The sequence below is a fragment of the Nitrospirota bacterium genome (genome assembly GCA_015233895.1).
In the GTDB taxonomy this organism is placed as follows: Bacteria; Nitrospirota; Thermodesulfovibrionia; order Thermodesulfovibrionales; family Magnetobacteriaceae; genus Magnetomonas.
The window spans coordinates 1-55,865 of the sequence record JADFXG010000018.1 but is presented as its reverse complement, the minus strand read 5'-3'; the positions used below and the strand labels follow the sequence as shown (position 1 = coordinate 55,865).

Here is a 55,865-nt window from a genome sequence, read left to right as displayed (position 1 = left end):
AGTTTAAAAAAAATTTAGAGAAAAAGTAGATACTATCTTACAGGACAGAGACCCTAAAGATAAGCGTCCAGTGATAGTGATGGCACAGGATGAGGACCTTTTTGGTCGTATAAATAATGCTCGTAGAGCATGGGCTCCACCTGCCTTACGACCAAAAGCACCGCGTCAATATGTTTTTGCTGCAATCTGTCCGGCATTAGGGAAAATGACAGCCCTTATCCTGCCATACGCTAATACAGAAACAAGGAATATCTTTCTTCGACAGGTTTCTATAGATTTTCAAATATATTTCATGATCATCGTTGTTGATCAGGCAGCATGGCATATGTCTAAAAATCTTGTTGTGCCTGAAAACATCCGACTTATACCTCAGCCCGCACATTCACCGGAGCTCAAACCCCACAGAACATCTCTGGGAAGAGGTCAGAGAAAAGTATCTTAATGGCTTCATATTATTTGCCACCCTCAATGTATTGCTAAGAATAAAAGACCAGTTTAGTAACAAAAATCCTCTGCGTTTATCCAGCAAGACTTCGTATAGTTTCAAGCAGGTTTGTCTGCTCAAATGTACCCTTGACTATATAGGCATCGGCCCCCACTGCTATCCCTCTTTGTCTATCCGCCTCTTTTTCCCTCGATGTTACTATTATTATGGGCGTGTTAGAGTAATTATTATCTTTTCTTAGGGTTTGAGTTAAGGCAAAACCGTCAAGCCGGGGCATTTCCACATCGGTTATTACAACGTCATATGTCTGTTTTCCGGTTTTTTCCAGTGCCTCTATGCCATCCTCTGCAATGTCTACTTCATATCCATAAGCCTCAAGAATACTCTTTTCCACTTCTCTTGTGTTTATGGAATCATCAACAACGAGTATTTTTATCGCATGATGCTCTGTTGCGGCAGGGATTGCTGCTCTGGCGTGTCCTGCCCCTTGCCGGGCTGCTTTTATAACCCCTGAGACATTCAGAAGGTTGATTATCTCGTTTTTACCTGATACTGTCACTCCAAAAACCAACGGCAGGTTTCTCATGTGTTTTGGTAAGGGCTTAATCACCATGTTCTCCTCATCCACTATAGAGTCAATGATTAACCCAAGTTTATCTTCTCCAATGGAAACAACAAGTATGAGGACTCCGGACTTCTTACCGTTTCCACCATCTGTTATACCTAACACTTTGTCAAGTGGCTCAACCGTTATCAATTCCTCCCTGAGTCTCAGCGCTCTGCTGGATACCACATCAATGAGCTCTGCCTCCGGCACTTGCACTATCTCAACCACAGCATTTTTGGGCAGCGCAAAAGCAAGACCTGCACTCTTAAACACAATCAAATCCATTATGGCAAGTGTCATGGGAACTCTGAGAGTAAACCTTGTTCCAAGACCTGGTTTACTCTCTATGGAAATAGTACCTTTTAGCTCATCCACGATATTTTTTTTAACCACGTCCATGCCAACTCCCCTGCCTGAAACATCGGTGATTATAGATGCGGTGCTTATGCCCGGATAGAAAATTAAATCATATGCCTCTGTATCAGTCATAGCATAAAGTGCGGCCTTATCAAAGAGACGGCGCTGGAGAGCTTTGCCTTTAAGTTTTTCAGCTGCAAGCCCCGCCCCATCATCAGCCACCTCTATGACAACATTCCCTGAGTCATAAAAAGCACGTAACGTTATTTCGCCAACCTCAGGTTTACCGGCAGCTTTACGCACAGAGCTCTCCTCTATGCCGTGATCCAGCGAGTTTCTTATCATGTGAATCAGAGGGTCGGATACCTTTTCGACCAGTTTTTTATCCAGCTCTGTCTCTCCCCCCTCAACTGTAAAACTTATATCCTTTCCGAGAGTTCCTGAGATATCCCTGACTGTCCTCCCTAATGAGTCAAACACGGTGGAAAGCGGTACCATGCGCATTGCAAGAGCAACCTCCTGAAGGGTTTCGTTGAGAAGCTCCTGCACGTTGCCATCCGTTGTCAGTTCTCCCGCTAATTGTTTAACTTTCAAGTTTATATTTAAAACATCGTTGCTTAAACCATCTAACTGTGGAAATTCAGCACTCAGGGCATCCAGCTTAAGAAAATGTGCTCTGCTTAAACGCATCACCTCCTTTACGCCGAGAAGTCGTTCTTTTAACCGCGTGTGGTGGGTTACAATTTCTCCCATTAGCTTTATAAGTGTGTCAAGTTTCGTGGCGTTTATGCGCAGTGTCTCTATGTTTTTAGTTTGATGAGTGGTTTTAGCCACCGTTTGCGTGATTTGCTCAAGGCCAGACGCTTTTTCCTCTGAAACCACTGACTCATCCGGTACATTTAAAAGCTCTTCAAGCAAAGTGCAGACTTCAGTTGCCGTGCCGCTTATATCCTCTCCGGCTCCGGCTCTTTCCACAAGCTCTGTAATTGTATCAATCCCCTTGTAAAGAGTAGATATTAGCTGCCGTGTCACTACTATTTGGTTAATTTTAAGGGCATCGAGTACATCCTCAATTTTGTGAGCCACCTCGCTTATAGATGCAAGTTTAAGCATACGGGCGGAGCCCTTTATTGTGTGGGCTGTGCGAAAGAGTGCATTTAGGTTTTCAATGTCTCCGGGGTCTTTTTCCAAAGTTGAAAATCCCTCAGTCATCTTTGCAATATGCTCTTTTGCCTCTTCAACAAACATGCTTACAAATTTAGCTCTGTCAAATGCCATACTTTATTCCAGCGTTTTGTTGATTTTGTCTAAATTATGCCGGCAAAGATGCAGGATGTCATTGGTGTTAAATGAAATAGCAAAAAACTCACCCGCAAGACACGAGTCTTTGGTGATTTTTTGTCCTTGTTGTAATTCACTTTGTATAATTCTTATAACTGCAAGATATTCTTTTTGGGCGAGCTGTAAGTCTACGGCACTATGATACGCTTTTGCAAGGAGATAGTGGGCAAGCCATGAGGATGGGTTAATGTATATAGCCTCTTTAAATCGGCGGATTGTTTCACTTTTATCCCCGGCATATTGTGCAATCAAGGCAAGAAACATGCTGCAATCAAAAGACCATCTGTCAGCGTCCAGAGTTTTCAGAAAGATGTTTTTTGCCTCATCAATCCTCTTAAGATTAAAAAGTGCTGCCCCTCTCAGTACATTAGCATGGATTGCACCTTTCCCATCCTCTGTTAACGGTTCAAGAACCTTTATAGCCGCCTCGAACTTTTTGTCCTTTAGAAGAACACGTGCCTCATCTAAAAGTGCCTCAGGTTGTGGCTCAACTGTTTTTTCGTTTTTAACTGCCCCTGAGTTTATCCTCTTAAAAGTGTCTCGTTTGGGTGGTTTGTGTTTTAGTGAAACACTGCTGCCTGAGGAAACAGCTTCCGGTAACTTTTTAAACACAAACACGCCATCCATTTCAATCAGGCTTAACGAGCCATGTTTATGGCCAAACGTTTCCACCGAGCTGACAAAAAGGTATCCCCCGTCATTAAGCAGCATGGCAAGATTATCAAAGACTCTCCTTTGAATCTCCTTATCAAAATATATTGAAACATTCCTGTAGAAAATCACATCCATAGCAGTAAAGTTATGGATTAACGTAGTGTCAAGCAGGTTAAAGGTTTCAAAATGTGCGTGTCTTGTTATTTGTGTATCTACTTTGAAATGGGTTTCATCCTCCTGGGTAAAGTATTTTTTTCTCAGCAATTCAGGGAAACTTCTAAATGATAAGCTTCCATATACTGCCCTATGGGCTTTGTCAATTACCGGGTTGTCAATGTCTGCGCCAACAAAATGAAAGAGGTCAAGGGCAGTTGTACCGAATGAATCAGAAACGGAAATTATTATAGAGTAGAGCTCTTCACCGGTAGCACAGCCGGCGCTGAAAAGCCTTATTTTTGCGCCTTTTGGTTTGCTTTCCATAAGCTCCGGTAAAATCTTTGATGTTAACACCCTGTAGTGAGCAGGCTCCCGCATAAAGTAGGTTTCATTTATTGTAATAAGGTTTATAAGCCTCTCAAATTGTGTCTGGCTTTGCGATATAAGAGTGTAGTATTCATCGTCTGAGGACAGTCCAAGAATTTTCACCTGAGAGCGGATTATTTCTTTAAACGAGGCAAGCCGTGAAGAGTCAAAACTCAGGCCGCAACGATTGCGTATAATTGCCTGAAAACTCTGCAGGCAATTATCCTCTTTTGCAGTCCAATCCGGTTGAATAAGAACATTTGAGAAGCATTCGTTTTTCATTTCGTTCTTACTCTTATTTTAACGGTTGCAGGCAAATGAAAGTCAAGTTAGTCTAAAGACTGCCTTTACGCTCTATATATGATAAGAACGCAACGCTTTTCTGTGCAAGGCCGGAGTTTGGTGCCCTTTGAATAACAGCATCAAAATTTGCTTTAGAACGTTTAAAATCACCTAATTCCAGATAACAGAGAGCTAAATTAAAATTCACATCCGATACACCTGGTATAAACTTCTCTGACTCTTCAAATGCCTTTATGGCTTTTTGGAAAAATGCTTTCCTTTTTACCGGATCATTGGTTATCTGAGAGCCTGCCTGCATGTACAGATACCCAAGTGTATGATAGGAGGCAACGTTGCGGATATTTTCCCTGAGGGAGTTATAAAGCAGCGCTTCGGCTCTTTCGTAGTTCTTTTTGTTTATTGCAACCAACGCCATGGAATTGAGTAACATGGATTTATTTTCGTGGGTTAGGTTTTTAAGGGCAAGCGCCTCAGAAAACTGTCTTTCTGCCGCATCATAATTTTCTGCCGATAACAGAGCCAGTCCGTAATTGGTTTTTGTTGCGGCAGAGTGCGGATTTTTTTTAGCAGCGTCCTGCCAAAGTGCAAAGTCTGAGCGCCAGTCATAAAGGCGGTTATATGTCAGGAGCGCATAGGTTATACACAGGGTAACGATAATGGCAATTCTTAGATGGTGGGTTAAGAGTGTGTCAGTGAGGTGTTGCTTTTCAGGTTTTAAAAGCATAACTATCAAAAAAGACAAACCCACAGAGGGAATATACATGTAACGCTCTCCGAGAGGCTCGGCTATCTGAGAAATAGTTATCATAAGTGAAGGCACCATAGAGACAATAATCCACAACAGCCAGAATCCACAAAAAAAGTTTCGCTTTAATATAAAAAATGCCAGCAAAACACACGGCAAAATAAATAAAATAAAATACCCCGGGCCGGAGGGCATCTCAGGGATAATGTTTAAGTTCCACGGACAAAGCAGTTTCTCGTAGTAGTAACTGGCAGCGTTTATCAGGTTTCCTATGGTAGCGAATGAAAATGCTTCTTTATTTAAAAAAGCACCTGAGTCACCGGGAGTTTTAAATAAATCAGACAACCATGCAAGTTTCCTTAAAAACACATAAACACCCAGCGATAATGTAACAGAGACAGAAATCAAGGTAATCTCTTTCCTGTTTGCCTTTACAATAGCGGCATACACTAAGGCTAATACTGCAAAAACAATGGCATTTTCTTTGGAAAGAAGAGAAAACAGAAAAAAAATTGCTATAAGAAACAGTCCCTCCCGTTTCTTCTCATGCAGGTAAAGTAAAAGAGCAATAAAAGCAAGCAAAAAGAAACACGTTGCAAGTAAATCTGTTCTGCCGGAAATCCAGGCAACAGACTCGGTATGAATCGGATGCAGTGAAAACAGGAGAGCACTGAAAAATGAAACCCCAGTGTTTTTATTCAAAAAAAATTTCCAGTTCTTTAGCATGATGACAGAGACAATATACATCAGTACGGAGTTTGCCGCATGAATAACGACGTTGCTGACATGGTAGCCAATGGCATTTACATACCATATGGCATAGTCAAGGCCAAGTGAGATTATTGTAAGAGGGCGGTAATAGAGGCCGTTTGAGATAAAAACATCATACGGGTGTTTTTTGTCAATGAGTGAGGCGCCCCTTATTATGTATTGATCGTCCCATATGAGGCCGCTTTTAAATGTTGGAGCATAAATAATAATGGAAATTATAAAAATAGCCGCAACATATACAGCGTGGCGTAAGTAGTCTGTTTTTTCAGTGTTTTCCATGTCTCAACACATATCAACAAAACGTAACGGGAAGGACATTTAGTCCTTCCCGTTACGTTTTATCTTTTAAACCTCTCCAATTGAGAAGTTAATGCTGCAAATTACCGGGTGGTTACCATCTGGCTGAATATTGGTGATGTATAGTTTGTAGTATAAGCCAAGATACTAACTGCACGGCTTGATGTAGGAGTTACAAACACCGTACCATCGGAGATAGCGCTGGAATCGGTTACAAACAATGAGTTACCAGTGTAAGGACTCTTATCCCCTTTAAATGAGTGGTGTGAAATAAAGTGGGTGAGTACAGTTGCCACACCGGCAGGGAATGCAGGGTATGTGCCTGCGCTGGCCTGATTGTAAACGGAATTACAAGTATGTCCTGTAGCTGCTGATGTTGTTGCTTCATAACAGCCCTGATTACCAGATGCGTCTGATACTATTATGTACGGATCGCCTGCAACGTATGCGTCAAGATATGCCTGTAAATCCGACACTGCTCCCTTTGCTCCTGACTCAACTGCTCTTACTTTCGCTTTTTCCCTCTGTCCAAGGAATGCCGGCACTGCAATAGCTGTCAAAATTCCTATGATTGCAATAACTATCAAAAGCTCAATCAACGTAAAACCTCTATCCCCCCTGTTTTTCATGTCCGAAATCACTCTAAACATCTTACCCCTCCATATTCCTTTTATCTGGCGGTTAAAAACCGCTTGACTGTTTACAGTATAGCAATTTACATGCCAGCTTCAGAGGCGCTTGTTTCATAGATAAAACTAATTATGGGGGATATTTACTAACAAATGTTGTCACCCTTTGACATAAAACGTCATGTATATTGCTCTCTGATTTAGACAAAGGAGCTCGTACTTGTAAAAAACATAATACTGAAAGTACAATAAAGCGTGCATAATGCGGAGTTTGTGTCCGTAGAGAAAGGCACTTGTGAAGGAGACAGGTAATGGTAAATAAAAAAGCCATAGTGACAATAACCATAGGGGAGGCATATCAAGAGCTGTGGAGGACTGTTTGTAAGCCCGGTTGGGACAGATATGCCCAAATGTATGGGTATGATATTATTTGCATAGACAATCCGGTTGATATTTCGGAGAGGGCAGCTAACCGCAGTCCGGCATGGCAGAAGTGTTTGGTGTTAAGCCAGGATTTTTCAGCTCAATACGACAGGATAGTGTGGGTTGATTGCGATATTTTAATAAATCATGGCAATGCTCCCTCAATTGTGGACAGTGTGCCGGAGGGCATGGTTGGCGCTATAGATGTTTGGTCGTCTCCAACACAGGGATGGTTCCCTGTTGCACTGCAAAGATATATTGATATAACACCTAAAGGTGACACCTTTAGCCAGGATGTTTCCATGTATTATAAAAAATACGGTTTGCCGGATACCTTTAATAAGGTTGTACAAACAGGTGTGCTTGTCCTTTCCCCTGAGCATAGGGATATACTTGAAAAGACCTACTATGAGTACGAGGAAAAGGGCGGCTCTGAGTGGAATTATGAGATGAGACCACTGTCGTATGAGTTACAAAAGGCATCAAAGGTACATTGGATAGATTTTAGATACAACATGAGCTGGCCTATTTATAAGTGTTTGTTTTATCCTTTTCTTATGTTAGAAAGTACACTTGAAGAGGAAAGAAAAAAAGCATTGTCAGCCGTATGCGTTAACACAGCATACCAAATTGGCTATTTTATGCACTTTCCCGGAGACAAATCGGATATGGTGCTGGTTAATCAGGAAAGTTTAACATGGACAGACTGCAAAATATAATTTCAGTGAGTCTTGACATTACGCAGCAGTTTTTTGTTTAATAAACAGACGGTCGGAGGTTGAAAGGCCGATATAACCAGATACGATGTTTAGGAGGATAATATGGCTGACATTAAAGCAGATCAGGTATTGGACACAAAGGGTTTAAACTGCCCGATGCCGGTGTTAAAGACTAAAAAGGCTTTGGATGGAATTGACTCCGGTAAAATACTTGAGGTGATATCAACAGATGCCGGTTCAAAGTCTGACATCCCTGCACTTTTAAGCAGATTGGGGCACGAGTTGCTGGAGACAAAAGAAAACGGTAACGTTATTTCCTTTTTTATTAAAAAGGCATAACACAGAGGGTTATAAACTTTTTCGTGAAGTCTGCCGATTAATACATTGTGCGGACAAAAGCTGATACTGTAAAAAATGGCCAGGGTGTCAGGTTAACCTGATATTGTGGCTATTTTTTTAGTTGTATTAAGGGTTTGGGGTTTTAGATGACAAAAAATGCCGGCATGGGCTGTCTTATCTTTGCCGTTATATTTTACATTATGTATCCATCCTGTCTTTTGGCAGATATATACATTTATGACAAAGGCAGTGGGGTGGTGTACTACTCTAACATAAAAAGAGCCGGGTACAAGACTCATATTGTGAAAGAGAAACTTTCTAAGAAGCGTGCTCGGCACAAGGTTGCCGTTGCCTCCTTACCTCAGGAATCAAAAAGCTCTCCAGTCTCTACAGTAGTAAATCCTGATTTGTCAGCATACAAAGACTACGAAGACATAGTCCACAAGAAATCTGCTGAGCACTCCCTTGACCCCATGTTGGTAAAGGCAGTGATTAAAACCGAATCTAACTGGAACAACCTTGCCGTATCGTCAAAAGGCGCAATGGGGCTTATGCAATTAATGCCGGATACCGCTAATTTCCTCTCTGTTGGAAACCCCTACGATCCTGTTGAAAACATAGATGGCGGTATAAGGTATCTGAAATACCTGCTTAACAGATTTAATGGAAATGTTGCATTAGCGCTTGCCGCCTATAATGCCGGACCCAATGCGGTATCTCGTTACGGAGATACCATTCCCCCATACGCAGAAACACAGGACTATGTGCAGAGAGTGCTAAATACGTATAACGGGGTAATGATATATTCACCGCACACAACAAAGTCCACAGACGCCACCGGAAAGACAGAGATAAGTTTTGCCTCATCGAGACGGATATTTCGGGTGGTGACCTCTGAAGGTACGACACTATACACAAACATTCGGCCCGGGACTTTGCAGTAATGGAGAGACTATTTTGAAAGACCGCCAGTTGACAGAGCAAATCATGGAGCTAAAGGACAAACGCAGAGCTCTTATAATCGCGCATAATTATCAACGGGATGAGATACAGGCAATAGCTGATCTTACGGGAGATTCCCTTGAACTTTCAAGAAAAGCAGCTGAAACTGATGCTGAGGTAATAGTGTTTTGCGGAGTGAATTTTATGGCTGAAAGCGCCTCTGTACTCTCTCCCGGTAAGACTGTGCTGATACCAGCTCTTGATGCAATGTGTCCGATGGCAGAGATGATAGCGGTTAGCTCCCCCAGGGGAATTTATAAGTCATTCCCGGGTTACTCTGAGCCTCCCGGGTATGTGTTTCCGTCAAACTTTTCACTAAGAGACATAAAGGCGAGGTATCCGGGTGTACCGGTAGTTGCCTATGTAAACACAACGGCAGATGTTAAGGCCGAATCTGATGTCTGCTGCACCTCGGCAAACGTGGTTCAGGTGATAGAGTCGCTGCCGGGTGAGCGAGTGATATGTATTCCGGATAAGAATCTTTCGATGTGGGCGCAAAAAAATACTAAAAAAGAGGTAATAGCCTGGGATGGCTACTGTCACGTCCATGACAGGGTGAGGACATCGGATGTTTTAGCGGCAAGGCAGTTGCACCCTGATGCTCTTGTTATGGCACATCCTGAGTGCAGGATAGAGGTTTTGGAAATATCCGACCATGTTACAAGTACCTCCGGGATGTTGAGATATGCCAACGCTTCAACGGCCACAGAATTCATAGTGGGCACAGAAATAGGGCTTCTTTACAGACTGAGAAAAGAAAATCCGGATAAGACTTTTTATCCGCTGCGTAAGGACATGGTCTGCCCGAATATGAAAAAAACCAATCTTACGCTTCTGTATGAGAGTCTCAGAGACATGAAAAACATTGTAAAAGTGCCGGAGGAGATAAGAGTTCCGGCTAAAAAAGCGCTTGACAGAATGCTTGCAATTAGCACAAATCCGCTTTCAAAGAAATAAGACAAGACGTATTAAGAAAAAATTTTTAACCACAGATGAACACAGATAAATTAAGTCTGTGGTTATCTGTGGTTTATTTAGTTGCTACTCCGTATCAGCCGGTGTGACAACAGCCATGACGACCAGTTTTTCACCTTTTGAGGCCTTAAAACCGTGTTGCACCTGAGGGTCACAAAGAATTGCGGTTTTAGCGTCCGCCTCTATCTCCTCATCTCCAACTGTAAAAACCCCTCTGCCCTCCACACAAAACATCATAAGCCTAAGCGGTGCCTTATGCGGAGTTATCTCCTGCCCCGGCTCTAAACACATCAGTGCCACTCTCATCTCCGGCTTATCTGAAAGCATCTGTTTTGAAAATTTCTCCGGATTAAACTTTATCAACTTTTTTAAATCCAATACTTCTACCATTTTAAACACCTCCTTATCTGTCCTTATACTAACAATGCGGTCAAGCTTCTGCATATGAGATAAATCATAATCGGAACATCAGGGGGCAGAGCTAACACATTTAGCCGCATCCTGAATCCACTTGATAATATCTTCTGATGCAACCCTCGGAGTGTTCATGTGGTCTGCGTTGACAACCAGGTATTTATTACAGGTGTTTGAGGGTACTTTGTTATAAGCATAAGATGGGCCCCTCTTATACATTTTGTCCTGAGTGCCGACAACCCACATAAACGCTGTCCCAGGTTTAATTGACGCGGCATTTGATGGCATAACAGCCGGACCATCGGGTAAAAACCAGCTTAGATAAATATCTGCTGTGGTGGTAATAGTTGATGTAAGCCCCTGATTGGAATCGGTAAATGTGTCTTTTGTTCCGCCATTGCCGCTTTCTGCCATTTGCCTTGCGCGCTTAAGGCTATCTCCAAGCTTTGACTGAAAATCTGGTTTTTCCGGTACATGGCCGGGAGCCATTGCAACGACACCATCTACGGATGCTTTGGCAGCGTACGCGATGGCAACGTTAGCTCCTAAACTATGTCCCGCAATAAATATCCTGGTAGCTCCCTTTTGCCTTAGCTGAGCTACATAGGAATCAACCTCTGTTAATGTGTCTTCATAGCTCTTACAATACTCCCTGTTTCCAGAGTACGGCATATTGGGAGCTATAACGATGAATCCGGCATATTTCATGTCACTCATAAGTTTGTTGAGAGAGTCCTCTGTGTGTGAACCCTTTCTCTTTCCAATTACTTCGACAGGGTCATCTGTGGGTGGTGAACCACCCTTTCCGTGCAATAGTAAAACGCCTGTAATCTGCGCAGACTCACCACAGGCATTACTAACTGCAACTGTTAAAATAAAGATTGAAAAAATTAAAGAAAGCGATAACATTCTTTTTACCAACATTGTTTTCTCCTTTTAATTTATCTGTTTAACAGTACATTTTATTTTGGATTTCCCTGTAGTGTAGCATAGTTAAGCGGTTTTCTGCACACTTTAAAGTGGCAATCTCAGTCTTTCAGATTAACAGAAAACCCTCAAATGGACTTAACTTTACATGCGTAAAAAAATATATTTATTAATAAAAAATTTTGATTGACTTTTTGCTAAGTAATACTTCATAATAAATATGAAGTTTCAGAAGTATTAGTAAGTTGCACAAGGCCACAAAGACTTTAGCTTTTTGGCTTTTTTATCAAGTTGTTTTTTCTGATACTTTAGTTTATGAATAAGGAGGTTTGATGGAAATGGCTAAAGGTAAAGTCAAGTGGTTTAATGTATCCAAAGGTTTTGGATTTATCACCAACGAAGATGGTAAAGATGTATTTGTACACCACTCTTCTATTAAGGGTAATGGTTTTAAATCTCTTGCCGAAGGTGAAGCTGTTAGTTTTGACATCGAGAAAGACCCGAAGGGCCTTAGGGCAATTAACGTAGTTAAACTCTAATCGAACAAAGCAGTAAATCGCAAAGACACTCTTGTAATACAAGGGTGTCTTTGTTTTATTTGTTATGTTTCTTACAACCACTGGCAGGTTTTATTGTATTTATAGAAGGAACATTGATTAAAAAACAATGCCAAAACACTACGGAAATGAGTCAGTATTATATTATAAGCAAAGTCAACACAATGAGCTAGTAGTAACTGTTGATGACGGTAAGTTAACCCTGTGGTCGCCGGAAAGAGTACGACAGAGTGTCTTTGATTTAAAAAATCCTGCCGTCCCAGGTCTTGAGTACGCTAAGTATATGCTCCTTGCACTTATCTTTATCCCAACACCTGCATCAGTTGTTTCAATAGGGCTTGGGGGAGGAACGATTCCAACAGCGTTATCAAAACTTGCTCTTCAGTGTCTCATACATGTGGTGGAAATAGACATGGACATTGTGTTTATTGCTAAAAATTATTTTGGTTTTAAAGAAACGCCGCTTATGAAACTCTCTGTTGATGACGGGTACTCTTTTATTGAATCCTGTTGTGATTCATTTGATATAGCCATGCTGGATGCGTATAAGGGGAGTTCACAACCAAAGAGTCTCTCTTCAAAGACGTTCTTTAAAAATCTTGCTAAAACTCTGAAACCTGAGGGCGTTTGTGTGGTTAATCTTATAACTACAGATACGGAAAATCTCAATAACGCCGTAAACAATATGAAAGCAGTGTTTAGAAACACATGGTATGTAGAGTGTAAAACATCAAGAAATGTGGTTTACTTTGCATCAAACCATAGTTATGACGAGTTCATATTAGCTGCTAATATAAAAAAGATAAAGGAGCTGATTCCTTCAGGAAACCCTGATTTGTTAATAAACGCTAAAAAACTGCACACCAGCGATGGACTAAGCATTGTAAAAAAGTTATATCAATTCGCTTTTAAAAAGGGAAATTAGCACAACCGGACTGCTGTTATGATAGTGTATTTAAATGGTGAGTTTTTGCCGATTGAGGAGGCTAAAATATCAGTCCTTGATCATGGCTTTCTCTATGGGGATGGATTTTTTGAGACCCTTCGCACATATGACGGCGTGATTTTTAAGGCTGAGGAGCATTTAAAGAGGTTTAGCCGGGCAGTTAACCTGTTGGGTATTAATTTAAGTATAACTACGGATGAGTTAAAATCTTTAATTTATAAAACAATAGAATTAAACGCCCTGTCTGATGCAACCGTGCGGGTGACAGTGTCAAGAGGAGCCGGACCCCTTGGGCTTGATCCGGGAATTTGTCCAAAACCAACTATCTTTATATACGCAAACACTTTTAAACCGTATCCACAGTCCTGCTACCAGCAAGGTATCAGGGTACTGACGGCTTCAGTGAGGAGAAGCCCTCTTGATTGCCCGCACTGGGGATGCCGGACGCAGATTAAATCAATTAATTTTCTGCCTAACATTCTTGCAAGGATTGAATCCGGACAAAGCGGCTCAGGGGAGGTTCTTTTGCTTGATGTATCAGGATACATGACCGAGTGCAGTGTGTCAAATATTTTTTTTGTAAACGCTGAAAAACTATATACTCCGTCACTTGAGTGCGGAATTCTTGATGGCATTACGCGCAAGGTTGTCATAGACATTGCAAAGGAACAGGGTATAACTGTGTATGAGGGAAAATACTTTCTAAACACCCTGTATCGTGCCGATGAGGTTTTCTTAACAAACACTATAATGGAGATAATGCCGGTGAGGGAGACTGATGGCAGAGTTTTTAACCATAAACGAAAAGTGACTGAGTTGTTAAGTTTGCTGTATAAAAAAACAACCAACTTAAATCACCATTTAACCGGGGAGAAAATAAAAGAGAGTTAGAGAAAAAGTTAAATATAAAGCAGCCTATATATCCGCATATCTTTTAGAATTGAATAATAGTTTTCCTCCCTTGAATCTCCTTGATTGACTGTATCAGTGATTTATTTTAAGCATGTTGGGTTTAGAGTTTAACTGGCAGACATCCCTCCATAGGCGTCTCTCCCATAAGACAGCGCAAAACGGCCATTTCCGCTTTTTCAGAGGTATCGTAAGCAGCAATGAGTACATCAGCCTCTTCAAAATGTTTCAGCACGTAGGGATTACCGAAAGATATTACAGTTGAGTGTCCGGCACGTTTTATTATGCGTTTTAGTGATCTGATTTCCATATCAGAGACACAGAAATTTTTACTGAAGGCTGAAACAGATGTGTATATGGCTGCAACAACCCGTTTGCCATCAATAAAGGGTTTATCCATGATATTATTTCCCCCAAACAGGGTGTACAAAAGTATCCTGGAAGAGAAGCCGCCTAAATAAATAAACTTAACATCACAGGTTTTTTCCATAAAAGAAGACGACAGGTCTCCTTTAACCAAAGTTATTGATTTTTCAAATAATCTGTGGGATAAATCATCATGGCTTTTATAATCAACAAAGGCTGTGCCAGCTGTTTTCAGCTTTTTTCTTAAATTAAGAACCCTCTTAAAGGATTCATACACACGTTCCACTTTAAGGGTACCTGTCTCTATGGAATCATTAAGTTCCGACACGGCGCGCACAACGCTGACAGGGTGAAGCAGAATATCAGCCCCTGCATTTATACATTTTGTGTGAACAGATTCGATTCCTTTAAGTGCATCCATATTAAGAGCATCAGTTAAAATCAGGCCGTCAAACGACAGGGTATTACGAAGCAGATTAGTTACGATTTCCTCTGATACTGTGGCAGGGAGCGAATCTATCAAAGGGAGGCTCAGGTGGCCAACCATAATGGAGTCAACTCCGGCATCTATGGCATCTTTAAAAGGAATCAGCTCAACCTCGTTAAGCTCATCAAGGGTTTTGTTAATCACAGGCAGTGTGAGGTGTGAATCACTTTGAGTTGAGCCGTGGCCTGGAAAATGTTTAGCAGAGGAGATAAGTCCGGTCTCTTTTATTGCCTCGATATACAGACGGCTGTACCATGCAGTTTTTTCCGGGTCATCTGAGAAAGCCCTGTTACATATTATTGGGTTTAGGGGGTTAGTGTTAACATCTACAACAGGAATAAGCGGCATGTTAATACCCACATCGGCAGCCTCAGAGCAAATAGACTTTAGAAGCAGCCTGATATCACGCGCATCATTGCTGTCTCTTTTGCAAAACGCCGCAGAAACAGCCATCTGACATGGAAAAACAGTCGTGCCCTGCACTTGCTGTCCGGTTCCCTTTTCTACGTCAGATGCAATCAGGAGCGGATAACAGGCATGGCTTTGAACTTCAGCAATGAAATCCTTTATATCTTTGCGCTTACCGCCAAAAAGCAAAAAACCGGCTATCCCTCTTTTAGTAAGGTCAATGTATTCCTGTCTCTTTTTAGCGGAGTTAAGAAACGTACCGTCAAGGCGGCATATTATCAGCCCATACAGTGCCCTTGTCAGTGAATCATCTGCAACCAAACTTTCGTTCATTAAAGAGAGTGTATCAAAAAAGACCTTCACGTTACAACATTTTTTCCCGGTCTGCGGGAAAATTTTTCCTTCAAACTGATGGTATTAATTGTGCATCAAAAGATAACAGTTGCTATAGCATTGAAAACAGATGGTTTTATATCTTTGGCATAGCTTTTGCATAACATAATACAGTTAAAAGATAAACAGTTTTGGCTTAATAGAAAACAGATTGCGATTTGCAGAAGAAAGATTTTTTACAAAGGAGGTACACAATGAATGCAAAAGAAACAGTAGTAGTAAAGGGCTCGGTTCCATTTGATATGCTTGATGAGGACGAACAGATCATGTCAGTGATAATGGCTCTGAGGCAGCACGGAAAGATTGATTTACCTATGAACGATAATTTTGAAAAGGCCGTCAGACAGGTAAGAGAAGAGGTAGCTACTGTCACAATGCCTTACTACACGAAATAAGACGTTGCTCTAAATACACATCCTCCTCCAACCCCCGGATGACTGCCAAAAAGTTACTAAACTTTTTGGCAGTCCCCCACCCTTCTATAGCAAATTGTGGGCACTAATACTGAGTTGCAATCTAAATTATAATATAAAGAGGAGATTACGACGTCGCTACGCTCCTCGTAATGACGGATAAGTAAATGCCGTTTTGGTACGCTGTGCGTAACGTCTACGCACAGACACATGCCGTCATTGCGAACCCCCACAGGGGGTGTAGCAATCTCCTCTTTTGAGCGCAAATTGGTATAAGTTTTGTGTTGCACTTTAAAAGCCCCTTAGTTTATAATAGTGGCGGAACTTGCGGGAGAATATTTTTTATGAAAACAGGCTTTATAGGCGGCGGTAATATGGCTGAGGCTCTGATTAAAGGGCTTACTGCAAACGGTTTTACCAATATTTTAGTCTCCGAGCCGGTTGAGATAAGATGTAACTTCCTTGAAGAACACTACCATGTAACTGCCATGTATGACAACTTAGCCGTACTAAAGTCCTCAGATACGGTTATTATAGCGATTAAACCTCAGAATATGCCGGCACTTAAAGAACAAGTGCAGGGACTGGATTTCGCCGGTAAAACAATCATATCAATAGTAGCCGGGATAAAACTTGCAGCACTTAAGTCCATGTTTCCGGAGGCCTACATTGTGCGGGTGATGCCCAACACACCGGCTTTGATGCTTGAGGCGATGTCTGTGCTTACAAGTGATACATCAGTGCCAAAGGAGATTCTGGCAAAGGCGGAGAACATTTTTTCTGCAATAGGTCAGGTTGTTGTTTTACCTGAAAGTATGATGGATGCTGTTACGGCAGTGTCAGGAAGCGGTCCGGCTTTTTTTGCCCTCTTTACAAAATGCGTTATTGAGGCTGGTGCTGCTCTTGGGCTGCCTGAAGATATTTCAAGCACGCTGGCTATACAGACTATGAAAGGCACTGCGAAACTTCTGAGTTCCGCGCAGAAACCTTCTGAATTAATAAAAATGGTGGCATCCCCGGGTGGAACAACTGAGGCCGGACTAAAAGTGTTTGAAGCGCTTGGACTTAAAAAAACAGTTTCAGAGGCGTTGCAAAGTGCCGCACTCAGAAGCGCCGAGCTGGGTAAGTAACAGAGATGTGTTTTATAGACGTACATCATAGAAAGCTGGAGGCTTAAGATATGTTTGTAGCCGGACATTTTTTTATATCTATCGCAACAGTAGCGGATATAGTGCTGAGCGCTTATACGTGGATTTTAATCATATCGGCCTTGATAAGTTGGGTAAATCCAGATCCTCATAACCCTGTGGTGAAGTTTTTGTATCTTGCCACAGAACCGGTTTTAAGACCTATACGACGGAGAATTGGCACCTTGGGCGGCATTGACATCTCACCAGTCATTGTTATTTTACTTATACGATTCGTACAGTCCTTTGTTATAGCCTCACTGAAGCAATTCGGCAGCAGGTTGCTGTACTAAATATCAGCCGGAACTTTTCGTTCCAGTCCTATGCTGTTGCAGCATTTGGGATATGGCGTCAATTTTGCTTTTTATTTCAGCATACCGCACCGGGTTTTCCTCTTCAACCAGAAAACTCAGGGCGCCTTCATAGGCTTGTTGAGCTTTGAGCAGATTCTCCTCCTTGTTGTCTATAAAAGAAAGATTAAAACACATATTCCCAAGGTTAAAAAGCATAGAAGCATATTTAACCGGATATTTTTCCACAAGAGGCATATTTAAAGCTCTCTCATAGCTGCGAATTGCCTTCATAATGTTTTGTTCTTTGTCCGTAAGTTCAGAAAGACCGCTATAAGCGTTTCCTAAAGCCAACTGCGTCTTAAAATACTCATCCGGTGTTTTCTCTGGGATGTAAACTTTTAAGGCTTCTTTGAAGGCAAAAATAGCAAGTTTGAGATTTATTTCTTTTTCTGTGCTGTCAGCATATAAAAAATAGGCATTTGCCACATTTATCTGAGCCATAGCATAGTCCATGGGAGATTTTTCAAAGGTATAAACCCTCAGGGTTTCCTTAAATGCAAGAATCGCCTTTTGTAAATTGCCGGTTTTGTCCTGAAGCTCTGCCAGGGCGCCGTAAGCGCTGCCTAAGTTATTTTGAAGCATACCGTATTCAGCTGGGAAATCGACGTATGTCCTCACCCTTATAGCCTCTTCATAAGCATTTATCGTTTTATTAAGAAATCCTGCCCTGTTACTAACCTCTGAAAGATCACAGTAAACGTTACCCAGATTAGCTTGAGTTTCAGCATAATCCTCCGGCTCAGTTACAAATGTGCGGACTTTTAACGCCTCTTCAAAACACTCCGCCGCTTTGCTTAAGTTTTCCTGTCTGTCTCTGTACCGCGACAGTTCCCACAAGGTGTGGCCAAGGCTGTTATGGGTTATTCCATACTCACGCGGGTGTTCGTGGCCAGTTCTGCCCTTAAGCGCCTCGGTAAAAGCGTTGACAGAGCGGCTTAAGTTTTCATCCCTGTCCTTAAACTCACTAAGCGCATGGTAGGCAAGAGCAAGGCTGTTTTGGATGCTGCCGTATTTTAATGCGTCATCGTTTAGATTGTACGCCGTTACTGCTGCTTCAAATGCAGATATAGCATCAAGTAAATCATTCTCAGACCCGGTCAGCTCAAAAAGCGCCCAACACGTGTTTCCAAGATTCATGTTCACCATGCCAAAGTCATAGGGCTTATCTCTGAACTGAAACACCGTAAGAGCATCGTTGTAGGAGGATTTTGCTTTTTTTAAATATTTTTCTTTTTCCTCGCCAAGAGCTAACTTGCGGTAACATATCCCTATGTTGTTTTTTATGTGGCCATAGACTGCCGGAGTTTCCTTTGGAGAGACATTCACCACTATGTCAACGTAGGCATTTAAGGCGCTCTCAACGCCTCCATCCTCAAGCAGTGTATCCGCAGCGGTTACTTTGGAGGTATATGCTGAAACTGTCCTCTTTTTTTTTAATGTCCTGAGCATGATTAAGACAAGGATAACAACTAACAACGCCCCGCCTATTATGCTTGCTCTAACAGGATCAAATAACATAATCCACTTCGGCATCTCTGCTTTCCAACAAAAAAATGTCCTCCTGACCTTTATTGTAATGTTGGATTAATTATACTATGAATGGTAAAAAAAATACCTGCTAACTACGGTTTTTTTCTTCAATGATACTCTCAATTGCCTCCGCAGCCGCCTCTCTGACATCCTGTTCACTATCATTGGCAAGTTTCCTCAGATGCTCTATATGGGCAGCTCCGCCTATAATTCCAAGACAATATGCAACGTCCCCCCTGACAAAGTAATTTTCGTCCTCTAAGAGCGGAAGCAGCATATCTGCCATCTTCTCTAACCCAGGCAGCTTTGCCTCACTAAGCTCCTCAATAAGTGCTATCGCCCCGATACGCACGCGAATTCTTTCGTCTTTGAGAAGCTTTACGATAAGACTGTGCGTACCACTGTCAGCCTTAAACATTGACACGATATTGTCCAGAAAACCCTTTTCCATATAGTCTGACACCATATCCTCAAAGGGTTGTTTATCATCAGTGTTGCCGTTCATAATTATCCTATGTGAGTTACAGTATTAAAGAGGAGATTACCACGTCGCTGACGCTCCTCGTAATGACGGAGGAGGGAATGCCATATCGGCACGTTATCAGGTACAACATGAACAGACCCCTGAATCATTGACAACCCACACAGCCTCTCGCCGTCATGAGCAACAACTACTAGCCCCCAGCCGTCATGAGCAACAACTACTAGCCCCCAGCCGTCATTGCGAGCGCAGCGTCGCAATCTCATCCTTTTATTGTGTCCTGGATTCGTTGGATGCTATCTTTTCTTTTAGCGTTTTAACAAGCCCCTCGTATGATCCGGAGCCCAGTATTCTTGTAAACTGAGTTCTATAGTTATTTACAAGGCTTATACCCTCAATAACAACATCATAGACTTTCCATTCGTTGTTTATCTTCATAAGCTTATAGTCCATAGGGATTTTTTGTGCTTTTCTCATTATAACGGTTTTTACCGTTGAGTAATCGCCGTCGATGCTCTGTTCAACAAACAGCACCTCCTCTCCGCTATAGGATTCTATCTTTGTGATATAAACGTTTTCAAGGAGGTTTTCAAAAAGAGAGGTAAATTCCTTTTTCTCAGCATCCGTCCGCTTCTGCCAGTAAACGGCAAGCGAACGTTTTGACATCTCTTCAAAATCAAAACGGCTCTCTATAATGCTGCGGATGTGTTTACGCCTCTCCTGCGTTTTTTCCGTACTTTTTAAGGCTTTGTCCTTTAAAACCGTATAAATTTTGTCTATAACGACTTTTAACAATTCATCAGGGCTCTCGGCAACAGCCGCAGATTCCAAAAGAAAAACAACCACTATCAGTGCAAAAACAACTTTTATATATTTCACGTTCTAAGTACCTCGTATTAAATTTTTACTTAACATCGCCAAAGGCGTATTTTGAAATTAATTCCTCAATGTCAACAGCCGATTCTGTTTCACGTATTTTACCGCCATCTGCCAGTATTGTTTTAGCGCCGCCAGGAGATATCTGGATGTATTTTTCGCCAAGCAGGCCTTTTGTCTTTACAGAAGCGATAGAGTCCTCTGAAATCTTAACTGTTTTGTGGATAACCATCACAACCTTTGCCTGATAGGTTTTATCATCGAGGGTTATATCACTTACTTTTCCAACTTCAACTCCGGCTATTTCCACACTTGTTCCCTTCTTAAGTCCTCCGGTTTTGGCAAAAGACGCTGTGACAACGTAGCCCTTTTCTGCTAAAAAATGAACGTCCCCTAACTTTATGGATAGATACGCCATAGATAGAATCCCTAAAAACAGAAACAACCCAACTGCAGCCTCAATATCAAATCTCTTCACTGTTAACCCTCCTTATCCAATTCTCTCTTTACGCCGCCTTCTGCACCCACTCTGCCGTTCCATGGCGTATCCCAACTGTATTTCCCACAATCACGGATATGTACAAAACTTTTCACCTCAGGAATTTGGCTTCTTACGATTTCATCCGGTGTGCCGCAAAAAATAATTTTCCCGTCGCAGAGCATTGCCACTCTGTCAGCAACATCGAATATATCCGGAATCTCATGGCTTATAATAAGTCCTGTAAAACCATGCCTCTGATGATTTTCAATTATGAGTTCATGGATAGATTGCTTAAGCACCGGATCCAGTCCGGTGGTCGGTTCATCGAAAAAAATTATATCAGGGTTTGATATTATTGCCCGGGCTAAAGCCACACGCTTTTTCATCCCTCCGCTTAACTCTGCCGGATATTTTTCCTCAACGTCCTTTAAATGTACGTCGCTTAACGCTTTCGTAACACGCTTTGCAATCTCAGTGTCTTTGAGGCGGGTTTTTTCTTTAAGCGGGAAGGCTACGTTATGATAGACATTCAGAGAGTCAAAGAGAGCGCCGCTTTGAAACAGCACCCCAAAACCAGAGCGTACCTTGTTAAGCTCTCTCATGCCCATGCCGGTAATATCCCTGCCCCCTATGAAAACAGCGCCGGAATCCGGTTGAAACAGTCCGGTTATGCACTTAAGCGAAACACTCTTCCCGGCCCCCGATGCGCCTATGACTGCCATTATCTCGCCCTTATGGATGGCTAAATCAATACCTCTTAGAATCTCAACACCGTCAAGGGTTTTTCTTAACCGGCTTATTTTTATAAAAGGTTTTTTTTCCATTAAATGAAATAAGACCCAAGAACGTAATCCCAAATAAGAACAACCACCGATGACATTACAACAGCGTCTGTTGTTGCCTTACTAACGGCACGCGCCCCAAAACCAGATGAACCTTTACCAAGAAAAAAACCCTTATAACAGCATACCCACGAAATTATCAGGGCAAAACTCAACGATTTATAAAGTCCAATTAGTAAATCAGCCCTTTCCACAAAACCCTTCATCTCCTCAAAGTAAACCCCGCTGCTTAAACCCAGCAGCTTTACCCCGACCAGATACCCTCCGTAAATGCCTGTAACATCAAATATCGCAGTCAAAAGGGGAAAACATATCAGGGCTGCTATAAAATTGGGTGTTATTATATACTTATACGGGTTTAACGCCATGATGTAGAGGGAGTCAATTTGCTCGGAGATTTTCATAATTCCAATTTCTGCAGTAAGCGCTGAGCCGCCGCGGCCGGTTACCATTAGGGCGGTAAAGACAGGCCCCAGCTCTCTTACCAGACTGAGGGCAACACCCGGGCCAAGTAAAGACTCAGCTCCAAACTTTCTTAACACATAAAACAACTGAATTGCCAGCACCATGCCTGTAAAAGCACCTGTCATAAGAATGACGCCAAGTGACATATATCCGATAAACCATATCTGGCGAATAATCAGTTTCCACTTATATGGGGGTGTGAAAGAGTAGTAAAGAGAGTTAAGCAGAAAAACCCCGGAGCCTCCCAGATCTCTCAAATACCTTAAGAACCACCCTCCTACGGGTTTAAAAATAATCTGGCCAAGCATAATTTACTTATCAGCCCATACCTCAATGGTTAGCTCCGGACAGATTTGAGCACAAAGCGCACACCCTGTACACCTCTCCATATCCGTTACACAAATTGTATAGTAACCTGAGGTGTTTAACTCATCACAAAGCTTTAGTATTTTTTTTGGACAGACAGTTATACAAAGTTCGCACCCCTTACAGAGTTCGGAGTTTATTTCAATTTTACCTTTCATGTCGCAGTTTGTCTCAGAGAATTCAACGGCTGGAGGTTTTTAGCAAGCAGCTCTCTTGCGTGTTCGAGGGAAATATCCGTAATAGCGCCGCTTAGCATCCTTGCCAGTTCGTTGACACGAGCCTCCCCGGTAAGCTGTTGCACCTCTATGTTTACGGCTGTGCCGGCATCGTCTTTAATGATTTTAGCGTGGTTGTCTGCCTTTGAGGCTATCTGAGGAAGGTGGGTTATGCAGAAAACCTGATGTTTAGCTGACAGTTTCTTGAGTTTTTCACCAACCGCATCAGCCGTCTCACCGCCAATTCCTGCATCCACCTCGTCAAACACCAACACTCCTATATCGTCACAGTCGGAGGCAGCGCTCTTTAGCGCAAGCATCAACCTTGAGAGCTCACCGCCTGAGGCCACCTTCTGAATAGGTTTAAGCGGCTCGCCTGGGTTTGCGCTAAACAGAAACTCTATCGTGTCTGCTCCGTCGTTAAGAAACTTAAGCGTATCATTATCTGCTGTGCCGCTGTCAACTTTAATTTCAAACTTTGGGTTTTTAAAAGCAAGCTCCCGCAAGGATATGTTCACATCTTCGGTAAGGGCAGAAGCGGCGGTTTTTCTCTTTTCTGAAACGCTGTAAGCCGCATTTGTAAGGGCTACACGTGTTGAGTCAATCTCGGCCTCTACGCTTTCAAGCCGCTCCTCTGCGTTTAACAAAGAGTCCAGCTCACACTGCGCTTCATCTCTGAATTTGTAAATCTCCACTGCGCCGTCGCCATATTTTTTTTCGATTTTTTTTATAAGTTCAAGCCGGGTCTCTACCTCATCAAGTTTCCCACCGGTCAAATCCACGTTTTCCTTATAACCCCTCAGCACTATGCAAAGCTCGTTGATGTATGACAGCGCCTCCTTAGCCATGTTGTAGAGCTCCGCTCCGTGCTCATCCAGAGATTGAAGACGCATCAGGTTTTCTGATACTAAAGAAAGCCTGTCGTTTACCGAAAAATCCCCGGAATTTAGAATTTCATAGGAGCTTTCACTGAGCTCTTTAATGGCTGTAAGGTTTGAAAGCATTGTAAGCTCTTTTGTCAGAGATTCCTTTTCGCCATTTTTTATGGCAGCGGCTTCTATCTCCTCTATCTGATACCGCAGCACGTCTATGCGCTGATTCCGCTGTCTGAGATTTTCTGAAAGTATATCCCTCTCTTGTGCTAAAGAGCGGTAAACAGAGAGCTGCTCCTTGTATTTGCGCACATCCTCCTCAATTTTACCAAAGGAATCCACAAGACGCATTTGCCTTGCTCTGGACATAAGGCTCTGGTGTTCGTGCTGACCGTGAATGTCAAGCAGCGACTCCCCGATTTCCTGCAGATTTTGCAGATTAACCATACTGCCATTTATATAAACACGATTTTTACCGCCAGAAGAGATGACCCTTCTTATGATAAGCCCATCGCTGAGATCAATACCGAACCGGGTTGCCGCTTCATTTTCGTTAACATCAAAAAAGGCCTCAACCGCAGCCTCATTTGCCCCTGTCTTTATCAATGCCGCTGCCGCCTTTCCTCCTAAAATAATCCCTAACGCATCCACAATTATGGACTTACCGGCCCCTGTCTCACCGGTCAACACATTAACTCCCCCTGTGAACTCAAGCCTTATATTGTCCACTATGGCAAAATTTCTGATGATTAACTCTTTTAGCACTGCTGTCTTTTAAATATCCGCAAGCCAAATATAGAATCACAGTATAGCATATTGGCTGTTAAAAAATACAAATATCTCTAAAGCTTAATTTTATTTTTAAACGCAACTGAAAGTATCGGAGGAATACATAATAAAAAAACCTTGCTTTTTATGAAAATATAGTGTATAATAGTATAACGTGTCAGTTGGGCAGCCAGAAATGGTCTTTGACAGACAGCTACTCATTGCTTAAAGAGTAAAGAGAATACAGTTATATTCGATGGAAAATGAAATGTAGTGCAAAGGCTCATGAGATAAATTGAGTATTTGTGTGAAAGAAATACCTTATATGCGAAAGATATGCCTAATAAATGTGTCGCTTAGGCACATAGTGTTGTAAAAAAACAACAGAAGGAGAGTAATAATATAGTAGAAAGTGTTGTTTTTAGTGGTTGGCACAGGAATTGCAAACAATTTAGTTGGAGATATGAATTGAAACGTAATATAATTGCGATGAAATATAGGGGTTATGCAGAAAAGGCCGGAGAGCCAATGAGAGAGAATGTGTAGATGGAGACTAAACGTATTATAAAAGGAGGTGATAGTTGGAGACTAAGGGAAATGGCGGTAATGGCGCCAAAGGAGACATCGGAAACGGATAAAAACGAATGTAAAAATATTAATTTCAAGATTACGTTCTGCCATAGGCAGAAAAAGACTCAAGTTTGATACGGAGGGTAACACATTGAAGAAATTCTTAATAATGGCAATGATTGCAATCCTTACGTTAGGATTCAGCGTCACCGTGTTCGCAGCAGATGACGAAGCTAAATCCGATACGGCAACGGTTGCAAAGGGTGACACCAAGATAACTATTGGTGGAGAGATAAGGTTCAGAGGAGTTTACTCATCAAATACTTCTGATGCTATAGAAGACGGGACATACAGGTCAACCTATTTATCTTTCTCTAATGTTCCTACTGGTGCACACTATACTGTTAATGGTAAGGGTAATTACACCAACGGTACATACAACGTGGCAAATACTCAGGTGTCAAACGGTGATGATCATCAGGCATATTATGACACAAGGGTGAGACTAAGTTTGGATGCTAAGGTATCCGACACAGTAGAAGGGTTTGTAGAGCTTGAAACAGGTTCAAACACCACAGATACAGTTGTGTGGGGCGCAAATGGAACAGGCGCCACTGGTACTTACGCGGCGGGTAACGCAAAAGCAGGCAGTCTCTACCTTCGTCAGGCCTGGATTCAGTATGCTAAGAGCGGCTTTGGCGTGAAAGTTGGACATCAGCCTCTTATTCTTGGTACAGGTTTGTTTTTTGACCATACCAAATATGGTGATGATGCTATAGTTGCCTTTGCGCAGCCTGTCAAAAACCTGACAATAGCAGCTTTAACAGCAAAGTTTACCGAAGGCACTGCTAATCTGGCTGATGATGCTGATGCTTATGTATTATTAGCATCGTACAAAAGCCCTACTTTTAATATAAGCGGCGATGTGACTTATGTTGATGATAAGGCAATGAATGTTCCTTATGTTACATCAACAACAACGATCAACACTACTACTGGCTGGCCTACCACCACTTACTCTTCTACATATGGAACTACAGTTGCTGGCTATGCCAACGCAATAAAGGCTCATCTGTTGAATTTTGGTCTGCGCGCTGATGGTTTAATCGGACCGGTAACACTTAGAGGCGATGTCGAGTTACAGGCTGGTAATATTGATTATGTAATTCCAAACATGAACAGCTCTAAATTTCAGGGTTGGGCAATGTTAGCAGGTATTGACTACAAGGTAATTAATCCTGTTAAATTAACTCTTGAATTTGCTTATGGCAGTGGTGATAAATCCAACACAAACGATATTAACAGGTTCATTACCTCACAGGGTAAAGACCAGCATTACACTTTTATATATGATTATTTGTCACCAAGTGCTTGCTCACAAGTCACCGGCTCCGACAGTACAACCTCCCCTTATCGAAACAATGGCGGTCTGTGTAACACCATGTATTTAAAGGGTGGAATAGCAGCAGACATGACGAAAGCACTCTATGGCGAGTTAAATTTATACTGGCTTAAAGCAGCTCAGGATGTTGCAATAATGGATCCTTACAGCGATGGCGCAGCTCCCTCCACCGATATCGGTTGGGAACTTGATGCTAAGGTTGAATACAAGATCTCAAAGAACCTCAAGTATTGGGTAGAGGGTGGTTATCTCTGGACAGGAACAGCCTACAACAGAGTAACAAACCAAACGTACGGTATTAATGCCAGTACCTTCACAGCAGCAAATGGCTATCCTTATACTGCCAGCTATGATTACACAAGAGACAATATATACGCAATCAGGCATGGCATACAGTTGAACTTCTAACAACTCTCACTTGTAAGAGTGTAGATGATAAAAAAGGGCTGTCTTTTGGCAGCCCTTTTTTTTTTGTTGGGTGTTACTTCATAGAGGTATTAAAAGACATGGATTCCTGCCTTCGCAGGAATGACAGAAAAAGAACAGGAATGACAGAAGCCCCACCTTTGTCATCCCGCACCACCTCTCTGTCATCCCGCACCACCTCTCTGTCATCCCGCACTTGTTGCGGGATCCAGTCCTTTTTCCCTTTGTCATTCCTTTTTCCCTTTGTCATTTTTTTCCCTTTGTCATTCCTGCGTAGGCAGGAATCCAGAAATATCTTTCCAGTCAGGATTGTTCTCTGCAATAAGATTTATTTTCCACAGACGCTTCCACCTCTTAATTTGCTTTTCTCTTTCTATTGCAACTGTAATATCATTCATTGTCTCGTAATAGACAAGAGTATGGACTTTATATTTTTTAGTAAAACCATCAACAATATCACTCTTATGTTCGTAAACCCGCTTTAGCAAGTCAGAGGTTACCCCTGTATATAATGTCCCATTTTTATGACTTGCCATTATATATACGTAATATTGCTTCATATTTTCCTCATTAAAGACATGGATTCCTGCCTGCGCAGGAATGACAAAAAAAACAGAATGACAGGAAAAAACAGAATGACAGCCCCCCATCCGTATTTAACTCAATAAGTATATTTATTAATATACTTGCAAAGACTCTCACCTGTGTGTGAACCTTTAAAGCCAATAAGTTCCTCAGGTGTTCCCTCAAACACAATATTACCGCCATCATAGCCGCCCTCTGGGCCCAGATCTATCACCCAATCCGAGCCCTGCACAACATCCATATTGTGCTCTATCACCACTACCGTGTTATTAGCGCTTACTAAGCGGTTAAGGAAAGACATGAGCGCTGTGACATCGTGCATATGAAGCCCAATTGTGGGCTCATCCAACACATATAATATCCCATCAGGCCCGGGAGTACCCAGCTCGGCACATATTTTCAGCCTCTGAGCCTCCCCCCCAGAGAGCGTTGTTGCTGCCTGTCCTATCTGAAGATAACCTAAACCTATGTCTTTAAGCAGTTGAAGTTTTCTTACTACAGCTGCATCATCATTGAACACGCCCAAAGCCTCATCCACAGTAAGTCCCAGCACCTCGTTAATGTTTAACCCGCGGTATTTTATGCGCAGTGCCTCCTCTGAGTACCGCATCCCCTTACATTGTGGGCATTTCACGTATAAATCCTCAAAAAAATACATCTCCAGTTTTTCAAATCCCTCTCCCTTACAGTGTTCACATCTGCCGCCTTTTACGTTAAAAGAGAAAAATCCGGGTGTATATCCATAAATCTTTGCCTCTGGCTGCTCAGAAAATATTTTTCGGATATTGTCAAAAAACTTCATGTACGTAGCGGGATTTGAGCGCGGTGTTCTCCCTATCGGTGATTGATCGACAAGACAAACGCCATGTAGTTTGTCAACTCCCAAAATGCTGTCAAATGGAAGGGGTTTTTCTTCATTAGCAGTGTTTTTTAACTGTTTTGCCGCAGCTCTGTACAGAGTTTCCACAATCAGTGAGCTTTTACCGGAGCCCGATACGCCTGTCGCTACTGTCAGCGTATTGACGGGAATTGTCAAATTTACAGAGTTAAGGTTATGGCCTTTTGCTCCTGTTATTTCTATAAAACCTGAAGGTTGTCTTTTTAATCTTTTACGCATCTGAGCTTTTCCTGAAAGATACTTTGCCGTTATGGTATCTGAGTTTTTAAAATCACCGATTGTGCCGGAAAACACGATCTCACCACCATTTTTACCGCCCCCAGGTCCAAGCTCTATAACCCAGTCGGAGGCAGCTATGATTTCAGGGTCATGCTCGACCACAATCACCGTGTTACCCAGTGCTGAAAGTTCCTTGATGATTTCCATGATGCGGCCGTTGTCTCTGCTATGAAGTCCCACCGTTGGCTCATCAAGCACATAAAGAGTGCCGGCCAGCCGGCAGGAAAGCTGATTAGCAAGATTGACCCGTTGATACTCTCCGCCAGAGAGAGTCATCGTTTGGCGCTCAAGGGTCAGGTAACCAAGCCTCATATTAACCATAACACTGAGTTTAGCCAAAATGTGTCTGTGAGCCTCATGTATGACAGCTCGTTCGTGTTCGGTCAGGGTGGGAGTTTTAAAAAACTCGTGTAACTCATTAACAGTCATAGCGTTCATATCGGCAAGACTCTTGCCGCCGACTTTATAAGCCAGCACCTCTTCTTTCAGCCGAGTTCCCCTGCACTTTGGACACACCTCTGCCACACGGTATTTACTTAAGAACACCCTCACATGGAGTTTGTACCGTTTTTCCGAAAGAGCCTCAAAAAAATCATTGATTCCATAAAAACCACTGCTGCCTTTAAAAATAATTTCCCTCTCCTCAGTGCTAAATTCCTGAAGTGGTTTTCTCACATCAATTCCATTTTTAGCTGCATTTTTCAGGAGTTGGTTTTTCCACCACTGAAACGCTGGTTTTTCAAACGGCTCGATTGCGCCCTCAGAAAGACTTAATGACATATCGGGGATTATCAGCGATGGATCATTTATGAGTACATTGCCAAACCCCTTACACTCAGGGCACGCCCCCACCGGGTGATTAAACGAAAACAGGATTGGCATTGGCTCAGGTAGCACTCTGCCGCAACTGTCACAGGAGTGTTTGTCTGAGTAAGTAAATGTATCTCCGCCTGGAGACATAATTTTTATCCTGCCGTCACCCTCTTTCCATGCTAACTCAAGAGACTCAAAGAGGCGCGGATCATCAGCAATGATAAGCCTGTCCAGGACAACCTCATGTCTTTCGGCATCCTCAGTGATTTCAAATATGTCCAGTGTTTCGCCATCTTTATAGATTCTGTAAAAGCCGCGCTCTTTAAGACTTGCCAGAGTTTCGCCGGTTTCAAACATTATCATGGCTCGTTTGTCTTTGTGGTTAGTTATCAGCTCTTCATACACTTTTTCCACATCCCATCTGACAATGTTACTACCACAGGTTGGACAAACCGGAGAGGCAATTTTGGCAAACACGACTCTCAAAAGATCATAAACCTCGGTGACTGTGCCCACAGTTGAACGGGAACCTTTAACCGGATTTCTCTGGCTTAATGCAATGGCAGGGCGTATGTTTTCAGCCTCATCAATATCGGGTCTGTCAAGTTTATCTAAAAACAGCTTAGCATACGTTGACAGGGATTCAATAAACCGCCACTGCCCTTCGGCAAAAATGGTATCAAACGCAAGCGAGGACTTTCCGGAGCCTGAAAGCCCCGTGATCGCAATTACACAATCATGCGGGATTTTAATGTCAAAGTTTTTAAGGTTATTCTGTCTTATCCCTTTTATTTCAAGCCAACTGCCGTGCATCGTTATATTTTAACATAATATCAAAAATATGCCGCAGAGAGTATTACCAAATCTGTCAAACCTCTTTGGAATTATACATAAAGTGACGCGCTGGTATAGTACCGAGTAGCATTCAGAAGCATAACGAGGCGGCGAGGAGCAAGCAACGAAGGCGTACTTTTTCGTACGTTGAGGAGCTTGCGACAAAGCCAACAAAGTTAGGCAAATGAAGGCTACTTGGTACAGCTATTGATTTAAAAAAGCAAAAGCACATAAAATAACTCTATACTAACTCAAACTGATAACATAAAACGGGGGTGTAGTTTATGCAGCTTCAGATAGCAGGTGAAAACACGATAAATGTAAACGATGGGGAGACCATATATGAAGCGTTAAAAAGAAACGGCATATATCTTGTAGCGCCGTGTGGGGGTAAAAGTACCTGCGGTAAGTGTAAGGTTAAAATACTTGAGGGTAAAGCAGATTGTAAATCATACGGAAGACTTCAGCAAAGTGAAAGACTTGAGGGAGTAGTTCTGGCTTGTCAAACCACTTTAAAAACCCCTCTTTTTATAGAAATCCCTAAGCAGTCAAGGCTTGTGCTTGGCGGAAAAATAGCCGTATCAATTTTTAAGGATACCGCGGCGTATTTAAAATCATACAACGTGGAGATTGACCCTATTGTAAAGCGCTCATGTTTGCAGCTTCCTCCTCCCACCATATCTGACAACTTAAGCGACCTTGAAAGACTCAAGCGGGCGCTAAGCGATCATGGCTTAGGACATATAAGATTTTCATACGAGCTCGTAACCAGTATCTCTGACACTCTGAGAGAGGCAAACTGGAGCGTTACACTATCATACAAAAAAGGACAGCAGGGTGATTTTAGCGAGGCACTGTCCCTTTTTTTAGCCAATGAGTGCTCAAGACGTTATGGACTTGCCATAGACATTGGAACGACTACGGTTGTGGTCTATCTGATTGACCTGATAAATGGTGAAATTATAGATATTGGTTCCACATATAATTCACAAACCCGCTATGGCGATGATGTTATTACAAGAATTGTGTTTGCTACAGAGGGTGGCGGACTACATGACCTAAGACAGGCCGTAACTGAGGATATAAACACACTTATAGAATCACTTACTGACAAACACCACATTAGCAGGTGTGAGATAGATGCTGCTGTAATCTCAGGCAACACCACTATGTCTCATATCTTCTGGGGCCTTAACCCGGGCTCAATACGGGAGGAGCCCTATATTCCCACAGTCAATTACTTTCCCCTGTGGAGAGGCGCTGTGTCAGGGTTAAAGATAAACCCACAGTCTCCCGTTTATACATCTCCTTGTGTGGCAAGCTACGTAGGTGGTGATATAACTGCCGGAGTCCTTGCCTCTAAAATGCACAGAAACCCTGAGATTTCCCTGTTTATGGACATAGGGACAAACGCTGAGGTTGCAATAGGAAACAATGAGTGGATTATGGCTGCCGCCTGCTCGGCAGGCCCGTGTTTTGAAGGCGGCGGAATTAAACACGGGATGAGAGCAACTGCAGGAGCAATAGAATCAATAAGAATTGATCCTGTTACGCTTGAGCCTGTAATAGGAGTAATCGGAGGAGTGCCGCCTATGGGAATATGCGGCTCCGGTATGATTGACGCAATTGTTGAGATGTTTAAAACTAGGATAATCAATCAAAAGGGAATGTTTAATCCCAAAAAGTCGGAGCGAATCAGAGAAGGCGAGGAGGGTCTTGAGTACCTGATACATTCAGATTCTGCTGCTCAGCGTGATATTGTGCTTACTAAGGTGGACATTGAAAATCTGATACGGGCAAAGGCCGCCATTTTTGCCGGAGTGTCTTTGCTCATCAATGAGGTCGGCTTAACACTTGATGCTATTGACAGGGTGTATGTGGCAGGAGGGTTTGGTAATTCTCTAAATGTGGCAAAAACTGTGATGTTAGGAATGATACCGGATTTGCCGGAGGACAAATATACCTTTTTAGGAAACACATCTATCATAGGCGCATATCTGGCACTGATGAGTGACTCACTGCGTGGAGAGCTAGAGGATATCTGCTCTAAAATGACTTACGTAGAGCTCTCCGTAGTTGGCGGCTATATGGATGAGTACATGTCAGCCATGTTCATTCCACACACGGATATGTCTAAGTTTCCAACGGTGGCTGCCACCATGGGGTTTTAACAGATTATGCCTGTAATAGAGTTACTTGATGAACGTGTGATAGATAAAATAGCTGCAGGTGAGGTCATAGAGAGGCCGTCATCGGTAGTTAAGGAGCTTTTGGAAAATGCGATAGATGCCTGTGGAGAGGAAATCAGAGTAGATATACTAAATGGCGGTAAGCGTCTGATTCGCGTTTCAGACGATGGCACTGGAATGGACAGAGACGATGCTCTGACCTCACTTAAGCGACACGCCACAAGTAAGATTCGCTCGGAAGGGGATCTATTAAATCTAAAAACCCTGGGGTTTCGGGGAGAAGCGCTTTCCTCAATCGCTTCAGTTTCCAGAATGAATATAACAACAGCTCTTCGGGGAGCCGAGGTTGGAACTTTTGTAGAAATTTACGGAGGCGAGGTTAAATCCGTAAAGGAGAAAGCCTCAGTTGGCACAACTATAGAGGTCAGGGAGCTCTTTTACAACACACCGGCTCGAAAAAAGTTTCTTAAAAGCACCCAGTCCGAGCTGTACCACATCATGGATGTGGTGACGCAGGCTGCGTTGTCATATCCTGAACGCAAATTTATCCTCTATGTGGATGAAAAGAAGGTGCTTGAAGCCTCTGCCGCATCAGGTATCAGAGAGCGTATTATGCAGCTCTACGGTATGGAGTTTTTAGACGGGCTTATTGAGTTTAAAAATAATTCGTATGATGCCAACGTGTCAGGCTTTGTATCAAAAGAGGGAAACTATGCGCGCTCACGCTCTCACCAGTACATTTTTGTTAATGGCCGCCCCATACGTGACGCCTATATTCGACATGCCGTGTATCAGCCCTATAAGAACATTCTGCCTGAGGGAATGCACCCGCACTGTTTCCTCTACATGGGGGTAAAGCCAGAGCGGGTGGATTTTAACGTACATCCGCAGAAATTTGAAGTGCGGTTTTCTGAGCGTGAAACTATATATAAGGCTGTCCTCAGTGCCGTCTATAAGGCCGTTATTGGCAAAGACATGGAGACAGATACAAAAAATCCCTCCTCAGGCAAAGCATATGGGGATTTTCAAAGGCAGAGAGAATCGTCCGCCGCATCGGGTGCGCAGACATACGGCAGCAGATTTGATGAAAAATTGAGCAACTATGATAAAGGTGACAGGCCTAAAACTTCTGCTTCAGATGATAGCGCCTATAGTGATGCCACAAGACAGCCGAATACGCTACAAGCAGAGAAAAACACAGGGCTTCCCATAGCGTTTGAAGCCGGGCGCAGGTTTCTATACCTTGGGGATGTTTATGTTGCTTATGTGGATGGGGGAGGACTGTGCGTCGCTGACCACCATGCATGTCATGAGAGAGTGCTTTATGAAAAGCTAAGGGACGGAGTTGGACTCATTCGCCAAGGGATTTTATTTCCCGTACAGGTGCAAGTACCGGCACGGGAGTATGTGTTATTAAGCAATAGTTTACAGGCCTTAAGAGATATGGCAATAGACATAGAGGAGTTTGGCTCAGACACGTTTATAATCAGAGCGTTGCCGGATGGGCTTAAAGGCGCTGATATTGCTGCAATACTAACAGATATTGCTTCAAACCTTGTGGACTTCTCATCAGGTGGCTCGCCTGTTGAAGAGACTAAAGAAAAAATAGCAAAACGCATAGCCTGCCACAGTTCAGTGCGAGGAAAAGCCGTGTTAAACGACTCTGAGATGTTTAACATGCTGAAAGACCTGGACAACTGTAAAGACCCTTACCACTGCCCGCATGGACGCCCTACCAGAGTGTATCTGACGCTTGACAAGCTAAAAAAGCTGTTTAAACGAACATGAAAATTTTTAAAGACATCATTCTTTATTAAAATAAAGGACTCTGAAAATTTTTGTTTTTTACTTCTTTTTTCTCTTGACTTTTTTAAATTCACCTACTATACTGTAGGTGTTTTACGGGTGTTTGGGAGGATTTAAAAAATATAAAAACAGAATGATTTTTAGAGGACAAATGTCTCGATTTTTAGAGGTCATAGCATTTATGGTAACTAAAGTAGCAAAGGCTTTGATATCAGGCAATTTTTTTGTTACGATTGTCACTTAAAAACTCAAAACTTATATGGAGGTACAATAGGTTATGGAAAAGAGTAACGGTGGTATAAGTGAGGACTGGTTGTCGTTGCTTCTTGGTATTTTCATTTTTATTGTGTCGTTAGGAATATTTTTTGGTTCTGATCTTCTTGGCTGGGGAATCAGCACTAAAGTGTGGATGGATCCCTCCAAAGCGATGTCTCCGGTTTCAAAACATTTTCAGTCAGTAAAGGGAGAGATTACAAAAATAGAGGGCTCTAAACTGACTCTCAAGCATGCTGATGGTAAAGAGGAGGCCGTAACTGTAAAGGAGGATGTCTCTACCCTCAAAGTCGGTGACAAATATGAGAAGCAGGGAGTTAGCGGTTTTGCCTCGCTGTTTTTCACATACGCAGCCATGCTTGTAATTATGCTTATTGGCGCAGGGTTAATGCGTGTAAACGTGGGTAAATTTGCGATAGGATTTACAGTAATATTCTGGCTTAGTTACCTGTGTTGGCTTACGGGTCATTACGCCCACATAGCGGCTACCAAAAACCAGTTAGCAAATTTTAAGATAAGCTGGGCTTTGAGTCTGACCGGTGAGGCTGGTTTTATCGTAGCGTTAATAGCTGGTCTTATCGTAGGTAATTTTTTCCCTGGTTTAGCAGGACTATTGAAAGAAGCGTCAAAGCCTGAACTATACATCAAGACCGCTATAGTAATCATGGGAGCAATGCTGGGACTTAAGGCTGCGGAGTCTTTCACGTTGGCCTCGGCAGTGTTATTCAGAGGGTTTTGTGCAATCGTGGAGGCCTACCTTATCTACTGGGCGGTGGTCTATTATATTGCAAGAAAGTACTTTAAATTTAGCAGCGAGTGGGCAGCACCACTTGCGGCAGGAATATCAATCTGCGGAGTGTCGGCAGCTATAGCGGTAGGCGGAGCTATAAGGGCACGTCCGGTAGTTCCAATTATGGTATCCTCACTTGTTGTGATTTTTGCAGTAGTTGAGATGTTGATTTTACCTTTTGCAGCGGAAGTATTTCTATGGAAGGAACCCCTTGTTGCCGGAGCATGGATGGGGCTTGCAGTTAAGACAGACGGAGGGGCAGTGGCAAGCGGAGCCATAACTGACGCTCTGATACGCGCTAAGGCTCTCGATATGACTGGTGTCAAGTACACTGAGGGCTGGATTACCATGGCCAGCACAACAGTTAAGATGTTCATAGATGTGTTTATCGGCGTATGGGCCTTTGTTTTGGCTATTATCTGGTGCGCAAAGATAGAATGTAAAGAAGGGGAAAAGGTAAAAGTAATAGAAATCTGGCAGAGATTCCCTAAATTCGTTATCGGATATGTTTTAACTTTCATACTGTTTTTAGCCTTATGTTTCCCATTCACCAGGGCGCTTGCTCCCGTGGATAAAGAGGTTAAAAAGATGAAAGATGAAGTCACTATGATGGAAAAGAAATTAGTTTCCGTTAAGGGTACCCCTGAGGAGTCTGCTATAAAGACTCAAATAGAACAATCAAATGATAAAATAAAAGCATTAAATGGCAGTGTTAAAGAGCAGAGAGCTGCGCTGGCTAACGCCAAATTGTCCACAGATGAGAGTAACACATTCAGGGTTATGTTTTTTGTCCTGACATTTTTCACAATCGGCCTTGTGTCGAACTTCAAAAAACTGTGGGAAGAGGGAATAGGCAAACTTGCAGCTGTTTATGTTCTATGTTTGTTTGGGTTTATAATCTGGGTAGGGCTTTTCATTTCATGGTTATTCTTCCATGGAGTAAAGCCGCCGGTAATTACAGGCTAAAGGGAGGTTTATAAACATGGCAGATGAACCAAAAATTTCCGAAGAATTAAAAAAGATGGAATATGAGCCGCTTTCCTCAATAGAGAAAAAGCTTATAGCATGGAGCCTTGGAATTGGAGTAGCATCTTTGGTGTTTTTTTATTGGCTAAGCATATCGTTTTTTCCTGGCGGCCATTGATTTATTAAGTATTATGATCTGAACGCAAACGGATTGGACATAGTGTTGTCAGCTCTGATGTGAGGATACGATCTTAGGCAGAGTCTTCAGAGCAGATGGCACTTTGTCCACGTCCTTTGTTCCGCCCTGGGCCATTTCAGCATTGCCCCCGCCACTGCCATTTGCTTTTTCCGCTATTGCTTTAAGAATCTTTCCGGCGTGATATTTGCCCGTAAGATCTTTTGTTACCATAGAAAGCAGCGATGCCTGGCCGTCAAGCTCTGACGCTAAAACCAGTACCACTGAACCAATCCGTTCCTTTAAGGCATCGGCAAACTCTCTAAGCGCTTTGCGGTCAAGTCCATCCTTCTTTATTGCCAGAGTATTAACCCCGTTTATAACCTTTACGCTATCCATCACACTTGAAAGATCATTGGTGAGATTCTTTATTTTTAACGTCTCAAGTTCCTTTTCAAGCTCTTTTACATGAGTGGCCAGATCGTTAATCTTCTCAAGCGGAGAGTCAGTTCTGAGATAATCTGAAATCGCTCTCAACTGAGCTGCCTTAGAGTTTAGATACTCCAGGGCATAAGTTCCCGTTACCGCCTCTATCCGTCTTACCCCTGAGGCTATGCTTCCCTCAGACAGTATTACAAAGAGCCCTATATCTCCGGTTGCCTTACAGTGGGTTCCTCCGCAAAGCTCCTTACTAAAACCACCCTCCACCTCTACCACTCGTACAGAATCCCCGTATTTTTCGTCAAACAGTGCCGTCGCCCCATAAGATATTGCATCGTTTAGTCCCATTACCTGCGTTAGTACCTTATGGTTAGCAATAATCTCTTCATTAACCAACTCCTCAATCTTCTGTTTTTCCTCTACAGTGACCGGATAGAAGTGCGTGAAGTCAAACCTGAGCCTGGAGGGAGAGACTAAAGAGCCGGCCTGTTTTATGTGATCACCCAGAATGCTTTTTAAACTTGCCTGTAGCAAATGCGTTGCCGTATGGTTTCTCATAGTGGCGTGACGATGTTTTTTATCCACCTTACAGCTTACATCGTCAGATACCTTTACTGTCCCTTTATTGATTATAACCCTGTGTATTATCAGATTATCATGTGTCTTTTTAGTCTCTTTTACCTCTGCTTTAAATTTATCGTTAGATATAATGCCTGTGTCTCCAACCTGTCCGCCGGATTCGCCGTAGAATGGGGTTTTATCCAGTATCAAATCCCCCTCCTGTCCCTTAATTAACTCGCTTACCGACTCACCGTCCTTTACTATAAGATTAACCGTTGATTCTGTATCAAGCATGTCATATCCAAGAAAAGAAGAGCCGCCATCCAGCCGGACAGCCTCGTTGTATATGGATGAAACCAGAGCTGAAAGTCCGCCGGTGTCCTCTGTCCACGAAACACGGCCACGCTTTTTCTGCTTATCCATTTCCTCGTTAAATCCGTTTTCATCGGTTTTAAGGCCGTTTTCACGGGCTATATCTGCTGTTAGATCCGGGGGGAAACCAAAAGTGTCGTAGAGTTTAAAGATTTCCTCACCGGATATTGTATCCTCACCTGCTGACTTAAGAGTAGAAATCAACTCATCCAGAATTTCAGTGCCTTTTTCAAGGGTTTTAATAAACCGCTCCTCCTCAAATTTCAGGATTTCCTGAGCGCGTTCCTTCTCTCGTGTTATCTCAGGGTAAATATCCCCCATGGCCTCATCAACGCTGGTTACAAGTTTATGCAAAAACGGCTCTCCCACTCCAAGAAGCCGCGCATGTCTTGACGCCCGCCGGATTATTCTCCTTAACACATACCCTCGTCCCTCGTTTGAGGGCATAAGCCCCTCACTCAATAAAAACGTGACTGAGCGCATATGATCCGCTATTACCTTTATCGAGGTATCTTGTTTTTTATCTGCTCTGTAAGAAACGCCGGTTTGTGAGGAAATTGCCTCTATAATCGGGACAAACAGATCTGTATCGAAATTTGTCTCTTTCCCTTGTAGCACTGAGCTTATCCGCTCAAGCCCCATGCCGGTGTCTATGCTTGGTCTGGGAAGCGGTGAAAGAGTGCCATCCAGTCCTCTGTCGTACTGCATAAAGACAAGATTCCACAACTCAAGATACCTGTCACAGTCGCAGCCAAGGGCACACTCTGGCTTGCCGCAGCTCCTTTGTGGGCCAAGGTCTATGATAATTTCGGAACAAGGGCCGCAGGGGCCGCTATCTCCCATTTGCCAAAAATTGTCTTTTGCTCCAAGCCTCACCACCCGGTCCTTACTGATTCCGGTGTGCTCAGTCCAAAGCTCTCCGGCCTCGTCATCGTCTTCATAAATTGACACCCAGAGCTTATCAACAGGAAGCTTAAACCACTCGGTCAGAAGTTCCCATGCAAACTCTATTGCATCTTTTTTAAAATAATCGCCAAAGGAGAAATTTCCAAGCATCTCAAAAAAAGTGTGATGCCGCGCCGTAAACCCTACATTTTCGATATCACTTTGCTTACCGCCGGCTCTTAAGCACTTCTGGCAACTTGTAGCCCTGCTGTATGGTAATTTTTCTAACCCCTGAAAAATACTTTTAAACTGCACCATCCCCGCATTGGTAAAAAGCAGGGTCGGATCACTCTTTGGGATTAACGAGGAGGGACTAACCACCTCATGGTTTTTCTTACGGAAAAACTCTAAAAAACTCTCTCTTATCTCTTTACCTGTCACGCTTGTTCACTTCCGGATCGTTACTGCGTATTTCAACAAGTCTGTCTCTTTTGAAAATCAATGTAGTTTTATATATCTCCAGCCGTTTGTAAGTCCACTGCACTTTTTCACCGGTCTCTTTATCAGATAAACTATCGAGCATTTTTATATCATTTGGAGAGCCAAGCGAATATCTAACCTGTTCAGGGGTCATGCCAAAGTCTATTTTCCCCTGGCGTATTAATTCCTTAACATTTTGAGGATAATCCGCTATCTCTTGCTCTGTGTATTTTACTGAATGCGTACACGACAGGATTAACACAAATGAAACCGCTATCAAAAATTTAGTTTTCAAGTTACCTCCTTTAATACATGTTTTATAGTCTCAGCCCCAAAACCTCTCCGATTAAGGATTCCATAAAGCCTGTTAAGTTTAACTCTGAGAGGATAATTTTTTAAAGAGCTTTCTTCTTTTTTTTGTATAAGTATTTTAGCTTTCTTAATCTCGCCTTCAATTGAGTAACCATAGGAGAGTTCATCCTGCAAATCTCCCATAACCTCACGCAATGTCTCCTCTATAATACTCTCCGGAATGCCCCGCCTCTTCAGAGTGTCTGTGACTCTTCTTAAACCCATCTTTTTAGAGCTGTCTAAGTAGATTAATAAGTTGCGGGCTAATTTTGAGTCATCAACAAACCCGGCCCCTTTAAGGTACTCCAGAGTTTCCTCCGTCTCAGCCTCCGCATATCCTTTTTGCAGGAGTTTTTCCCTGATTTCTTTTTCACTTCTGTCTCTGAAATTCAAAAGCCTGAGAGCATAAGCTTTTGGACTCTGAATCTTTGGTGTCACTCATCTAAATCCGGTGTTGAAACGGGGGACACTGTACGGGTAATTTTCCCAGCCTCAAGAATCCTCGCCTCTGCCTCTTTTAAAATGTTTTCGTTTTCAGTCAGGAACCGTCTGGCATTATCCCGGCCCTGTCCTATCTTTGTAGTGCCGTAGCTGTACCATGTGCCGGTGCGTTCAATTACTCCCATCTCGACACCCAAATCAACAATCTCACCGGCCTTAGAAATTCCCTCATTGTAGTATATGTCAAACTCAGCCTGTTTAAACGGAGGGGCAACCTTGTTTTTAACTACCTTTACGCGGACTCGCCCGCCTATTATTTCCTGATTAACTTTCAGATTATCTATTTTTCTTATATCAAGACGCATAGAGGCGTAAAACTTAAGGGCGTTACCGCCGGTTGTGGTCTCAGGGCTTCCAAACATGACGCCGATTTTTAGTCTGATCTGGTTTATAAACACAACTGTGGTTGATGACCTTGCGATGGCCGATGTGAGTTTTCTGAGAGCCTGACTCATAAGCCTTGCCTGAAGCCCCGGTAACTGATCTCCCATATCGCCTTCAATTTCCGCTTTAGGAACCAGCGCCGCCACCGAATCTATAACCAAAATATCAAGAGCGTTGCTTCTAACCAGAGTTTCAGCCACCTCAAGTGCCTGCTCACCGCTATCGGGCTGAGAAATCAAAAGCTCCGAAATTTTAACACCAAGCCGCGAGGCATAGGCAACATCGAGAGCGTGTTCAGCATCAACAAATGCGGCGACCCCTCCGGTTTTCTGTGCCTGTGCTATGGCACTTAGCGCAAGTGTTGTCTTTCCTGAGGACTCAGGCCCAAATATTTCCACAACACGGCCTCTTGGGAGCCCTCCCACACCAGTAGCAATATCAAGAGTCAAAGAACCAGTGGGAATCACTTTAATTCCCTCAGTAACGGCAGACTCACCCAGCTTCATTACAGTGCCCTTACCAAAGGTCTTCTCTAACTGCGTTATAGCGGCCTCTATTGCACGCTCTTTATCTTTAACCGCCTTTTGTGTATCAGCTTCTTTTGCCATTTTTTATATCTCCCCCGTCTCCCCCGAATCAGAGCCTTACATCAAAGCTTACCTGAAGCCATTAGTATGGTTTAAAAAACCTGCCATATTATAGCCTAAAAGGAATTTTATTTCCAAATGGTTTTAAGCTAATTTTTTTTAATAGTTAGGGGAAGGCGCTTTTCTTTCGTTTAATAGTACGATCGTTATTATACGGAATTACCATGCTCTGTAGACGAACTCTATCCATGTTTTTAAAGAATATTTGCATCCTTGACAATATCCATAAATCTTGTCCCACAAGTTTTAAAGTAAATAGGATAAGCTTTTGGCCCAAATGTAATCTTTGCAATTTCACTTTCTCTTTTTATGTCTTTGGCATTTTTTCTTCTTCCCGTTCTCCTACTAATCTTTGTTGTAAATCTTCCAGCCAGTACTATTGGGAAAAATTCTACTCTTGTACATTTAAGCTTACATGTTTCCATAACTCTAAATGCGCTCTTGACACAAGTATTAAGTTTTTTAATAGTTGTATCCAGCCCATGATCCTTTCTATGTGTATACTCGGTAACTGCAAGGTAAACTAATTTCTTATTTTTAAATACAAAAAGAATATTGTCACCGGATTTCTCCTTTTGTCCATGTCCCTTAATTTCAACTGAGACCTTTTCCCCTTTAAGTATTACACAATCAGGAACATTTACAAGATTTAAATAACAACCCTCCTCGCCACATGAATCTTCAATAAAATCTTTGTATTGCTTCTCAATACAACTCTTAGGATTAAGCTTTTCATTGGTAAAACTCATAACTAATCTTTAAGTCTCTGGATTTTTACGTATTCATCGTATAAAGCTTCATAAACCCGTTCAAATTCCTCATCTGAGATGCCGTCTTCCTCTGTTTTTTCAACCTCTTTGATTTTATAACCGCTATCCTTTTTATCATAACTAAAAACATAGACTCCAATCTCATCAGGATTCAAAAAATCATCTGAAGCGTAAGTTTTTTTAACCTCGGGTTTCACTTTGCTCATAAGCATGAAGTTATTTATCTGCTCAAGCAGGTACTCACTGTGAGTGGTAATTACAAGTTTTAGACCCTTACGTATTAACTTAACAAAAAACCTTGCTATTTTTCGCTGGTTTTCTGGATGAAGGTGAGCCTCAGGCTCTTCTATTATCAAAATATCGTCCTGTCTCACTAAATGTTTTAAATACAAAAAAAGTGGCGCAAGCTCGGAAACAGTTGATGAGGCTAATTGTAAAGGTATATCATGTTCATTATAAATGTACGAAATCTCAGGCCTTTGACTGCCATTAATTGTTGTCTCAAGTCTCATTTCACCTTTTATAATATCTTTTTCAAAATCTCTGACAAGAGTATAAAATACCCCGGGTTCTACTGGCAGGCCTATTAAGTCAGAAATTAAATCAAAAAAAGAACCCGGAAGTTTTAACTTGTCTATTTCCCCAATACCCTCTATTATCTTAGAAGCAAGAACTTTATAACTTTGAAAAACTCCGGAGCGTGATGCAGGCAAATATAATGTATTAAAGTCCACAGGAATTATTAAATTAGTAAGCACCTCATCCAATAATACTTTTGGTGTTAACGTACTTTTTTCTTTTATGTGCAAAACAATAATATTCTCTTGAATTTTTTCAACACTGAATTCTGTATTTAAATTTTTATTAATTTTTATTTGAATCCTGATATTTAATTGTGGATATGCCTTAAGTTCTAATCCTGAACCTTTTTTCTTGCAAAAAAACTCATAATCATTGCCATTGGCCCGAATTGTAGTAGTAGTTTTTGACTTATTAATCCTAACCAATTGTTCTAAGGGGCTTTTGAATATTTTTCTGATTTCAATCTGAAGTTTAACCATCAATGCTTTTTTTATATAGCTCTCATATGTTTTCTCAATTATGTCTCGTGGTATTTCTATATCTTCTAAATCAGTTATTAAAAAATTATCAATAAAATTGTAAAACTCAATGAAATCATTTTTATTAATCGAACCAGAACCAAACACGGCGCTCATCCCAAAAAAAATCTTATCTTGAATACTAAAAGCACCAGGCTTAAAAAATTCACTTAAAGAATGAATCATCATGGCAGCGTAAGACTTTCCGGAATTATTGGGACCTATCAGTACGGTAAGTGGTTTTAGTTTTATGGTGCCTGAACTTATCGGACCAAAATTTTTTATCGATATTTCTATATCAGTCTGCTCAGAACGTTTTGTTCTCAGAGGTAGAGTTTCTGTACTTACAGTTTTAGCTTTCATCGCAATTGCTTCTTTAAAAATACTTTCATTTAAAATTACCGTTAAAAAAGCCTCCCTTGCGGCAACAATATCACTTGTCTCATCAGCCCAATCTTCAATATAATCCAAAAAAGCATTTCTGGAAAGCGAAATTGCAGTTTTAAATCTGACTGAGTGTTCACCAAGCATTTTTATAGTGTCAACTGTGTTATTCATTGTTTTCATGAATAGATTTTTTAGCCAAATATAAACCCATTCTTTGCTCTTTAGATTTTTTTCTATCTCTTTATCAATTTTCTTTTTTGCATCAGGCAGAATAACACCAACATATTCTTTATTTTCAAGAGATTCAAGCTCTGATAGACACCTAAACGGCATGGTTGTGTCTTCTCTGTTTTCATAGTGCTTTTCCATCATAGCTAAAATAGTTCTGCCGGCTTCAAAACTGTGTCCTAAGGCTATTGGAAGCGTCTCAAGCGTCTCTCTGTTTTTATCAAAAAGTGTAGTATGTTTTTTTCTTTCAGGTTCTTTATTAATAAAATGCCACGCAGCAAGAAACTCCATCATCGTGGAGTGCATAAAGACATAACGCTCTATACCATTGACCATACCGGCAGATATTAATATATGCTCTCTTTTGCATATCTCTTTCCATGTGGTAGTTTTAGCTTTAATATATTTTTTAACAGACTCATTTACTCGTGTTTTTGAGAATTCCTTAAAAACTGTGTCCAGGTCTTTATCTGAAAACTCACGGAGAGGTTTTTCGTTTTCAGGGCTGTACAGAAGTTTAAACGACAATAAAGAAAGATTTGTAAAAGGCAGCAATAACTCAGGATTGGCATAAAAGAAATTGTCATCTTTTGCTTCTTCAAAAAACCCAAGCAGTGTTTTTTCCTTTAGTAAAATATCCTCTTCTTTTAAATTATGCCATATACGTTTAAGAATGAATTTAATGACTATATCGTACATATTAAAACGAAGCTCAAAGGAGTCAAAATGCTCATAGTATTTAATGATAACCATTGCCATTAATGGAGTGTTTCCGACCATGATTATACCAGGATTTTTAAGTGCATCTGTCTCAAGTTTCACTAATTTTGCTTTGTCATCCATTACAAGGCGTGAGAGGTCTATTATATCGCTATATTTTAAATGATTAACGTAAAAAATAAATTCTTTGTATTGTTTTGGGTCATCCACTTCATTTTGTCTTGATGATATGAAAAACTTATTTGAGTTTTGAAGTTTATCCTGCTTGATTTCCTCAAAAAATTTATTAGCCAAAACGTGCAATATATGATCCTTTACTGTGTTTGTCAGGGATTCATCGAGAGCATCTATAAGCACAATAAGCTCGCCATTAGTCCAAGTTTTTTTAACCTCTGTAAAAGCTTCGTTAAAAAAATTCTCTTCAGCTCTATCTAATTCAACTGCTCTTTTAGGAAAAAGAAATGCAAAGAAAACCACCTTAAGCAGGGTGTTTATATTGTTGTTAGCAAGGCCGGTAAACATATAGTCTGTAAAATCCCTTGTGCTTACAAGCAAAACAATTGCGTTGGGATTTTTATTAAAAATTTTAAAGGCCATATATTTTAGAATAGTGGTTTTACCGGCGCCGGGCAGCCCCATAATAAAACCCTTATTATATTTTTCGGAAATGTCTGAAGCCGATACCGTGGTGACGGCATTTTCGTCTTTTACAGCTCTTATGAAAATTCTATAATCTATGTCGCCATTACCCGATTGTGTCCTACCAGTTTGAACCTGCACACTTTTAGCAGTAGTGCTTAAAGATAAATTCAGAAAATTCTTTTCCATACTAATGGGCTCGTATAGATTTCCAAAAATAGGAATTTCTTGACAGTCGTTAAATAGCTTATTGAGTCGGTTTTTTAATAATATAGAAGTTATACCCCATGCTTTTGTTTTTACTACTAAACGGTGGAGCGTGTCATATTTGGATGTATCTTCATAACCTTTGAGTCGCGCTTCAATTTTAAAAGATTCTTTTGTAAAGGGGGAATTAGTATCTGTTAATAAATCCTCTATTGCATCGCTCAGGTTTTCAGTTATTACAATTTCCCATGTTTTAGCGAGCTTTTCCATTCGTGAAAGAGCAATTGTCTTAGGGTCACGATAATCCACAGGGTCACCGTCTTCATTTATTTCTAAATTGATGAAACCGTAATCGGCAACAATTCTAAGCTTTACTTCAACGTCGAAATTATCCCTTATCCGATTTTCAACAAACAGCTCTTTGCAAAGACCGATAAAACCTTCACGTTCGGTTCCGAATATGGCAACAGCATCATAAATAGTTTTAACAATTTTGTAATTGTTTTTTTCTGCTCTTTCAGCAACCTCGGCATAGAAATATTTCAAAAAAAAGCCTATAGTGTCCTGATTTATTTTATTGAACTGACTGGTGGAATCAATCAGGTCAATCAATAAGAATATACCGTTTAGCTTCTTATATTTTTTATAATCTGTAACAATATCCATTGTTTCTATTGTAACATATCAAAATAGCTGTCTTATAATTTTTTTAAATAAACTATTGACAAACAATAAATCAAAAGAATACCATAGACACGATGTATCAAATGAGGACATGTTAGGACACGATGAACCTGACAGTAAAAGATATGGCAGCACTTTTAAATGTTTCCGAAAAAACCATCTACCGGATGATCAGTAACGATACAATCCCGTGTTTCCGGGTAAGCAGCCAGTGGCGGTTCGATAAAAATGAGATAGCCTCATGGCTTGAAGATAACAGGTCATTTTCTAAGAAAGTTAAAATGGATGCCCCCTCTATCGAGGATGAGGAGATAATCTCGATAGCTGAGTTCATACAAAGAGGCGGTATTTATTACGATATACCGGCTGGGTCAAAACAATCTGTAATTCTAAATTGTCTTGAACACATCCAGACAAGGATTCAAGACATGGACACGGGAAAGCTCCTCAGTCTTATAATGGAAAGAGAGAACCTATGTTCAACTGCCGTTGGACATGGTGTAGCTTTGCCCCATCCAAAAACATTTGTGTCCTTTGGCGAGGATTCCTATATAGCTCTTTGCCATTTGCAAAATCCGATACCTTTTGAAGCTTTAGACCACGAAGATGTGAATACCCTGTTTTTCATATTCCCTAAAAGTGAACGCAGGTTTTTAAGAATACAGTCAGTTTTACTCAGGCTTCTAAAAGATGAAGAGGTGTTATCCATGGTTAAGCAGGTTTCACCTTATGATAAAACCATCAGCGTTTTGTTTAACAAAGAGGCTGAGATATTCAAAAGTCCGCTTGTATGAGAAACCCGCTATGGATTTGACCTTAATATCCCCTGTGAAATTAGCAATATCGTCTGCCACAGCGTTTATTCTACCGGTCTTATTCGTTATTGTAAGCGGTAAAAACCGGACTTTGATGATATACATCGCTTTTTGTGTCTCGGCGCTGGCTTCATTAGTGACTTCTTTTGCCGGAGTGTTGTCAGTGACAGAGGGGCTTACCGAGCAGCTGGTGCTGCCAATTGGTTTACCCGCTCTTCCGTTTCATGTGAGGCTTGATCAGCTCTCCGGATACTTTCTATGTATTGTCGGATTACTTTCATTTTATGTCTCAATCTATTCAATAGGCTACGTAAGGGGATTTGCTTCAGGTAAGCCGATAAAGAGATTAATAGTGTTTTATAATCTCTTTATTGCTGCAATGTTTATGGTGGTACTTGCCGATGATGCCCTGTTTTTTCTTATTTCGTGGGAGGTCATGGCTGGGGCATCCTACTTTCTGGTCATGTTTGAGGATGGGCACAGTGAAAACAGAAGGGCTGCTTACCTCTACATGGTAATGGCCCACGTAGGAGCCGTTTTAATCCTTCTTGCTTTTGGTGTGCTGGCTGGTGTTACAACAGGTTTTGAAAATTTCACAGGTTACACGTTTGATGCAATGAGAGCAGTGGATTTTCCCGTCAGATGGGCAACTGCGGCGTTTTTACTTTCTTTTGCCGGGTTTGCAGCTAAAGCCGGTGTTATACCTTTTCACGTATGGCTGCCTGAGGCGCATCCGGTGGCTCCGTCAAATGTTTCCGCTTTAATGAGCGGCGTGATGCTTAAAGTTGCTATATATGGAATAATCCGCATTACTTTTGACATCATACGGGTCTATCCATGGTGGTGGGGCGCTCTGGTGCTTATCTTAGGGTTGGTCTCTGCCGTTATGGGCGTGCTGTACGCGCTGATGCAGCATGATTTAAAAAAACTCCTTGCCTACCATTCAGTGGAAAATATAGGAATAATTCTTATAGGGATAGGGCTCTCTATGATATTTACCTCGCTTCATCTGCCTAAAATGGCAGCTCTTGCCCTTATAGCGGCTTTGTACCATACAATAAATCATGCGATGTTTAAGGGACTATTGTTTATGGGAGCCGGCGCCATTGTTCATGCCACACATGAAAGGAACATGGATGAAATGGGAGGACTCATACGCTTTATGCCGTGGACTTCTGTGTTGTTTCTTGTTGGCTGTATATCCATTTCTGCGCTTCCCCCATTTAATGGATTTGTTTCCGAATGGCTGACCTTTCAGGCGTTTTTGCTCTCTCCGTCTATACCAAACCAGCTTATGAAGCTTCTAATACCGCTTGGAGCATCGCTGCTTGCTCTGACCGGTGCACTTGCTGCCGCCTGTTTTGTAAAGGTTTTTGGAGTTACATTTTTAGGGAATTGGCGGGGCCATAATCAGCCAAAGGTAACAGAGGTTGGTTGGACAATGCGCATCGGGATGGCGTTTGCAGCTCTTACCTGTCTTTGTCTTGGTATCATGCCTACAATTATGATAAACTGGATGGATGTTATTACAGAAAGGCTGTTTGGGGCAGCGCTCACTACAACCTCAGGCGTGTATGGCTGGATGTGGCTGACTCCTGTGGATCCAGACCGTGCCTCATACTCAGGCCCTCTTGTTTTTATCGGCATTGTCGTAGTTTGCGCGGTAACTTATTTACTGCTTCATGTGCACTCAGGGAAAATCCGCAGAGTACCGGTGTGGGATTGCGGATTTCAAAAGCTTAATCAAAAAATGCAGTACAACGCCATATCTTTCTCTATGCCTATTCGCAGAATCTTTGGATATATGTTTGATATAAAAGAACAGATTAGTCTCTCCCCGCAGCAACGGCACCCGGCATTTCCTCTGAAGTCAAACTACTACCTCCGCATAAGAGACCGTTTCTGGGGCTGGATCTACAAACCTATCGTTGACATAGTGTTTTTGCTGTCCCGAAAGACCGGTACACTTCAGCATGGGCGAATACACCTGTACCTTATTTACTCATTTGTAACAATAATCTTTTTATTGGCTCTGTTATGAAATCCTTACATTTAATTTTTATAGAAGCACTGCAGGTAATGATAGTGCTGGCATTAGCCCCTGTATTTGCAGGATGGGTGGATATGCTAAAGTGTTGGTCTCAAGGGAGATCATCAGCCGGAGTGTTTCAGCCATACCGAAACATTACTAAGTTATTCATCAAAGATGTGGTGTTAGCCGATAACGCCTCATGGATATTCCGCTTTACGCCGTATTTGGTGTTTGGCACTGCGGTTGTTGTTGGAAGCGTGATTCCTATAATTTCCATGAACCTGTTTTTAGCGCCCAGCGCCGATATTATTGTGATAGCAGCAATTTTTGCAACCGCACGCTTTTTCATGGCACTGGCAGGAATGGACATAGGCACGGCTTTTGGAGGGATGGGCTCAAGCAGAGAGATGATGATAGCTTCTCTGACAGAGCCGGCATTTCTTATGGCTATTTTTACCGTGTCGTTGGCCAGTAAGTCAACATCACTGTTTCACATAGTACACTCGTTTCAGAGCGGCATTCTGGTTTTGAGGCCATCAATAGTGTTTGCTTCAATTGCGTTTTTTCTTGTTGTCATAGCAGAGGCAGGCAGAGTGCCGGTTGATAACCCTGCCACTCATCTGGAGCTTACTATGGTTCATGAGGCAATGATTCTTGAGTATTCTGGCCGGCACCTTGCACTTATTGAGTGGGGATCAATGATCAGGTTTTTGCTCTTTTCCTGTCTTTTGATTGCGTGTTTTCTGCCATGGGGGATAGCTGCCACAGACAGTGCACAGGAGATTGCCGTAGCAGTTTTTTTAATGGTAATCAAGCTAGCCGTAATCGGGGCCGTGGTTGTATTGATAGAGACGGGGCTGGCTAAGATGAGATTATTTCGGTTAACTGAATTTCTGGGAGCGGCGTTTTTAATGGCTGCTCTTGGTATGATATGTTTTTTCATTCTGGAGTGATAATGATTATGAACTTACAGGTATTGGCACAGATAAACAGTTTTTTGGCAGCCCTTGTGTTGCTTAGCGCTTTTGCAATGCTTGCTCAGAGGAAAATAAAGAGTCTGGTTACATTATTTGCGTGGCAGGGGCTGTTTCTTTCAATCAACACGGCAGTTGTAGGGTTTGTGGCTGCAAAACATCATCTTTATATATCATCAGTGTTAACGCTCTCTATAAAGGTAATTCTCTTACCGTATATACTGTATGTTCTTGCAGTGCGTCTAAAGATAAGGAAAGAGGTGGAAACAATAGTAAATATCCCCACAACAATGCTGATTGGTATTGCTCTTGTTATATTTTCCTATCATCTTACAGCCCCGGTAAGACAGCTTTCCACCCTTGTAACCCGCTCAACGCTTGCGGTAGCACTGGCGACCGTCATGATAGGACTTTTGATGATGATTACAAGAAAACATGCAGTTACACAGATAATAGGGTTTCTTGCAATGGAAAACGGACTGTTTTTTGCCGCAACAAGTGCAACATATGGTATGCCTCTTGTCGTAGAACTCGGAGTTGCTTTGGATGTTTTAATTGCTGCCTTTATCTTTGGAATATTCTTCTTTCAAATAAGTACAACATTTGACAGCCTGAGTGTGGAGCAGATGGAAAGCCTCAGAGAGGACAACTGATGATTCTTCTTATCTTGCTTATAACTCCCCTTGTTGCTGCTTTAGCTTTGGCACTGATTGGCGACAGGAGATTTGCTCCTAATGTAAACATTTTAGGCTCAGCGTTAACACTTGCGGCAGGCGTTGCACTTGCCGTTAAGGTATGCAGCACAGGGGCGATTATAGCAGGTGGCAAGTTCTTTTATGTTGACGCTTTTAGCGTATATCTTTCAGTGCTTACTTCTTTTGTGTCTATGACCACGGCTATTTTCAGCCGCAGATATATGCAAAGAGAGCGGGAACACGGGCGGATTGGGCATATCCGTATGCGCTTTTATCATGCAATGTTTCAGATGTTTATCTTTGCAATGCTGCTATGTCTTCTGACTAACAACATAGGCGTGTTATGGATAGCTATGGAGCTTGCCACCTTATCAACTGTGCTTTTGGTCTCTCTCTACCGCACACCGAGCGCTATCGAGGCTGCGTGGAAATACTTTATCCTGTGCGGGGTTGGGATTGCTCAGGCACTGTTTGGCACCGTATTACTGTACTTTGCTGCCGAAAAAGTGCTTGGAGAGGGTGGAGAGGCGCTCCTTTGGACAAATCTGATAGGGGTAAGCGGGAAACTTGAGCCAACTGTGCTTTCTCTTGCATTTGTTTTTCTGGTTGTGGGTTACGGCACAAAGGTGGGTCTTGTTCCCCTTCACAACTGGCTTCCGGATGCCCACAGCGAGGGCCCTACGCCGATATCGGCAGTGCTTTCCGGGCTTTTGTTAAATATCGCTCTCTATGCCCTTGTAAGATGTAAGGTGCTGGTGGATGGCTCTACGCACAGCCACTATGCCGGACATATTATGATGGGTTTTGGCATTGTCTCTATATTAGTTGCCTCCTTTTCCATTCTAAGACAAAAAGACATCAAACGAATGTTTTCATACTCATCGGTGGAACACATGGGAATTGCCACTTTTGCCTTTGGCCTTGGCGGTTCCATTGCCACCTATGGCGCACTGCTGCATATGCTTATGCACAGTCTGACAAAGTCCTCCATATTTTTTACCACAGGGCACGCCTGTCAAATGCACTGGACACAAGAAATTTCTAAAATAAGGGGTCTTTTTAAAAGCGACACGTTTGTTGGCTGGACTCTTATGTTGGGTGTTTTGGCAATAGCCGGTATGCCGCCCTTTGGTATTTTTACCAGTGAATTTCTAATACTAACGGCTACCATTAAGGATGTTCCACTGTTGACTCCCTTTATCCTGATTGGGCTGGCTGTTGCCTTTGCAGGGCTGTTAAGGAAAGTCCAGTATATGGCATCAGGGGATGTCCCCTCATACTATACGCCGCTAAAGACAGCCCGCACGCCGGTTTTGCTTCACATGGCGCTTGTGCTCGCTCTGGGGTTTTATATACCGGATTTTTTAAATAAATGGTTTCAGAGTGCCGTGGAGTTACTAAAATGAAAATATTAGAAGAGGCCCTGATAGCTGCATTTGAAGCGGAGGCGATACCGCATGAAAAGGCTGCTCAGTCAACATTTACAGTCCCTGTGGGGAGATTTGCTGAGGCTGCCAAAGTGTTAAAAGACGCCTATGCGCTTTTGTGCGCAGAGTGGGCCTCGGATGAGACGGTCTTTGGCAGTGGGTTTGGCATTTATGCCTGTTACCACTGGGGAGGGGAGTATCTTATAGTGAAAGCAGAGTTACCCAATGATAATCCGACATTTCCAACCCTCACTAAACACTTTGTACCAGCATACAGGTTTGAGCGGCAGATACACAGTCTGATGGGGGTAATTCCTGTAGGCCATCCTGATGACAGGCCGTGGATAAAATTTGAGGACTGGCCTTCGGATACCTTTCCGCTTAGGAAATCTTTCAATGCCTCAACCCCTCTGATGCGCACCGATGGGCAGTATCAATGGCTGAAGGCTGAGGGTGAGGGTGTGTATGAGATACCGGTTGGGCCGGTACATGCCGGTATAATTGAGCCCGGGCACTTTAGGTTTCAGGCAGTTGGTGAGACAATCATTAACCTTGAGGAGCGTCTTGGCTACGTACATAAGGGGATAGAGAAGAGATTTGAGGCAATGACGTGGGAAAGCGGTGTAAAATTAGCAGCTCGTGTATCCGGAGATACAACAGTAGCACATGCTACAGCGTACTCAATGGCATTGGAATCAATGACACGCACGGAGGTACCGGCAAGAGCTCAATGGTTAAGGGCGCTTTTTCTTGAAAGAGAGCGAATTGCCAATCATCTTGGAGACATTGGCGCTATTTGTAATGATGCGGCCTTTGCCTTTATGTTGTATCAGTGCTCCCGGCTTAAGGAAACAATTGTTCGCACAAATTATAAACTCTTCGGCCACAGGTTTTTGATGGATCGGGTTGTACCGGGCGGAGTGGCGGCAGATATAGATTCAAGCGCCAAAAAGGAAATATTATCAGAGCTTAATATTATTGAAGAGGACTTTGAACACCTTGTAACCATATATGAGGAGAGTTCCTCGCTTGAGGACAGGGTGCGCAACACAGGCATTTTGACCTCAGAGTTAGCAAGAGAGCTCTGCACTGTAGGAATAGTGGCGCGTGCCAGCGGGCTTAACGTGGATTGCAGAATTCATACTCCATATCCACCGTATGATTCATTGCAAATAGAGCCGCCTGTGCTTACTGCTGGAGATGTTCACGCAAGAGTGTGGGTAAGAGTTTCAGAAATCAGGGAGTCTGTACGGCTTATACGACGAATCCTTAGGGGGATACCGCAGGGCGGCATTGTGACTGACTGTAGGGTTCCTTTACCTGAGGCTACGGGGTTTGCTGCCGTAGAGGGCTGGCGCGGAGAGATTATCTACTGGTTGCAAAGCGGCCATAGTGGTGATGTAATTAACAGATGCATGGTCAGAGATCCGTCCGCTCTTAACTGGCTGGCTCTTGAGCAGGCTATAAAAGGCAACATTGTACCGGATTTCCCTCTGTGTAATAAGAGTTTTAATCAATCATATTCGGGGCACGATTTATGATTAGAATTCTGCGGCAGATATTTCGTACCGGTATTGTTACAGAGCTGACCCCACGGAGCGATGACCCTAAAATAACAATTGGGGAAATTAAATTAGAGGATTCAGTAAAAAAACGCTTCCAAAGAAGTTTGACAGTAAGAGAGGTGGATGCCGGTTCATGTAACGGTTGTGAGCTTGAAATCCATGCCATAAATAATCCAGTGTATAACTGTGAGCAATTTGGAATACACTTTACAGCTTCACCGAGATTTGCCGATGTGCTGCTTGTCACTGGGCCTGTAACGGCAAATATGGAAATAGCTCTCCGCAGAACATACGATGCCGTACCGTCTCCAAAACTTGTAATAGCAGTAGGTGACTGCGGATGTAACGGCGGGATATTTGGACAGAGCTATGCCTCATTGGGAGGCATTGATAAGGTAATTCCAGTGGATATTTATATTCCAGGCTGTCCTCCGACACCCACAGATATTCTAAACGGATTTTATAAGATATTTTTGTGATGAACTGATGTAATCTGCTTATCCGGATTGAAAAAAAAGGCAGCAACTTTTCTTTCTATCGAAATATCGTTTGATATCTCCCCTTTTGGCGCTATGTTCCAGGTCCATGTTTTCTCAGGCAGTGGGAGGTTGATACCTGTTAGCGTGTAGTATTGGTTTAGAGATTGTGTGCGATGGTTGCGTTCAATAAATTCAAAATCCGTAATCAAACACACATTGGTTTTTAATGCCATGAGAGCATCCAGATGCGCTTCCAATACCTCGTTTTCCCATCTCTTTAAGACAGTGCCATCCTCTGAGGCTTTGTTTTTTAGAATATACTCTCTTGGCATAACGGTAAGCTGTGAAAAAATGTTCAGGGATATTACAAGGTCGGTACAGTTGCCCTGAGTCTCCGGTAAATGAAACATCTTTGGCATAGGCAATTCAATATGCTCAGTAGTGTTTGTCCGGTTTTTGATTAAATTGAAGATGATCTCGGATGTCTCCGTAATATCACAAGAGTGTGAAACCACGTTAGTAAATTTTCTTATGGTTTTGAGAATTTTACCAAGATGAACAATGTCAACTAAAATAACTTTCTCAAATGTCTGGCTGAGTTGTAATAATGGTAAATCCAACAGATTCCCAGAGCCAAGCACAACAACCGTTCTGAAAGCTTTGCAACGCTTGAGAGCATTAATGATGAAATTTTTAGAATTTTCCAGATGCGGTGACCATGCTGCCTTACATCTTTTATAGCGGGCTTCTATAGCAATCGCTTCTTTGAGATAGCCCATACGTTTAACATAAAGAGGTGCCGGAGTGGTGAGATAAGTTAAAAACTCAGCAATCACAAAACTATAACTGCTTAGTGGAATTAATCAGTTCATATATGGCTTTAGAAACGTTAAGGACATTTTTAGCGGTTTCATAATTAATCATATTTGGGCCATCACAGAGGGCATTGTCAGGCTCCGGGTGTACCTCCATAAAAAGTCCGTCACAGCCGGCAGCAACCGCTGCTTTTGCCAATGTGGGAACAAATTTCCGCTCTCCCCCTGAGGCATTTCCAAGCCCACCCGGCAACTGTACACTGTGGGTTGCGTCAAACACAACCGGAAAGCCATACTGTTTCATAATAGGAATCCCCCTGAAATCCACCACAAGATTGCCATAGCCAAATGTTGTGCCGCGTTCGGTTATGAGGAGATTTGTGTTTCCGGTTGACGTGAATTTCGCGATTACGTTTGTAATATCGGAGGGAGCCATAAACTGTCCTTTTTTGATATTTACTGTCCTACCCGTCTTTGAGGCTGCTATGATTATATCTGTTTGTCTGGAAAGGAGTGCTGGTATCTGGATTATATCCACAAACTCGGATGCAATTACAGCCTCCTCAGCTGAGTGAACATCGGTTAAAACAGCGACATCGTATTTTTCTTTCACATCGTTTAATATTTGAAGGCCGTTTTCTATTCTTTTAGCCGATCCAATACCCCTGAAGCCATCTAATGATGTTCTGTTTGCCTTATCATAGGAACTCTTATAAATGAATGTTATTCCAAGTGAACTGCATATTTCCTTAAGCTCAAATGCCGACGACATAGCAAGCTCACGGCTCTCTATAACACAGGGCCCTGCTATCACAAAAAAACCTGTTCGAATTTTTTGGTATAAGTCCATATGCTGGGGTATTATATAATATAGTTTTGCAAAAAAACAGCGAAAATGCCTATAATTGAATTATATAATGGTTACGTGCCGGTACAGATTATATCTTTAGTGATGGGAGAGAGTATGCATGTGAACGATATTCCAAATATTACCGAAATGAGCGTACATGAAAAGATACAATTAGCAGAGGAGCTTTGGGACAGTATTGCTTTGAACGAGTTAGATATTCCAGTACCTCAAAGCCATGTAAATGAATTAAATAAACGATTTAGTAATTATGAAAACAATCATGAACAGCTTCTTTCTTACGATGAACTTAAGTCACAATTAGTAAAAAGGAAATGACAGGATATATTCAATAAACTGTGTCAAGTGTGAAATCACCTTAAACGGTAATATCCAATTTTAGCCTACCCTCAAAAAATAAAGCAAGTTGAGAGACAGTCTGGCTCCAGTTTCTCAATGGCTGTCTCC

At 42.1% G+C, this 55,865-nt stretch carries 49 protein-coding genes and 1 pseudogene; 23 read left to right on the top strand and 27 right to left on the bottom strand.

Translation table 11 applies throughout. The features are described 5' to 3' along the window. Positions 1-53: 53 nt before the first annotated feature. From HQK88_11895 to HQK88_11875, 5 genes and pseudogenes are all read right to left on the bottom strand, one after another. Positions 54-197, bottom strand: a complete 144-nt coding sequence (locus tag HQK88_11895; GenBank protein MBF0617503.1) for a hypothetical protein — start codon at positions 195-197, stop codon at positions 54-56. A 321-nt stretch (positions 198-518) separates the two neighbouring features. Then, entirely contained in the window at positions 519-2,687 is a 2,169-nt protein-coding gene (locus HQK88_11890; protein MBF0617502.1) for a hybrid sensor histidine kinase/response regulator, read from the bottom strand. 3 nt (positions 2,688-2,690) lie between these two features. Further along, complete coding sequence (locus tag HQK88_11885) at positions 2,691-4,208, bottom strand: hypothetical protein (GenBank protein MBF0617501.1); 1,518 nt, start codon at positions 4,206-4,208, stop codon at positions 2,691-2,693. A 52-nt stretch (positions 4,209-4,260) separates the two neighbouring features. Continuing rightward, a complete protein-coding gene (locus HQK88_11880) occupies positions 4,261-6,024 on the bottom strand; it encodes a hypothetical protein (GenBank protein ID MBF0617500.1) in 1,764 nt (587 codons plus the stop codon). A 551-nt stretch (positions 6,025-6,575) separates the two neighbouring features. After that, a pseudogene (locus HQK88_11875) lies at positions 6,576-6,671 on the bottom strand (prepilin-type N-terminal cleavage/methylation domain-containing protein). A gap of 311 nt (positions 6,672-6,982) precedes the next feature. Here HQK88_11875 and HQK88_11870 point away from each other — a divergent pair. From HQK88_11870 to nadA, 4 genes are all read left to right on the top strand, one after another. Further along, a complete protein-coding gene (locus tag HQK88_11870; protein ID MBF0617499.1) occupies positions 6,983-7,813 on the top strand; it encodes a hypothetical protein in 831 nt (276 codons plus the stop codon). A 102-nt stretch (positions 7,814-7,915) separates the two neighbouring features. After that, positions 7,916-8,152, top strand: coding sequence for a sulfurtransferase TusA family protein (locus tag HQK88_11865; GenBank protein MBF0617498.1), 237 nt, complete (start codon positions 7,916-7,918; stop codon positions 8,150-8,152). A gap of 200 nt (positions 8,153-8,352) precedes the next feature. Next, complete coding sequence (locus tag HQK88_11860; protein MBF0617497.1) at positions 8,353-9,096, top strand: lytic transglycosylase domain-containing protein; 744 nt, start codon at positions 8,353-8,355, stop codon at positions 9,094-9,096. A 10-nt stretch (positions 9,097-9,106) separates the two neighbouring features. Further along, positions 9,107-10,111, top strand: a complete 1,005-nt coding sequence (nadA, locus tag HQK88_11855; protein MBF0617496.1) for a quinolinate synthase — start codon at positions 9,107-9,109, stop codon at positions 10,109-10,111. Positions 10,112-10,195: 84 nt separating this feature from the next. Here the strand turns inward: nadA and HQK88_11850 are convergent, their stop codons facing one another. Together HQK88_11850 and HQK88_11845 are read right to left on the bottom strand one after the other, a co-directional pair. Then, on the bottom strand, positions 10,196-10,519 hold the full coding sequence (locus tag HQK88_11850; protein ID MBF0617495.1) for a cupin domain-containing protein: 324 nt from the start codon (positions 10,517-10,519) through the stop codon (positions 10,196-10,198). A 78-nt stretch (positions 10,520-10,597) separates the two neighbouring features. Beyond that, positions 10,598-11,467: an alpha/beta hydrolase gene (locus tag HQK88_11845; protein MBF0617494.1), complete on the bottom strand. Its 870-nt coding sequence runs from the start codon at positions 11,465-11,467 to the stop codon at positions 10,598-10,600. A 341-nt stretch (positions 11,468-11,808) separates the two neighbouring features. On the opposite strand from HQK88_11845, the gene HQK88_11840 reads away from it, so the two are divergent. The 3 genes from HQK88_11840 (at position 11,809) to HQK88_11830 (ending at position 13,864) form a co-directional block, all read left to right on the top strand. Continuing rightward, positions 11,809-12,009, top strand: coding sequence for a cold shock domain-containing protein (locus HQK88_11840; protein ID MBF0617493.1), 201 nt, complete (start codon positions 11,809-11,811; stop codon positions 12,007-12,009). A gap of 127 nt (positions 12,010-12,136) precedes the next feature. Next, a complete protein-coding gene (locus HQK88_11835; GenBank protein ID MBF0617492.1) occupies positions 12,137-12,952 on the top strand; it encodes a fused MFS/spermidine synthase in 816 nt (271 codons plus the stop codon). Between the two features lie 18 nt (positions 12,953-12,970). Next, entirely contained in the window at positions 12,971-13,864 is an 894-nt protein-coding gene (locus HQK88_11830) for an aminotransferase class IV (GenBank protein ID MBF0617491.1), read from the top strand. Positions 13,865-13,985: 121 nt separating this feature from the next. Here the strand turns inward: HQK88_11830 and HQK88_11825 are convergent, their stop codons facing one another. Continuing rightward, positions 13,986-15,476: a hypothetical protein gene (locus HQK88_11825; GenBank protein MBF0617490.1), complete on the bottom strand. Its 1,491-nt coding sequence runs from the start codon at positions 15,474-15,476 to the stop codon at positions 13,986-13,988. Positions 15,477-15,730: 254 nt separating this feature from the next. Here HQK88_11825 and HQK88_11820 point away from each other — a divergent pair, with 254 nt between their 5' ends. From HQK88_11820 to HQK88_11810, 3 genes are all read left to right on the top strand, one after another. Next, positions 15,731-15,931, top strand: coding sequence for a hypothetical protein (locus tag HQK88_11820; GenBank protein ID MBF0617489.1), 201 nt, complete (start codon positions 15,731-15,733; stop codon positions 15,929-15,931). A gap of 362 nt (positions 15,932-16,293) precedes the next feature. Further along, on the top strand, positions 16,294-17,079 hold the full coding sequence (gene proC, locus HQK88_11815) for a pyrroline-5-carboxylate reductase (GenBank protein MBF0617488.1): 786 nt from the start codon (positions 16,294-16,296) through the stop codon (positions 17,077-17,079). Positions 17,080-17,129: 50 nt separating this feature from the next. Then, the gene (locus HQK88_11810) at positions 17,130-17,429 is read left to right on the top strand and encodes a YggT family protein (protein ID MBF0617487.1); all 300 of its coding nucleotides are present in this window, start codon (positions 17,130-17,132) and stop codon (positions 17,427-17,429) included. 3 nt (positions 17,430-17,432) lie between these two features. Here HQK88_11810 and HQK88_11805 read toward each other — a convergent pair whose 3' ends face one another. The 8 genes from HQK88_11805 to recN form a co-directional block, all read right to left on the bottom strand. Next, entirely contained in the window at positions 17,433-19,022 is a 1,590-nt protein-coding gene (locus tag HQK88_11805; GenBank protein ID MBF0617486.1) for a tetratricopeptide repeat protein, read from the bottom strand. 85 nt (positions 19,023-19,107) lie between these two features. Beyond that, positions 19,108-19,524, bottom strand: a complete 417-nt coding sequence (locus tag HQK88_11800; GenBank protein MBF0617485.1) for a HEAT repeat domain-containing protein — start codon at positions 19,522-19,524, stop codon at positions 19,108-19,110. Positions 19,525-19,770: 246 nt separating this feature from the next. Continuing rightward, a complete protein-coding gene (locus tag HQK88_11795; protein ID MBF0617484.1) occupies positions 19,771-20,370 on the bottom strand; it encodes an ABC transporter substrate-binding protein in 600 nt (199 codons plus the stop codon). A gap of 34 nt (positions 20,371-20,404) precedes the next feature. Beyond that, positions 20,405-20,854 (bottom strand): outer membrane lipid asymmetry maintenance protein MlaD, encoded by a 450-nt coding sequence (gene mlaD / locus HQK88_11790; protein ID MBF0617483.1) that lies wholly within the window; start codon positions 20,852-20,854, stop codon positions 20,405-20,407. Positions 20,855-20,856: 2 nt separating this feature from the next. After that, the gene (locus HQK88_11785) at positions 20,857-21,681 is read right to left on the bottom strand and encodes an ATP-binding cassette domain-containing protein (protein ID MBF0617482.1); all 825 of its coding nucleotides are present in this window, start codon (positions 21,679-21,681) and stop codon (positions 20,857-20,859) included. Next, positions 21,681-22,472, bottom strand: coding sequence for an ABC transporter permease (locus tag HQK88_11780; protein ID MBF0617481.1), 792 nt, complete (start codon positions 22,470-22,472; stop codon positions 21,681-21,683). Before HQK88_11780 ends, HQK88_11785 begins: the two co-directional genes overlap by 1 nt. Positions 22,473-22,475: 3 nt before the next feature. Next, complete coding sequence (locus HQK88_11775; protein MBF0617480.1) at positions 22,476-22,688, bottom strand: 4Fe-4S binding protein; 213 nt, start codon at positions 22,686-22,688, stop codon at positions 22,476-22,478. Then, positions 22,685-24,382 carry a DNA repair protein RecN gene (gene recN / locus HQK88_11770; GenBank protein MBF0617479.1) on the bottom strand — a complete coding sequence of 566 codons (1,698 nt, stop codon included), beginning with the start codon at positions 24,380-24,382 and terminating at the stop codon, positions 22,685-22,687. The genes HQK88_11775 and recN overlap by 4 nt, the downstream gene beginning before the upstream one ends. 724 nt (positions 24,383-25,106) lie before the next feature. Between recN and HQK88_11765 the strand changes: the two genes are divergently transcribed. Continuing rightward, on the top strand, positions 25,107-26,765 hold the full coding sequence (locus HQK88_11765) for an alginate export family protein (GenBank protein MBF0617478.1): 1,659 nt from the start codon (positions 25,107-25,109) through the stop codon (positions 26,763-26,765). Between the two features lie 73 nt (positions 26,766-26,838). Here the strand turns inward: HQK88_11765 and HQK88_11760 are convergent, their stop codons facing one another. From HQK88_11760 to uvrA, 3 genes are all read right to left on the bottom strand, one after another. Beyond that, entirely contained in the window at positions 26,839-27,033 is a 195-nt protein-coding gene (locus HQK88_11760; protein MBF0617477.1) for a hypothetical protein, read from the bottom strand. Positions 27,034-27,046: 13 nt separating this feature from the next. After that, positions 27,047-27,343, bottom strand: a complete 297-nt coding sequence (locus HQK88_11755; GenBank protein ID MBF0617476.1) for a GIY-YIG nuclease family protein — start codon at positions 27,341-27,343, stop codon at positions 27,047-27,049. A gap of 101 nt (positions 27,344-27,444) precedes the next feature. Then, on the bottom strand, positions 27,445-30,171 hold the full coding sequence (gene uvrA, locus HQK88_11750) for an excinuclease ABC subunit UvrA (protein ID MBF0617475.1): 2,727 nt from the start codon (positions 30,169-30,171) through the stop codon (positions 27,445-27,447). Between the two features lie 305 nt (positions 30,172-30,476). On the opposite strand from uvrA, the gene HQK88_11745 reads away from it, so the two are divergent. From HQK88_11745 to HQK88_11730, 4 genes are all read left to right on the top strand, one after another. Further along, entirely contained in the window at positions 30,477-32,363 is a 1,887-nt protein-coding gene (locus HQK88_11745) for a DUF4445 domain-containing protein (GenBank protein MBF0617474.1), read from the top strand. Between the two features lie 6 nt (positions 32,364-32,369). Continuing rightward, positions 32,370-34,169 (top strand): DNA mismatch repair endonuclease MutL, encoded by a 1,800-nt coding sequence (mutL, locus tag HQK88_11740; protein ID MBF0617473.1) that lies wholly within the window; start codon positions 32,370-32,372, stop codon positions 34,167-34,169. A 295-nt stretch (positions 34,170-34,464) separates the two neighbouring features. Next, positions 34,465-36,216 (top strand): putative sulfate exporter family transporter, encoded by a 1,752-nt coding sequence (locus HQK88_11735; GenBank protein ID MBF0617472.1) that lies wholly within the window; start codon positions 34,465-34,467, stop codon positions 36,214-36,216. A gap of 16 nt (positions 36,217-36,232) precedes the next feature. Continuing rightward, positions 36,233-36,394 carry a hypothetical protein gene (locus HQK88_11730; GenBank protein ID MBF0617471.1) on the top strand — a complete coding sequence of 54 codons (162 nt, stop codon included), beginning with the start codon at positions 36,233-36,235 and terminating at the stop codon, positions 36,392-36,394. A gap of 48 nt (positions 36,395-36,442) precedes the next feature. On the opposite strand, the gene alaS is transcribed toward HQK88_11730, so the two are convergent. The 6 genes from alaS to HQK88_11700 form a co-directional block, all read right to left on the bottom strand. Then, positions 36,443-39,091 carry an alanine--tRNA ligase gene (alaS, locus tag HQK88_11725; protein ID MBF0617470.1) on the bottom strand — a complete coding sequence of 883 codons (2,649 nt, stop codon included), beginning with the start codon at positions 39,089-39,091 and terminating at the stop codon, positions 36,443-36,445. Next, complete coding sequence (locus HQK88_11720) at positions 39,081-39,425, bottom strand: hypothetical protein (protein MBF0617469.1); 345 nt, start codon at positions 39,423-39,425, stop codon at positions 39,081-39,083. The genes alaS and HQK88_11720 overlap by 11 nt, the downstream gene beginning before the upstream one ends. Continuing rightward, positions 39,422-39,919, bottom strand: coding sequence for a regulatory protein RecX (locus HQK88_11715; protein ID MBF0617468.1), 498 nt, complete (start codon positions 39,917-39,919; stop codon positions 39,422-39,424). The genes HQK88_11720 and HQK88_11715 overlap by 4 nt, the downstream gene beginning before the upstream one ends. Continuing rightward, on the bottom strand, positions 39,916-40,974 hold the full coding sequence (gene recA / locus HQK88_11710) for a recombinase RecA (protein MBF0617467.1): 1,059 nt from the start codon (positions 40,972-40,974) through the stop codon (positions 39,916-39,918). The genes HQK88_11715 and recA overlap by 4 nt, the downstream gene beginning before the upstream one ends. A 233-nt stretch (positions 40,975-41,207) precedes the next feature. Then, positions 41,208-41,762, bottom strand: coding sequence for a hypothetical protein (locus HQK88_11705; protein MBF0617466.1), 555 nt, complete (start codon positions 41,760-41,762; stop codon positions 41,208-41,210). A gap of 2 nt (positions 41,763-41,764) precedes the next feature. Then, positions 41,765-45,730, bottom strand: a complete 3,966-nt coding sequence (locus tag HQK88_11700; protein MBF0617465.1) for an AAA family ATPase — start codon at positions 45,728-45,730, stop codon at positions 41,765-41,767. Positions 45,731-45,852: 122 nt separating this feature from the next. Here HQK88_11700 and HQK88_11695 point away from each other — a divergent pair, with 122 nt between their 5' ends. From HQK88_11695 to HQK88_11665, 7 genes are read left to right on the top strand one after another with little or no spacing between them, the layout of a single operon-like run. Next, complete coding sequence (locus tag HQK88_11695; protein MBF0617464.1) at positions 45,853-46,542, top strand: PTS sugar transporter subunit IIA; 690 nt, start codon at positions 45,853-45,855, stop codon at positions 46,540-46,542. Between the two features lie 10 nt (positions 46,543-46,552). Beyond that, positions 46,553-48,604, top strand: coding sequence for a hydrogenase 4 subunit B (hyfB, locus tag HQK88_11690; GenBank protein MBF0617463.1), 2,052 nt, complete (start codon positions 46,553-46,555; stop codon positions 48,602-48,604). After that, entirely contained in the window at positions 48,601-49,548 is a 948-nt protein-coding gene (locus HQK88_11685) for an NADH-quinone oxidoreductase subunit H (GenBank protein MBF0617462.1), read from the top strand. The genes hyfB and HQK88_11685 overlap by 4 nt, the downstream gene beginning before the upstream one ends. A gap of 8 nt (positions 49,549-49,556) precedes the next feature. Further along, positions 49,557-50,222: a formate hydrogenlyase gene (locus HQK88_11680; GenBank protein ID MBF0617461.1), complete on the top strand. Its 666-nt coding sequence runs from the start codon at positions 49,557-49,559 to the stop codon at positions 50,220-50,222. Then, positions 50,222-51,670, top strand: coding sequence for a hydrogenase 4 subunit F (locus HQK88_11675; protein MBF0617460.1), 1,449 nt, complete (start codon positions 50,222-50,224; stop codon positions 51,668-51,670). The genes HQK88_11680 and HQK88_11675 overlap by 1 nt, the downstream gene beginning before the upstream one ends. Then, positions 51,667-53,232 carry an NADH-quinone oxidoreductase subunit C gene (locus tag HQK88_11670; GenBank protein ID MBF0617459.1) on the top strand — a complete coding sequence of 522 codons (1,566 nt, stop codon included), beginning with the start codon at positions 51,667-51,669 and terminating at the stop codon, positions 53,230-53,232. Before HQK88_11675 ends, HQK88_11670 begins: the two co-directional genes overlap by 4 nt. Further along, complete coding sequence (locus HQK88_11665; protein ID MBF0617458.1) at positions 53,229-53,735, top strand: NADH-quinone oxidoreductase subunit B family protein; 507 nt, start codon at positions 53,229-53,231, stop codon at positions 53,733-53,735. The genes HQK88_11670 and HQK88_11665 overlap by 4 nt, the downstream gene beginning before the upstream one ends. Here the strand turns inward: HQK88_11665 and HQK88_11660 are convergent. Together HQK88_11660 and kdsA are read right to left on the bottom strand one after the other, a co-directional pair. Continuing rightward, positions 53,717-54,571, bottom strand: coding sequence for a hypothetical protein (locus tag HQK88_11660; GenBank protein MBF0617457.1), 855 nt, complete (start codon positions 54,569-54,571; stop codon positions 53,717-53,719). The genes HQK88_11665 and HQK88_11660 overlap by 19 nt on opposite strands. A 4-nt stretch (positions 54,572-54,575) precedes the next feature. After that, positions 54,576-55,400, bottom strand: coding sequence for a 3-deoxy-8-phosphooctulonate synthase (gene kdsA / locus HQK88_11655; GenBank protein MBF0617456.1), 825 nt, complete (start codon positions 55,398-55,400; stop codon positions 54,576-54,578). A gap of 114 nt (positions 55,401-55,514) precedes the next feature. Between kdsA and HQK88_11650 the strand changes: the two genes are divergently transcribed. Then, on the top strand, positions 55,515-55,736 hold the full coding sequence (locus HQK88_11650; GenBank protein MBF0617455.1) for an addiction module protein: 222 nt from the start codon (positions 55,515-55,517) through the stop codon (positions 55,734-55,736). Positions 55,737-55,865 lie beyond the last annotated feature (129 nt).

Bases quoted from the DNA above. Each gene is read 5' to 3' on its own strand.
- HQK88_11755 (MBF0617476.1), bottom strand. From the start codon at position 27,343: ATGAAGCAATATTACGTATATATAATGGCAAGTCATAAAAATGGGACA.
- HQK88_11820 (MBF0617489.1), top strand. From the start codon at position 15,731: ATGAATGCAAAAGAAACAGTAGTAGTAAAGGGCTCGGTTCCATTTGAT.
- HQK88_11705 (MBF0617466.1), bottom strand. From the start codon at position 41,762: ATGAGTTTTACCAATGAAAAGCTTAATCCTAAGAGTTGTATTGAGAAG.
- HQK88_11835 (MBF0617492.1), top strand. From the start codon at position 12,137: ATGCCAAAACACTACGGAAATGAGTCAGTATTATATTATAAGCAAAGT.
- hyfB (MBF0617463.1), top strand. From the start codon at position 46,553: ATGGATTTGACCTTAATATCCCCTGTGAAATTAGCAATATCGTCTGCC.
- HQK88_11865 (MBF0617498.1), top strand. From the start codon at position 7,916: ATGGCTGACATTAAAGCAGATCAGGTATTGGACACAAAGGGTTTAAAC.
- HQK88_11745 (MBF0617474.1), top strand. From the start codon at position 30,477: ATGCAGCTTCAGATAGCAGGTGAAAACACGATAAATGTAAACGATGGG.
- HQK88_11805 (MBF0617486.1), bottom strand. From the start codon at position 19,022: ATGCCGAAGTGGATTATGTTATTTGATCCTGTTAGAGCAAGCATAATA.
- HQK88_11860 (MBF0617497.1), top strand. From the start codon at position 8,353: ATGTATCCATCCTGTCTTTTGGCAGATATATACATTTATGACAAAGGC.
- HQK88_11870 (MBF0617499.1), top strand. From the start codon at position 6,983: ATGGTAAATAAAAAAGCCATAGTGACAATAACCATAGGGGAGGCATAT.
- HQK88_11895 (MBF0617503.1), bottom strand. From the start codon at position 197: ATGCCGGACAGATTGCAGCAAAAACATATTGACGCGGTGCTTTTGGTC.
- HQK88_11700 (MBF0617465.1), bottom strand. From the start codon at position 45,730: ATGGATATTGTTACAGATTATAAAAAATATAAGAAGCTAAACGGTATA.
- uvrA (MBF0617475.1), bottom strand. From the start codon at position 30,171: ATGCACGGCAGTTGGCTTGAAATAAAAGGGATAAGACAGAATAACCTT.
- recA (MBF0617467.1), bottom strand. From the start codon at position 40,974: ATGGCAAAAGAAGCTGATACACAAAAGGCGGTTAAAGATAAAGAGCGT.
- HQK88_11890 (MBF0617502.1), bottom strand. From the start codon at position 2,687: ATGGCATTTGACAGAGCTAAATTTGTAAGCATGTTTGTTGAAGAGGCA.
- HQK88_11680 (MBF0617461.1), top strand. From the start codon at position 49,557: ATGAACTTACAGGTATTGGCACAGATAAACAGTTTTTTGGCAGCCCTT.
- HQK88_11735 (MBF0617472.1), top strand. From the start codon at position 34,465: ATGGAAAAGAGTAACGGTGGTATAAGTGAGGACTGGTTGTCGTTGCTT.
- HQK88_11830 (MBF0617491.1), top strand. From the start codon at position 12,971: ATGATAGTGTATTTAAATGGTGAGTTTTTGCCGATTGAGGAGGCTAAA.
- mutL (MBF0617473.1), top strand. From the start codon at position 32,370: ATGCCTGTAATAGAGTTACTTGATGAACGTGTGATAGATAAAATAGCT.
- HQK88_11840 (MBF0617493.1), top strand. From the start codon at position 11,809: ATGGCTAAAGGTAAAGTCAAGTGGTTTAATGTATCCAAAGGTTTTGGA.
- HQK88_11665 (MBF0617458.1), top strand. From the start codon at position 53,229: ATGATTAGAATTCTGCGGCAGATATTTCGTACCGGTATTGTTACAGAG.
- HQK88_11785 (MBF0617482.1), bottom strand. From the start codon at position 21,681: ATGGAAAAAAAACCTTTTATAAAAATAAGCCGGTTAAGAAAAACCCTT.
- HQK88_11850 (MBF0617495.1), bottom strand. From the start codon at position 10,519: ATGGTAGAAGTATTGGATTTAAAAAAGTTGATAAAGTTTAATCCGGAG.
- HQK88_11880 (MBF0617500.1), bottom strand. From the start codon at position 6,024: ATGGAAAACACTGAAAAAACAGACTACTTACGCCACGCTGTATATGTT.
- HQK88_11825 (MBF0617490.1), bottom strand. From the start codon at position 15,476: ATGAACGAAAGTTTGGTTGCAGATGATTCACTGACAAGGGCACTGTAT.
- HQK88_11885 (MBF0617501.1), bottom strand. From the start codon at position 4,208: ATGAAAAACGAATGCTTCTCAAATGTTCTTATTCAACCGGATTGGACT.
- HQK88_11780 (MBF0617481.1), bottom strand. From the start codon at position 22,472: ATGCTTGGCCAGATTATTTTTAAACCCGTAGGAGGGTGGTTCTTAAGG.
- HQK88_11760 (MBF0617477.1), bottom strand. From the start codon at position 27,033: ATGACAAAGGGAAAAAGGAATGACAAAGGGAAAAAGGACTGGATCCCG.
- HQK88_11695 (MBF0617464.1), top strand. From the start codon at position 45,853: ATGAACCTGACAGTAAAAGATATGGCAGCACTTTTAAATGTTTCCGAA.
- HQK88_11845 (MBF0617494.1), bottom strand. From the start codon at position 11,467: ATGTTGGTAAAAAGAATGTTATCGCTTTCTTTAATTTTTTCAATCTTT.
- HQK88_11775 (MBF0617480.1), bottom strand. From the start codon at position 22,688: ATGAAAGGTAAAATTGAAATAAACTCCGAACTCTGTAAGGGGTGCGAA.
- HQK88_11810 (MBF0617487.1), top strand. From the start codon at position 17,130: ATGTTTGTAGCCGGACATTTTTTTATATCTATCGCAACAGTAGCGGAT.
- HQK88_11675 (MBF0617460.1), top strand. From the start codon at position 50,222: ATGATTCTTCTTATCTTGCTTATAACTCCCCTTGTTGCTGCTTTAGCT.
- kdsA (MBF0617456.1), bottom strand. From the start codon at position 55,400: ATGGACTTATACCAAAAAATTCGAACAGGTTTTTTTGTGATAGCAGGG.
- HQK88_11730 (MBF0617471.1), top strand. From the start codon at position 36,233: ATGGCAGATGAACCAAAAATTTCCGAAGAATTAAAAAAGATGGAATAT.
- proC (MBF0617488.1), top strand. From the start codon at position 16,294: ATGAAAACAGGCTTTATAGGCGGCGGTAATATGGCTGAGGCTCTGATT.
- HQK88_11685 (MBF0617462.1), top strand. From the start codon at position 48,601: ATGAAATCCTTACATTTAATTTTTATAGAAGCACTGCAGGTAATGATA.
- HQK88_11670 (MBF0617459.1), top strand. From the start codon at position 51,667: ATGAAAATATTAGAAGAGGCCCTGATAGCTGCATTTGAAGCGGAGGCG.
- HQK88_11800 (MBF0617485.1), bottom strand. From the start codon at position 19,524: ATGAACGGCAACACTGATGATAAACAACCCTTTGAGGATATGGTGTCA.
- HQK88_11650 (MBF0617455.1), top strand. From the start codon at position 55,515: ATGCATGTGAACGATATTCCAAATATTACCGAAATGAGCGTACATGAA.